Raw genomic sequence first — 57,242 nt, forward strand, 5'->3', positions numbered from 1 at the left:
TCCCGACGCTCTCCCCCCACCTGTACGGTGCGCTGCTGACCACCGACCTGATCCGGCTCGCCACCGATGGCTCGTCCACCATCCGCTCCGTCCAGCAGTACCTCAACCGCACGTACGCCGAGGCGGACGGCGGGGCGTACGGCAGCACGAGCGGCCTGGTCGACACGAGCACCGCGTCCGCTGCCGTCCGGGCGATCCAGATCGCGTCCGGGTCCGCGTCGGTCGACGGGGTGTGGGGGCCGGGCACCGCAGCCGGTCTGCGCGCCGCGTCCGCCAGCGTCGTCGGCGTCGGCGCGAGCGGGCCGTGGGTCCAGCTGGTGACGGCGCTGCTGGTGCTCAACCGCGAACGGGTCCCCTTCGACGACGTCTTCACGGCGGCGGACGCCGACGTGGTCCGCGCGTTCCAGCAGTTCCAGGCGTTCCCGGTCGCCGAGCAGACCGGCACGTGCGACTTCGGCACGTGGGCCGCGTTGGCCGCGAGCAGTGGCGACGCCGGCCGCGCGACGACCGGTGCCGACATGGCCACGAAGCTCGACGCCCGCCGGGCCACGGCGCTGGCCGCCGCCGACGTCCGGGTGGTCGGGCGTTACCTGACGAACTCGCAGGCCTCCGGTGCTCGTGACAAGGCGCTGACGGCCGAGGAGCTGCGGGCGATCGGCGATGCCGGACTCGGGCTGTGGCCGATCTTCGAGGAGGGCGGCGACGAGGCGTCCTGGTTCACCTTCGCGCAGGGGATCGTCGACGCGCACCGCGCCCAGGACGCCGCGAAGCACCTCGGGATCCCGAAGCAGACGACGCTGTACTTCGCCGTCGACCTCGATGCCAGCACGGCCCAGATCGACGACGCGGTGCTCCCGTACTTCCGGGGCGTGGCCACGGGCCTCCGGGACCGCGGGAACGTCCACAAGGCCGGTGTGTACGGCTCCCGCGCCACCTGCTCCGCCGTCAGCCACGCCGGACTCGCGCACTTCTCGTTCGTCGGCGGGCTGTCCACCGGGTGGACCGGCAACCAGCTCCAGCCGCTGCCGTCCAACTGGTCGTTCAACCAGATCCAGGGACGCACGATCGGCTCGGGGGGGTCGGCCACCGAGATCGACGCCGTCGTGGTGTCCGGCCGGGACCCCGGCGTGCCGGCCGCGCAGCTGCGTGGACACTGACACGGCCATGCGGATCCCACCCGCCCCGGTCCCGCCCGAGGACCGACCGCCCGCGGTCCCGCCCGTCGGCCCGCCGACCGGCCCGTCGCAGTCGTCCGCGGTCCCACACCAGGTGCTCTACGTCTTCGCCGACTTCCAGGAGATGGTGCGCGTCGACTGCTGGTGCAGCCACGACGGTGACCACGTCGACGCCTACCCCTTCCACGAAGAGATCATCCGTCCGCTCATCGACACCATCGTCCGGCGCGTCCGCCGCCGCCCCAGGAGAGGCCAGACCCCATGAACACCATCACGCCCCCGAGCCCGCTGGGCACCAACCGTCGCAGCCGCACCCAACGTGCCGTGGTCGTCGTGCTGGCCGTCGCCCTGGTGGCGTCGACCGGCGTCCTCGCGGTGCTCGCCGCGACGCCCGCCAGCGCCGCCACGATGACGAGTGCGTCGACGACCACGTCCGAGCAGCAGGTCGCCGCCGCGGACCAGACGGACTCCACACACCTCGACGAGGTCGGCTCCCTGGTGCTCCGCCGTCTGCTGCTCGCCGACCCGGTGGCGCAGTCGAAGTGGCTGAGCGGCAAGCCGATCGCCGACCCGGTGCGCGAGCAGGCGGTCGTCGACGAGGCCGTGTCCCTCGCCCGACAGCAGGGCGTCGACCCGGACCTCGTCACCCGGGTGGTCCGGTCGCAGATCGCGGCGAGCAAGGTCGTCCAGCGCGGCCTCATCACGTCGTGGACGCACCACCCCGCCACCGCTCCGACGACCGCGCCGGACCTGGCGACGATCCGCCCGCAGCTCGACGCGATCGACACCGACCTGGTCGCGGCGATCGGCGCCGCCCAGGCGACCGCCGGCAGCCCGCAGTGCGCGCACCTCGTGGTCGCCGAGCGGAAGCGCCTGTCGGCGGGCCTCGACTCGCTGCACCGCAAGGGCATCCGCGACGCGCTCGCCGGGTTCTGCACCGCCTGACCGACGGCTGCCGCGGGGCGGTGACGAGCCGAGCCTCCCGTCCGTCGTGATGACGGACGGGAGGCTCGGCTCGCGTCGTGTGGGTCGGCGTGCGTTCGCTACTGCACCGCCTTGTCCGAGTACCGCGTCACGGTCTGCGGCTGCCCGGACACCGCGCCGGTGGCGGCGGAGCCCTGCCCGTTGACGACGTGGTCGATCGTGCCGGCGTTGGTGTTGAGCGCGACGGTGGTCATGTCGTGCAGCACCACGCCCGGTCGGTCCGGCACCTCGAACGACTGCGTCGCGTGCAGCGACGGGTTGACGTTGGTGAAGATGTAGCTGCCGAGACCCCAGGCTTCGTGCGTCTCCACCTTGTCGGACACCTTGTACGCGGCCCAGCCGTTCACCTTCTGGTGGCGCCAGGAGGCCTGGTCCGGAGCGTCGTACGGCAGCTCGTTCTGGAAGAACACGGTCCGCCCGCGCTCGCCGTTCCACACCACGTTGTACTTCTGGTAGTGCTCGACGAACAGGCCGGTGGCGGTGACGTCGTCGCCGTTCACGACCACGCCGGTGTCGGCGGTGTTCACCGTCCAGCCGACGGAACCGGCGACACCGTGGTCGGCGCGCCAGGCCCAGATGTCGTCGAGGATCGTGTGGCTGCTGTTGACCTCGAGGCTCGTCGTGGCCTTGCCGACGTGCGGGCCGCCGATGCGGAAGAACACGTCCTGCAGGGCGGTCGGGTCGGCGGCGCTGCCGGCGGTGGCCGGGTTGCGGTCGACCTTGTGGTGACCACTGCCGATCCGCAGCAGCGTCGGGGAGTCGACGGGGCCGGCGTCGAAGGTCAGCCCGGCGATGTCGACGCCCCGGACGTCACCGACGACCATCGGGACGGCACCGGCCTGCGCGGTCAGGGTCGCCATCCCCAGGCCGAGCACCACGGTGTCGGCACGCGTGACGGAGATGCTCTTCGCGACGTCGTAGACGCCGGGCGTGACCAGCAGGTGCTTGCCCTTCGCGAGGGCGGCGTTGATCGTCGCGACCGAGTCCGAGGGGTGCGCGACGAAGAAGTCGCTGAGGGGCAGCGACCGACCGGGGGTGTGCCCGTTCGCCCAGCTGGTTCCGACCGAGTTCGTCGCGGCGCTCGGGACGAACACGCGGTACGCCCCGCTGTCGTCGACGTACAGGTACGGCTTCTCGCGGGAGACCGGGGTCGCCGTCAGCGTCGTGTACGGCGGCACCGGGAAGGACTGCGCGGGGGCGTTCAGGTCGCCGGAGAACACCTGGTTCCAGACGCCGTTCGACCATCCGGCACCCAGGTCGGTGTTCCGGACGTAGAACTGCTGCTGCGAGCCGTTCAGCGCCCCGCCCTCGAGCTCCGAGTCCGCGACGAAGCCGCCGCTGGCGTAGTTCGGGTCCTCGCAGTAGGGCATGAAGGACGTGTAGTCCTGCACGTCCACGCGTCGCATCGGCGCGGCCTGCGAGACGGCCCACATCTCGTTGCCGGTGTGGCAGGCGTCGGCGGTCGGCACCACGTGGATGGTCAGGTTCGACACCGACCGCCAGAAGGTGTCGAGCGAGCCGCTGCCGTTGCGGCCGGTCGCGGTCACACCGCCGTTGATCGTCACGCCGCTCGGGTCCTGCCCGAGGCCGTCGACCTCGGTGGAGTACCCGACCCGGATGTCGAGCGGGTTCGCCGCCGAGCCGTAGGTGCCCGGCTTGAAGAAGAGTGCGTACCGTGCGGTGCCCATCTCGTTGTCGACCTGCTGCTCGTAGACGGCGTCGACCTTCGCCTGGATGTCCGCCTGGGGCATGTCCGGGGAGAAGACGAGGACGTTCGGGCCGAGGTCGCCTGTCGGTGCGGGGGCCGGGGGTGCGGCGACGGCGGTCTGGGTCGTGGCGAGGACGCCGAGCGCTGCTGCGCCCACCGCCACCGTCGCGCCGATGACGCGTCGGCGGGTTCGGGCCCGTCCGAGGGGCGCTGGGGAGAGGGGGTTCACCGTGACCTGCTTCCTTGCAGATGTGCGGACACCGTGGGGCGCCCGGCGACGTCGCTGTCACCGGGGCGGACGACGACGGCCGCGCTGGTTGGGGTGGCGAGAGCGTAACGCCGTCGAGGCGCGGCGCACGGGACGGATCCGGGCGCCTTCGTTGTGCGGATGATCCGGGCCCGCCGTCCACCGCGGGCCTGTGGTAGACCCCTCACCATGAGCAGTCCTTCGTTCCTCGATGTGGAGACGACGAATGCCGACGAACTCACCGAAGCGATCAGTGCGGGGTTCGGGTACCGCGTCGTGGCGACCTCGGACGTCGTCTCGCACCGGCATCGCGTCATCGTCGGTGACCCGGTCACCCTCGCCGAGTTCGAGTGGGGCGCCGAGGTGCACGTCGCCATCGACGCCACCGACGAGCTCATGTTCGTCGAGGTCCGATCGGGTGCCTTCGCGTTCAACCCCTGGGGCTGCGACGAGGTCATCGGCGAGGGCGATGCGTTCGTGATGCCGCCCGACCAGGAGCTCGAGTTCGTCGTCGACCACGCCGTCGCCTCGACCTGCTCCTTCTCGGCGCAGCTGCTCCGCCGGGTCGCCCGGGAGGTCTGGGACGACGAGGGCGTCTGCCTGGCGGAGGGCACCCTGCGACCGGTGGACGCCGGTCGACACTGGCTCTGGCGCCGGACCGTGCAGGAGTACCGCCGTCAGGTGCTCGAGACGCCGGACGTCTACGGCAACGAGCTGCTCCGCGCCGAGGCGTCACGGTTCGTCGTCGTGAGTGCGATCTCGGCGTTCGGTCTGGTCACCGAACCCCGGCGGGAGGCGTCCGTGAGCGCCGCCGTCCGCCGCGCGACCGCCTGGGTCGACGAGCACCGGCGGGAGCCGATCACCGTGCAGGACATCGCCGCCGCGGCACGGCTGTCGCCCCGGGGGCTCTCGCTGGCCTTCCGGCGGGAACGTGGACAGACGCCGATGGAGTACGTCCGGCTGGCGCGCGTCGACGGTGCCCGGGCAGACCTGGTCGCCGGCGACCCGACGCGGGGGGACACCGTCGCGGGCATCGCTGCCGACTGGGGGTTCAGCAACGCCGGCCGTTTCACGGCGCTGTACCGGCAGACGTACGGCGAGCCGCCGCGTCGGACGCTGATGCGCTGAGGGCGGGGGTCGGTGAGGCCCCCGCCCTCTCGTCCCAGGACCCTGATCCGACCCCTGGTGCATGCCCATCGTGCCAGCAGGGCGACGGCATCGCAGGGTGTTCATCCGCCGGAGGAACCGATCGCGCACGCCGCGTGCCCGATGCGTCCAGGTGCTACCGTCAGCGTCACGTCCTGGCCCTCGGCGAGGCGTCCGTGGGGCGGGGTGGCTCCTGATCCGCCACCTCGTCCCACCCCTCCCGTGGTCCCCCCGCCCCCCCGTGGTCGTCGTCGCGGGCCGAGGCCACGTCGGACGGCATCCGTCTCGATCCGGCAACGTTCCGCCTCCCGCGCCCGCGCTCCCGCACGGACACGAGCGTCGCTCGCTACGTTGTCGCGCATGTCTCATGAGCTGTCTGTCGGACGACCGGTGGTGGCGCTGCTCGCCGCGGTGGGTGTGCTCGCCCTCGCCGGCTGCACCCCGGAGCCGGTCGACCCGGCCGCCGTCGATCGGTGGAGCGCCTCGAGTGATGCGGCGGTGGAGCACGACGACGACGTGCTCGCCGTGCTCAGTGCCCAGGTCGGCGCCGGGAAGACCGAGGAGCGCGAGCGTGGGTCGGTCGCGATGACCTTCGCGGCGCCGGCGGAGGTCGACGCGGTGGAGTTCTCGTGCTTCGGGGACGGCACGATGTCCGGGATGCTGCTCCTCGACGCCCGGTCGACCTCCCGGTCTCTCGGACTCGAACCACTGCAGTGCGGCGATGGTCCGCACCGCCTGCGGGTCCCGGCGACCTGGCGCCACCACGTCGACCGGGTCTCCTTCGGAGCCGGTGACAGCACGGCCGACAGCGCCTGGCAGCTGACCGTCCGCGGCTCCGGCGGCGCCGCGGACTGACCCGCCGCGGACTGACCCGCCGCCGCGGTCCGGCTCAGTGCGAGCGGCCCCGCAGTCGTCCGATCCCCAGGACGACCCCGACGACGACCATGCCCAGCACGAGCCCCGCGACGGCCGAGACCGCGGTGTCCACGACCCACGTCACGACCGGTCCGGCGCCCTCGAGCGCGTGTTCGACGTGGTGCAGCAGCTCGTACGGCCCCGCCCAGAACGTCTCGGCCAGGTTCGCGATCACCAGGTGTCCACCGACCCAGAGCATCGCGACCGTGCCGACGATGCTGATCACGCGGAACACGGCCGGCATCGCGCGGACGATCCGGGCGCCGGCACGACGGGTGCGGCGGACGGGGTTCTTCATCATCTGCAGGCCGATGTCGTCGATCTTCACCAGCAGCGCGACGGCGCCGTAGACCAGCAGGGTCATGCCGAGGCCGATCACCGCGAGCGCCCCGAGGGTCTGCCAGAAGCCCAGGTCGGTGTCCAGGCTGGCGAGCCCGATGAGCATGATCTCGGTGCTGAGGATCAGGTCGGTGCGGATCGCGCCGAACACCAGCTTCGGTTCGCTCGCCGCACCGTCCGCGGCGGCCTCGTGGTGCACGCCGAACCACTCGGTGACCTTCTCGGCCCCCTCGAAGCACAGGTAGGTGCCGCCGATGACGAGCAGCCACGGCAGCACCCAGGGGGCGAACGCCGACAGCAGCAGCGCCAGCGGGATGATGATGACGAACTTGTTGAACAGGCTGCCGAGGGCGATCCGGCCCACGACGGGCAGTTCGCGTGCCGGAGCCAGGCCCTGCACGTACTGCGGGGTGACGGCGGCGTCGTCGATGACGACGCCCGCGGTCTTCGCGCTGGCCTTGAGGGCAGCGCTGAGGATGTCGTCCACGACGGCGAGCAGTCCGACTGACATGGGTGGTCTCCTCGAGCGTCCGCGCGGTGTCCGGACAGCGTCGGGGCAGGCTGTCCGATCGCTCAGAGTAGTGGGCCCCAGGTGAGCGTTCCCGATGAGCCGACCGATCCGTGAACGATCCCGACACCGGTCTCGTGTCCTGGGTATGGGAATGCGAACTCGTACCAAGGTCATCATCGGCATCGCGGCGGGCGTCGTCGTCATCGCGGGGGTCGGCGTCGTCGTCGGTCCGCGCCTCTACGCGGACGCCGTCAACGGTTCCGCCGCCGCTGCACCGTCGCTCTCGCCGGCCGCCGCGGGCAAGCTCGACGCCGCCTCCGCCGACGGCACGTGGAAGTCCGGCTCCGGTTCCTACGCCGGGTACCGGGTGCACGAGGTCCTGCAGGGGCAGGATGTCACCGTGGTCGGACGGACGAAGCAGGTGGAGGGCACGGCGACCGTCGCCGACGGCAAGCTCTCCGACGCCACCGTCACAGTGCAGGTCGGCAAGATCAGCACGCCGGAGGCCGCGCGCGACGCCTACTTCCGTGACAAGGCCCTGCAGACCGACCAGTTCCCGACCGCGACGTTCCGCGTCACGAAGCCGGTGGACGTCTCGACCGCCCTGGGTGGCTCGACCCAGAGCGTCACCCTCAGCGGCGACCTCACCATGCACGGCGTCACGAAGTCCGTGAGCGCCGACGCGCAGGTCGCGGTCGGCAAGGACGGCGACGTCCAGGTCGCCGGCAAGGTCCCGGTCACGTTCCAGGACTACGGCGTCACGGCACCGTCGCTCGGTTTCGTCACGGTGGACCCGAAGGGCTCGGTCGAGTTCTCGCTCGACCTCGCGAAGTGACGATGGCCGCATCGGGACCGGACGAGCTGCTCGGCGCGCTGTACCGCGAGCACGGCGACGCACTGCTCCGGTACGTGCGGCACCTCACCCGCGACGCCGCCCACGTCGACGACATCGTCCAGGAGACGATGGTCCGCGCGTGGCAGCGGCCCACCGTGTTGGAACGGGAACCGGACGCCGCCCGCGCCTGGCTGTTCACGGTGGCGCGCAACCTGGTCGTCGACGACGCCCGGTCCGCCCGGAACCGCCGGGAGCACGGTACCGAGCACCCGGTCGACCGCATCGAGGCGGACCGGACCGACGCGGTCCTCGACCGCATCGTCGTCGCCGACGCCCTGGCGTCGCTGTCGTCGGAACACCGCCGGGTGGTCGTCGACGCGTACTGGCTCGGACACACCGTGCCCGAGATCGCCCGGCGACACGACCTCCCGGAGGGCACCGTGAAGTCACGGCTGCACTACGGGCTCCGAGCACTGCGGCTGGCCCTGCAGGAGAGAGGCGTCACCCGATGAGCGACGACCGCTACGCCGAGTGGGACGCGGCCTACGTCCTCGGCTCACTGCCGCCCGCCGAACGCCTGGAGTACGAGCGTCACCTCGAGCACTGTGACGCGTGTCGCTCGGCCGTCGCCGAGCTGGCCGGTCTGCCGGGGCTGCTGGGGCGCCTCCCGGCCGACGCCGCGGTGGAGATCGCGGAACCGGATGGGAGGCCCGTCACCGGCCACGAGAGCACCCTCGCCTCGGTCGCGCACCGCGTCCGGCGTCGTCGGCGTCGGCGCCGCGTGATCGTGTCCGTGAGCGCCGGCTTCGCCGTCGTCGTCGCCGTGATCGCGGGGCTCGGGGTCGGCCTGCGTGCCGACGCACCGGGTACCGAGGCGGCCGCGCCGACCGTGTCGACCGGATCCACCGCGGACCGCTACGCGCTGACCGGCAAGTCCGGGTTCGACGTCGACCTGGCGGTGCGCAACGAGGCCTGGGGCACCCGGTTCGACTGGGGCTGCTCCTACGGCGGGCGCGACTGGTCGGCGGACGGTTCGGTGATGTACGACCTGGTGGTCGTCCGCACCGACGGCTCTGACGAACGGATCGCGTCGTGGACGGCGTCCGGGCGGGAGGCCCACGGGCTGTCCGCCACGACCGACGTGCCCCGCGCCGACATCGCGAGCGTCGAGGTCCGGCTGCGTGGCGAGACGGGGACGCTCGCGCGGACCGACCTCTGACGCGCTGGCACGGCAGGATGGTCCGGTGACACGTGCGCAGACCGTCCGCGATGCCGTCGTCGACGAGGTCGCCCGCACCGGCTTCGTCGCCCACGGCCTGCACGTGCGCCTCGGTGACGACGTCGCGGAGCACCACTGGGTGCCCGACGTCCGCCGGGACGTGCAGTCGGTCGCGAAGGGCGTCTGCGTCCTGGCGGCCGGCATCGCGGCGGACGACGGGCTGGTCGACCTCGACGAACCGGTGTCGGCCCTCCTGCCCGGCTGGCGGTTCGGCGACGGCACGGACGCCGTCACCATCCGGCACCTGCTCAGCATGACGAGCGGCGTCGACCTGCCGTGGACGCCGACGCTCCTGACCGACTGGCCGGACCTGGCCGTCGAGTTCATCGGGCGACCCTCACGCGGTCGGGTGTTCCAGTACGCGAACGCCAGCACCTACACGGCGATGCGCGTGCTCGAGACCCGGGTCGGTGACGTCGGCCGCTTCGTGCAGGACCGGCTGCTCACCCCACTCGGCATCGCCGACGCCGAGTGGGAGCGCTGTCCGCTCGGCTTCGTCGCGGCCGGGGGTGGACTGTGGCTCGACACCGCCGAACTCGCGCGCCTCGGCCGGTTCGTCCGCGACCGAGGCCAGGTCGACGGCCGACAGCTCGTCGCGTCCCGCTGGGTGGATGCGCTGCACACCGACTGGGTCGTCGCGGGGCGGAACCCCGGGTACGAGCGGTACGCACTCGCCGGGTGGGACGGTCCCGCGCAGCTCTGGCGGTTGCACGGCGCGTACGGGCAGATGCTGCTGTTCGACGAGGCCAGGAGCGCCGTGGTGACCGTCACGGCCGACGACCACGCCGGGGCGGACGCGGTGGCGGCGTTCGTCGCGGCGGCGCTCGCCGCGGACGCCTGAGCCCCCGCCGACGCGCCCGCCCACGCCCCCGCCGACCTTCCCCCGAACTGGGGTCGTGAATCCGGCTCAGGTCCGCACTTCCGCCGACTGACGGCCGGCGACCCCGTCAGTACGGTCGTTCCGTGCCACGACGCCACGCGGAACGACCGCGCAGAAGCAGCTCCTCGCCCCGCTCCATCGCGACGTCCGCGGTCCTCGTGGTCGCGGCGGTCATCGCGCTCACCGGACCCGCGACCGCTGCGCACGCCGTTGACCGGGCGGCCGGAGCATCGGGCACCGCGCAGTCGACCCCGCCAGTGCGGTCGGCCAGCACCGCGCTGCCGAGCCCGGCCGCGGTCCAGGCTCCGCCCGCCGACGGCACAGTGGTCGGCTCCGGGTCGTTCGCACCCACTCCGCCCGCGACGATCAGCGACAGCGCCGACGTGCAGAAGACGGTGGACCAGCACCTGTACATCGACCCGTCGCAGGCGGGGAAGCCGGTGCCGACGAACCAGTGGTGGACCGACCTGCTCGTGAGCAAGTACTCCGGCGACATGTGGGCGTACCCGTTCGTCTCCTCGAACAGCAAGGACGGCACGAAGCTGACTTCGCCGACGACGTGGAACAGCGACGGCACCGCCATGCAGCTCGAGTCGCCGGTGACGGTGAGCGGCACGGTGACCCCGGAGGCGGACCCCTCGGACGAACTCCTCGCGGACTTCGAGCAGGGTGTGCCCGACGGGTGGACGAGCACCGGCACGGCCTTCAGCTGGGCGACCGGGACCCCGTCGGGGCAGAGCCAGGTGTCGGGGTGGCTCGGCAACGGCTACCTGACCTCGTGGGGCACCACCGCCGGTGGCACCGGCGGTGACGGTGCCACGGGCACGCTGACGTCCGGGTCGTTCGCGATCGACCACGCGCACCTGGCCTTCACGATCGCCGGGGGCCAGCACGCCGACCAGGAAGCCGTGCAGCTCGTCGTCGGCGGGCAGGTCGTCGCCTCCGCCACCGGCACGGACAGCGAGCAGTTCCGCTGGGTGGACTGGGACGTCAGCCGGTGGGCGGGGCAGCAGGCGCAGCTGCGGGTCGTCGACTCGTTGAGCGCCGGCTGGGCGCACGTGATGGTCGACCAGGTGCTCCTGACGGACGAGCCGGACGGGGTCGCGCAGCGGTTCTCGACGGCGTTCTCCGCGACCGAGGCGGACGCGCTCCGCTGGGGTGACTGGAACGTCAGCTGGCGGATGCCGCAGGCCGGATCGGGCGGCCAGTACATGGACGTCACGAGCGTCCAGGGCAACCCGTACGAGTGGTTCGAGTACCACGGCATGACCCCACGGCTGACGGTGCAGTCGGGCGCGACGATCACCGACGGTGACGGGGAGCCGGTCAGCTTCCCGTTCACGGGCGACCGGTTCGAGATCCGGCAGGGCGACCACGTGTACGGCGTGCACGCACCGGACGAGACCACCTTCACGCGGAGCGGCACCGCGATCGACGCCTCCGCCGGGACCCGGTACCTCGTGCTCAGTGCGGTGCCGAAGAGCGGGCTGAGCCTCGACGACCTGCAGCGGACCGCGTTCGCCGTGCCACGGAACACCACGATGGACTACTCGTACGACCCCGCGGCGGGGCAGGTCGAGCAGCGGTGGTCCGTGCAGACTGACACGCTGCAGGGCTCGGACCACGACACCGTGCAGGGCTGGCTGCAGCACCAGTACGCGGAGTCGACGAACGACCTGCAATTCACCGGTGCGACCTACCCCACCCCGCGCGGCACGATGCAGACCACGATCGGGCACGACGGCTGGACCCTCGACTACGCCTTCACCGGCCTCACCCCGACCGGTGCGCCGCCGCAGGGTCAGGACGAACGGGACGTGCTCCGCAAGTACCTGTCCGACTACGCCGAGAAGACCACGTACGGCGGCGACACCTACTGGGGCGGCAAGGACGTCCAGCAGCTCGCCGAGTACATGACGGTGGCGCAGCAGATCGGCGACACCGCCGACGAGCAGGAGCTGCAGGTCACGCTCACGAAGGCCCTCACCGACTGGTACACCTACTCGACGGGGGAGAGCGAGCACTTCTTCGCGACGTACCCGACGTGGAAGGCCCTGATCGGCTTCGGCGACTCGTACGGGTCGGCGCAGTTCAACGACAACCACTTCCACTACGGGTACTTCGCCGTCGCCACGGCGCTCCTCGGGGCGGTCGATCCCGGTTGGGCGAAGCGGTACGAGGGCATGGCCACCCTGGTGACGAAGCAGTACGCCAACTGGGACCGCGACGACGACCGGTTCCCGCACCTGCGCACCTTCGGCGTGTGGGAGGGGCACTCGAACGCCGGCGGTGTCTCGTCCCCGGGCGGCAACAACCAGGAGTCGTCCTCCGAGGCGATCCAGTCCGAGGCGGGGCTGTTCCTGCTCGGCACCGTCCTCGGCAACGAGGAGATGCAGGCCACCGGCGCGATGGAGTACGTCACCGAACGTGCCGCGGTCCGCGACTACTACCAGAACACCCACGGCAACCCGGCGTCGAAGGCGTACGACGGCAACGGCGCCTTCCCGGACGCGTACCAGCACGGCCAGGCGGGCATCCTGTTCGACTCCGGCCAGGCCGAGGCCACGTACTTCTCCGGCGACCCGGCGTGGATCTACGGCATCCAGTGGATGCCGACCGCTCCCTGGTTCGACTACTTCGGCTGGGACCCGGACTTCTCGAAGGCGATCATGCGGCAGATGATGCAGGCACGCCCGGAGGTCGTCGGGCAGGACGGCGTCGTGGGCGGCAACGCCGCGCACATCCAGATGCTCACCAAGAAGTGGTGGGGCGTCGGGACCTACGGCACCGACGCGATCGCGCAGGACCGGAACGCCGCCATCGGCGAGCTCGAGGACGCGATCCGCGCCGCCGAGCGGAACCACCCCGGCTACGTCACGGCGAAGACGGCCGCCAACCCGCTGTACGACCAGGCGACCGGCACGCTCGTCGTCAGCACCGACGCGGACGGCGAGGTCGTCTTCCCGGCGGAGTACTGGACACCGACGACCCTGCCCGCGTCCCTCGTCCCCACGGAGCTCGACGGGCCGACCGCGGACCGGCAGCCGAAGGACTGGCCGACGAAGTCGCCGCTCCTGTCGTTCCTGTCCACGGACTACACGGCGGACGAGACGACGATCGACCGGCTGTACTCGGTCGACCTGACCCACTACCGGCCCGGCACCGACACCGCCCACGCGGCCGCCGTGTTCAGCGACATGGGGGACGCCCTCGGCAACGTCGTGCTCGGCTTCCTCGCCCAGTACGACCCGGACACGTACCTCGACATCCACCAGGCGCTCTGGGCGGCGGAGGACCCGGCGGTCACCGGCCAGTCGATGGCCGGACTGGTCTACCACCAGGCCGTGTCGAACCGCACGGTGGGCACCGAGGTCACCGACCGGCACACCTCCGACCCGCTCAGCCAGGTGTTCCGCGCGGCGGACGGCACCTACTCGTACGTGCTCGACAACACCGACGACGTCCAGCACTCGTACGACGTCTACGACGGCCAGCGGGTCATCGGGCAGATCGCCGTCCCCGCGCACACCCAGATCACGTCCCACCTCGACGCCCACCTGGCTGAGATCGTCGTCGACACGGCGGACAGCCCGACGACCCTGGTTCCCGGTTCCACCACGCGGTTCACGGCCACCGGGTACGACCAGTACGGCGCGACCATGCCGCTCGACGGACTGACCTGGGACGCCAGCACCGGCAGGATCGCGGCCGACGGCACGTACGAGGCCACGACGCGCGCCGCCAGTGCCACGGTCACTGCCTCGGCCGGGTCGGTCCGCGACACGTACCGGTTCCGGGTCGCGCCGGCTCCCGAGCTCACGTCGATCGCGGTGACGCCCGGGTTCGAGCAGCTGGTGGTCGGCACGCCGGCCGAGTTCGCGGCCGCCGGCCACGACCAGTACGGCGACCCGATCGACCTGTCCGGTCCGGTCACCTGGGCCACGACCCTGCCGGGAGGCACGACGGACGCCGGCAGCGTCCGTGCGGCCGGCAGCGGGGCCGGCCACGTGACCGCCACGAGCGGCGGGGTGGAGGGCAGCGCCGTGGTCTCGGCGGTCGCCACCGTCCCGGACCAAGCGCTCCACGCCACCGCCGTCGCGACGTCGAGCGACGGGGGCAACACCCCGGACAAGGCGCTCGACGGCGACCCGACGACCCGGTGGGAGAGCGCGCACGGGCAGGACGCCGTCGACTACACCGTCGACCTCGGCCGCGCGACCGACGTCACCGACGTCGACGTCACGTGGGAGGGCGCCGCCGCGGCGGAGTACGACCTGCAGGTCGCCGACTCCGCCGACGGCCCCTGGCACACCGTGCGGGACGTGACGAAGACGACGGCGGCAGCCGACCACGTCGCCGTCGGCAGCACCGCCCGGTTCGTGCGGATGCACGGCCTCCACCGACTCACGCAGTACGGCTACTCGATCTGGTCGTTCGAGGTGCACGGCACCCCGTCGGTCTCGGCGATCACCCCGTCGACGGTGCTGGTCGGACCTCGTGCCACGCGCCTCCCGGCCGGCGGCAGCACCACGTTGACGGCGTACGCGTTCGACGCGGACGGCGACGGCGGACCGGTGACGGCAGCAGCCGACACCGACGGTGCGCCGACGTGGACGATCGACGGCGGCGGCTCGGTCGCGGGCGACGGCACCGTCACGGCCGCTGCGGCCGACGGTGTCACCGCCACCGTGCACGCCACGCTCGGCGGCGCGTCCGGGCAGGCGACGGTCACGACCGTGGCGGACGGTGACGCCGCCGACTCCGACCCGGGTGCCGACCCCGGAACGGAGCCCGGCGACGGTGGGCACGCCTCGCGGGACATCGCGGTCGGCAAGCCGGTGACGACGTCCTCCGACGAGCGCGGTGACCTGTCCGGTGACCAGGCGGTCGACGGCAGCCGGACCACCCGGTGGGCCAGCCGCGCCTCCGACGACCAGTGGATCGCGGTCGACCTGGGCGCCGTGGTCCCCGTCGACCGGGTGGAACTCGACTGGGAGGCCGCGTACGCCGACCGCTACCAGGTCCAGGTGCGCTCCACGACCGACGAGGTCTGGCGCACCGTCGCCACCGAGGACCACGGGGCCGGCGGTACCGCGGTCCACCGGCTCGACGGCGTCCGGGCGCGGTACGTACGGATGCTCGGCGTGCAACGGCACACGGAGTTCGGGTACTCGCTCCACGAGTTCCGCGTGGACTCGACCGAGGGCGCCCCGACCCCCGACCTGGCGCGGAACGCCCCGACGACCTCGTCGGCGGACGAAGCGGTCGGTGTCATCGCCCGGAACGCCACGGACGGGGACCCGGGCTCCCGCTGGGCGAGCGGCCACACCGACGACCAGTGGCTGGACGTCGACCTCGGCTCGGCGGAGCCCCTGCACCGCGCGAGCCTGCAGTGGGAGGACGCGTACGGCTCCGCCTACCGGATCGAGGCGCGGAACAGCGCCGACGACGCCTGGACCACGATCGCGACCGTCAGCGCCGGCGACGGCGGGACCGACACGGTCGACCTGTCCGGCACCTGGCGGCACGTGCGCCTCCAGGGCGTGCACCGGGCGACCGGGTACGGCTACTCGCTCTTCGCGTTCGAGGTGCGCTGACCCGGGCGGGGACGACCAACGCGTTCTGCGGACAGTTCGGGGCTGGTCGTGGACGGACACCGCGCCTCCCAGCTGCGCGGGGCATGCTGACGCCAGTTCGTTGTACCTGTTCGGGTCAGGAGCACGAGCGTTGGTGCTGGTGCCTGGTCTCGGGTACCAGCACCTGCACGTCGGCTGTTCAGGGCGCGTCGCGTGCCAGGACGGTCACGGTGACGTCGTCCTCCGCCTGCTCGGCTGCCCGCAGTCGGACCGTCTCGAGGAACGCGGCCGTGCTCGGCGCCCGACGGTAGGTCCGCCCGATGTCCGTCAGGGTGTCGATCGTCCCGTCGCCCAGGTCGAGTGCGCCGTCGCTGGCCACGAGCAGTGCGGCACCCGGTTCGAGCACCAGGGACCCCAGGCGGAAGGGCACCCCCTGCGGGTGCAGGCCGAGCGGCAGGTCCCGCGACCGCCGGATCTCCGACGTGCCGTCCGCGTGCAGGTGCACGACGAGCCCGTGCCCGGCGTCCACGAAGTCGAGCCGCCCGGTGCTCGGCGTCAGGCGCGAGTGGAAGAGCGTCGCGAACGCGGAGGCCCGACCGAGGTCCTCGCTCATCCGCGGCTCGACGGCCCCGACCGCCGCCACCGGGGGCAGGTCCTCGTGCTGTCGGAGCGCGGCCCGCAGTCCGGCGGCGAGCAGCGCGGCGGGCTGCTCCTTGCCCATGATGTCGGCGAGCGTGAAGGTCACGGCGTCGTCGGCGACCGTCCAGTCGTGGACGTCACCGCTGAGGTCGCCGTACGGCACGCTCAGTCCGGCCAGCGTGTAGCCGGGGACGTGGACGGGTGGCGGGGTGAGGGCCTCGACGACCTCGAGCAGCCGGTCGTGCTGCAGCCCCTTCGCCAGGGCCTGCTCCGTCCACCGCCCCAGGTCGATCAGTGCGGCCTCGTCCTGCGGAGTGAACTCCCGCGGCCGGACGTCCATCAGGCACAGGCTGCCGATCGTCAGCTCGCCCGGCATGGTCAGGGGGACACCGGCGTAGGAGCGGATGCCGCGGCTGGTGACGCCGGGCAGGTCGGCGGTGCGCGGGTCGGCGAGCGTGTCCGGCACGACCGTCGGCCCGGGGCGCTGGACGGTGAGCTGGCAGAACGACCACTCGAGCGGCCCGGACGTCGGCTCGCCGGCCAGGTTCGGCGTCAGCGTGTGCAGCAGGGTGTCGTCGAGCAGGTTGACGTACGCGAACGGGACGTCGAAGACCTCGCGGGCGATGCGGACGATCCGGTCGAAGCGCTCGGACGGCGCGAGTCCGACGATGTCGAGCGCGGCGACGAGGGCCGCCCGCGCCGAGCGTGAACCGTCGGTGTCCATGCGCTCTCCCCCCACAGATCGGTCCTCGGCATCCTCCCACGACGGGCGGCGCGGCTGTCAGGTCAGGCGTCCCCCTGGACGACGTCCGCGCCCGTGTCCACCGGACCGAGGGCGTCGAGGACCCGGTGCGAGACGGCCCGCAGGGTGTCCGCGTCACCGGCCACGGGCCTCCAGAACAGCTGTTCCAGCGCCGCCGTGTGGGCCCGGATGCCGGCGAGGACCGCGCGCCGACCGTCCGGGGTCATCACGATCCAGCTGCCGCGGCCGTCGGAGGGGCAGTCGGCACGCGCGACCAGCCCCCGGGAGACCATGCGGGTGACCTGGTGGCTGACGCGGGACTTCTCCCAGCCGATCCCGGCGGCCATGTCGCGGACGCGCAGCCGGTGGTCGGGGTCGCGGTGCAGGCCGATCAGGATCTCGAACTCGGGGATGGAGATGCCGGCGTCCCGCTGCACGGCCACGTCCAGCGCCCGGTCCAGCCCGCGCCAGACGTCGTGGAACGCGTCCCACGTGGCCCAGTCGTGGCCGTCAGCGCCGTGCTCCACCATCCGGCCAGCGTATCCGTGAGCACAGCTCGTCGGCCCGGGATCATCCGTTCGGCTGACTCCTGGACGGCACACGGCCGCCTCCGAGGAGACGTCGGGGGAGCGGCCTACGATCGAGTCCATGCCGCCCGCACGCCTCCAGGACTGCACCGACGACGCATCTGCCCTCGTCGGCCGCTGGCTGGACGCCTCCCGCGGGGTGAAGCCCGACGCCCGAGCGGCCCGGCTCGCCGAGGTCCTGCGTGACGAGCGCGGCCTCGACTTCGCCCGCGGGTTCATCGACAAGGTGATCCGACCCGACGACCCGAAGGTCGCCGCCCGCAACCTCGAGAAGGCCAGCCGGGACGTGCCGGACTTCCTCGCCTGGTACCTCCGCGGCGCTGTCACCGTCGGTGGGGGCTTCGCGACGATGGCGCCGTGGGCGGTCATCCCGTCCGCGCGGCGGGTGCTCCGCCGACTCGCCGGACACCTGGTGGTCGACGCCCCGTCGGCCCGGCTCGGCTCCGCGCTCGGCAAACTCACCGGCACGGGCACCCGCCTCGACGTCCTGCCCCTCGGCCCGACCGTGTCCGGTCCCGCCGAGAGCGACCGTCGACTGGCGTGGACCACCGACCTGGTCGGACGCGACGACGTGCCCGCGGTGTCCTTCGCGGTGGCGGACGTCGTCCCGCCCACGTCGCCGTGGTCGCTCGAGGACGCCACGGCGCAGGCGGTCGACCGGCTCGTCCCGGTGTTCCGCGCAGCCGTCGCCGGGGGCACCACCGTCACGCTGCTCGTCGACGGCCCGCACGACCTCGACCTGACCGTCGCGGTGTTCCGGACGCTGCTCGACACGGACGAGTTCGCCCACACGACCGCCGGCATCACGCTGCCCGCGTCGCTGCCGGACAGCCTCGGCGTCCTGGCGTCCCTGACCGACTGGGCGACCGCGCGACGGTTCCGCGGCGGCGCACCCATCCGGGTCCGGCTCGTCGACGGCGCCCACCTGGCCGAGGAACGCGCCGACGCCCTCGTGCACGCCCGCCCCTCGGCCCTCTTCGCCACCCGCCAGCAGATCGACACCGCACTCCTGCGCCTGCTCGACGCCGCGCTCACGCCGGAGCACACCGACGCCGTCCGGATCGCGCTCGCCGGACTCGACCCCGTCCTGCTCGCAGCCGCCCGCGTGCTCGCCGACCGTCGTGGGGTGACCGACGCGCTCGAGGTCGAGATGCTCCTCGGCATGACGGGCACCGTCCTCGACGCCGTCCGCGCCGACGTCGGCACGGTCACCCTCCTCACCCCCGTCGTGCACCCCGACCAGTTCGACGCCGCGATCCCGTACCTCGCCCGCCGGTTGCGCGAGGGTGCAGCAGCGTCGCCGTCCCCCTCGGGCGGCAGCGACGACGACCGAGCCGCAGCCGTGCAGCGCGGACACGACCGGCTCGTGGCCGCAGTCGCCGCGCTCGACGAACCCGCGCCGGTCACCCTCCGCGTCCAGGACCGCCGAGCACCCCTCGGCGCCCCCGAGATCCGCGCCGTGCACCCGCCCGCCGTCGACACCGACGCCGGGGTGGACGCGAACCGGCAGTGGGCCGCCGACCTGCTCCGCCGCGTGCCCCGCTCGCAGCTCGGCACCGCCACCATCCGCGGTGCCCGCGTCACCGACCGTCCCCGCCTCGAACGCACCATCGCCCGCACCGCGCAGGCCGGCGTCAACTGGGGTCGGCAGGACCCGCAGGACCGCGCCGAACTGCTCGACCTCGTCGCGCACGAGCTCGAGGTCCGCCGTGCGGACCTGGTCGAGGTCGTCGTCGCCGAGACCGCGACGACCCTGACCGAGGCGGACCGCCAGGTCAGCGGTGCCGTCGACGCCGCCCACCACGCCGCCGACCGGGCACGTCACCTGGTCGACGTCGTGGGAGCCACCTTCGTCCCGCCACGACTGACGGTCGTCGTCGCCCCGTGGAACTCACCGCTGACCACCCCGGCGGACGGCGTGCTCTCGGCGCTCGCCGCCGGCAGCGGGGTCGTCCTCAAGCCGTCCCCGCTCGCCAAGCGGTCCGGTGCGGTGCTCGCCGACGTCCTCTGGAGCGCCGGCGTCCCGCACTCGCTGCTCCAGCTCGTCGACCTCGACGTCAGCGAACTCGGCCGCGACCTGGTGGCCCACCCCGCCGTCGACCGGGTGCTGCTCACCGGCTCGCCCGACACCGCCCGGTCGTTCCGGTGGTGGCGGGCCGGCCTGCCCCTCCTCGCCGACACCGGAGCGGTCTCGGCCGCCGTCGTCACCCCCGCGGCCGACGTCGACCAGGCCGTCCGCGACGTCGTCGCCTCGGCGTTCACCCAGTCCGGGCAGGCCGGCGCGGCGATCTCACTCGTCGTGCTCGTCGGCTCGGTCGGCGAGGACGGTGCCGACAGCCGCTTCCTCCGCCAGCTCGCCGACGCAACCCGAGCACTCCGGGTCGCGTGGCCGACCGACCCCGCGGCGCAGCTCGGGCCGCTGGTCGTCGAGCCGACCGGCGCCGCACGCGCCGCCCTGACCGAGCTGGCACCGGGCGAGTCCTGGCTCGTCGAACCGCGGCCGCTCGACGAGTCCGGCCGGCTCTGGTCCCCGGGCGTCCGCGTCGGGGTCCGTCCCGGCAGCGCGTCCACTCACCCGGAGGCCGGCGTCCCGGTCCTCGGGGTGGTGCAGGTCGAGACGCTCGAGCAGGCGATCGCGCTCCAGAACGGCGGCGACCACGGGTTGGTCGAGGCGCTGCACACCCTCGACGTCGACGAGGTCGCCCGCTGGACCGACCAGGTCGCCGCCGGCACCCTCGTGGTGAACCGGGCCACCACGGACACGACCGTCGTCCGGCAGCCCGCCGGCGGCTGGGGGAGCTCCGCGGTCGGCGCCGGGGCCAAGCGTGGCGGCCCCGACTCGGTCGCGATGCTCGGGCACTGGGAACCCGTCCCGCGCACCGTGCACAAGAGCATCCAGCTGCACGGGTTGCCGCCGCGGGTCACCGCGCTCATCGAGGCGTCCCGCAGCGGGCTGTCCTTCGAGGAGTTCGACCAGGTCCGTGCCGGCGCCACCAGCGACGCCCAGGCACGGGAAGAGCGCTTCGGCCGGTCCCGCGACACCGCGGAGCTCGGCGTCGAGCGCAACGTGCTCCGGTACCGCCCGCAGTCCGTGGTGGTCAGACAGTCCGCCGACGTCAGCACCGGGGACCTCGTCCGCACCCTCGTCGCGGCGACCGCAGCACGTGCCCACGTGCTGCTCAGCACCGCCCGGGCACTCCCCGGCCCCCTGACGCAGCTGCTCGCGAGCGGCCGCTCTCCGCTCGACGTCGTCGACCACCTGGTGGAGACCGACGCCGAGTTCCTCGACCGCGCGGCGTCCGGTGCGCTCCTGCGTGAGCAGTGGTCGGGCGGCACGGCGGAACCGCAGGACGCCATCGACCTGGTGCTGTCGCAGGGCTTCGAGCCCCGGCCGCACAGCGCCTTCGGTGGGCCGGGCTCGCGGATCCGCCTGCTCGGTGGCGACCCGCTCGCGCTCGAGGAGGCGCTCGGCGCCGGCATCGACACCGCCATCCACGACGCCCCGGTGGTCGAGGCCGGTGTCGTCGAGATGGCGCACTACCTCCGGGAGCAGACGGTCGTCGTCACGGCACATCGGCACGGGGACCTCGACCCCGAGTTCGCCCGCCTGCGCCTCTGACGTCGGGCGTGCGTGCCGGACAGGAGGCTCTGCCAGCGTCCGGTGCGTCGCGGACGCGATCCGGGCCTCCCGTCCGATCTCCGCACGACCTGGGGTGCGCCCGTGAGGCGTACCCGGGCGCGGCGTAGCGTTCGTGCCATGAGTGCAACAGAGCGTGACAACGGCGTCCAGTCCGAGCCGATCATGGACGGTGCGACCGACGCGACGAACGAGGAGAAGCTCCACGGTCTCGTGCAGCAGGTCCAGCACGACCACGGCGACGAGGGTGCCGGTGTGATGGCCGACCACCTCCGTGACCGTCTCGACGAGACGGGTGTCGAGGCCGAGGACCCGGCGTCCGAGGTCGAGTAGCAGCGCGGCAGGACGACGACGGGAGCCCCGCCGACCATGTGGTCGGCGGGGCTCCCTGCGATGTGGCGTGGTCCCTACCCGAGCACGGTGAGTGCCTGGTTGACGGTCCGTGAGCCGACGTTCTGCCGGTCGGCGATGTACTTGACGGTGATGACGTGCGAGCCGACGGCCAGCGGTACGCCCTGCGTCCAGTTGCCCTTGCCGACGCGGAAGCGGGCGATCTGCTCGGACTTGCCCCACCTGGTGATGACGACCTCACCGGGTTCCGCGGTGCCGGACAGCTGGGCGAGGCCGTCGACGGTCTGCTTCTTCCCCGGGTCGACCGAGAAGACGATGCTGGACGTCCGCGGCACGGCGACGATCCGGGTCTCCTTGGCGAGCTCCTGGCCGCCGGGGGTGCTGCGGAGCGTGAAGCCGAAGACCGCGTGGTCGTCGCCGGAGTACGACACGTCCTGCTTGCTCGTCCAGCGACCGTCCACGACGGGGACGGTCTGCGTCGATCCGCGGAAGGAGTTGTTGACGATCGTGACCTCACCGGCGGTGGCGGTGCCGCTGATCGTGGTCGCACCGTCCGCGACGGCCACGGTCGCGCCGTTGGCCAGGTCGATCCCCCAGGCGGGGTCGGCGGCCTCGATGCTCGAACGCTGGCTGACTGCTGAGCTCGGCGTGCCGGTGGAGGCGGAGGCCGGGGACGCGGCGAGGGAGGGTGCGAGGAGGCACGTGCCGATGAGGGCAGCGGCGCCGAGGGCAACGGGACGGAGTGACATGAGCTGACTTTCTCTAGGGGACGGTCCGTCCAGTATTCTGTGTTCCACTCGTCGAGCAGCCTCTGAGTGCGATGACCACCCGTTCCGGCGGTCTCGCCCGCGGAGGCCGACCGACAGCGTCGGACGACGGGAGCCCCGCCGACCATCTGGTCGGCGGGGCTCCCGTGTGCGTGGTGCAGACCTACTCGACCACGGACAAGAGGACGTTCCGAGACGTCGACGACACGTTCGGGCGGTCCGAGATGTACTTGATGGTGATCGCGTGTCGACCAGCTGCCAGCGGCACGCCCTGCTTCCAGGCGCCCTTGCCGACCGTGAAGCGCGCGACCTCGCCGGGCTTGTTGCGTTCGGTGATGACGATCTCGCCGGCCTCACTGGTGCCGGAGAGCTGCGCCAGGCCGTCGACGATCTGCGGCTCGGGGTCGAGCGTGAAGTCGACGATCTCCGACTCGGGAACCGCGAAGGTGCGGGTCTCCTCGGCGGACTTGAACGCTCCGGGGGCCTCGCGGAGGACGAAGTCGAAGGTCATCTTGTCCGTCCCGAGGTAGGGCACGTACTCCGTCGCACTCCAGCGGCCGTCCACGACCGGGACGGTCTGGGTGCTGTGGTAGTAGCGGTTGACGATCGTGACCTCGCCCTTCGTGGCGGTGCCGGTCAGCGTCGTCGTCCCGTCGTCGACCGTGACCGTCCCGCGGTCGGCGACGTCGATGCCCCATGCGGCGTCGACCGGGCCGCGCTGTTCCGTGATCTGGATCGTGCGGCTCTCGCGACGGACCTGCTGGCCGTCGACGGTCAGCAGGAACGTGAGGGACTGGTGGCCGTACTCGCTCACCGGGTAGTCGACGCTCCACTTGCCGTCGTGCGCCTCGGTCTGCACGACGTCCTCGCGGTTGCCGTTCCGGACGGTGACGGTGCCGTCGGGTGCGGTACCGGTGAGGGTGACCTTGCCGTCGTGCGCCTCGAAGACCTGTCCCTCGGTGACGTCGAGGCCCCACTTGCCGGCGACCGGGGCGGTCTCGGCGACGGTCGTGACCTGGCGCTTGACGGTGTTCGTGACCGGTCCGCCCTCGGTGGCGCGGAGCTGGAACGTGACGGTGAAGCTGGCACCGAGCCAGGAGGGGAGGTCGGCGGTCCACTTGCCGTCCGTCACCGGGACGGTGGTGGTGGCACCCAGGCCGGTGACGGTGACCTGACCGGCGGTGGCGGTGCCGGTGAAGGTCACGGTGTCGTCGTGCAGTTCGACGTCGGAGCGGTTCGGGGTGTCGACGGCGAAGGCGCTGTCGGCGGGGACGGTGACGTCGACGGTGCGTTCGTCCTTGCGGACCTGCTCGCCGTCGACGGTCAGGGTGAACCGCAGGGTGAGCCCGCCGGCGGACCGGACGGGGACCTCGACGCTCCAGCGGCCGTCGCGTGCTTCGGTGGTGGCGACCGTGTCGCCGCTGAGGTCCTTCGCGGTCACGGTGCCCTCGGGAGCGGTGCCGGTGAGTGTGACCTTGCCGTCCTCCGCCGTGACCTTCTGGCCCTGGGCGAAGTCGAAGCCCCACTTGCCGGCGATCGGTGCGGTCTCGGCGACGGTGGTGACCTGGCGCTTGACGGTGTTCGTGACCGGGCCGCCGTGGGTGTGGCGGAGCTGGAAGGTGACGTCGAAGGTGTAGCCGAGCCGGGCCGGGAGGTCGGCGGTCCAGGTGCCGTTCTCCACCGGCACGGTGGTGGTGGCGCCGAGACCGGCGACGGTGACCTCACCGCTGGTGGCCTCGCCGGTGAACCGGACCGAGCCGTCGTGCAGCTCGACCTCGGAGCGGTTCGGGGTGTCGACGGCGAAGGCGCTGTCGGCGGGGACCGTGACGTCGACGTACCGGTAGTCGCTGCGGACCTGCTTGCCGTCGACCGTGAGGAGGAAGCGCAGGGTGGTGGGGCCGGTGGCGGCGACCGGGACCTCGACGCTCCAACGGCCGTCTCGCGCCTCGGTGCTGGCGATCGGGGTGCCGTTGTGCGACGTGACGTCGACGGTGCCGTCGGGGGCGGTTCCGGTCAGGGTGACCTTGCCGTCCTTGGCGGTGACCTCCTGGCCCTGGGCGAAGTCGAAGCCCCACTTGCCGGCGACCGGGGTGACCTCGGCGACGGTGGTGACCTGGCGCTTGACCGTGTTGGTGACGAGGCCGCCGTGGCTGGCGCGCAGCTGGAACGTGGCATCGAAGGTGACACCGAGTCGGGCGGGGAGGTCGGCCGTCCACTTGCCGTCCTCCACGGGGACGGTGGTGGTGCCACCGAGACCGGCGACGGTGACCTCGCCGGTGGTCGCGGTGCCGGTGAACCGGACCGAGCCGTCGTGCAGCTCGACGTCCGATCGGTTCGGGGTGTCGACGGCGAACGCGCTGTCGGCGGGGACGGTGACGTCGACTCGTCGGTAGTCGTTGCGGACCTGCTTGCCGTCGACCGTCAGGGTGAAGTGCAGGTGCGTCAGCCCGGTGGACCGGACCGGGACCTCGACACTCCACCGCCCGTCGGTGGTCGTGGTGCTCGCCAACGCGTCGCCGTAGGTGCCCTTGACGGCGACCGTGCCGTCCGGGGCGGTGCCGGTCAGGGTGATCTTCCCGTCCTCCGCAGTCACCGCCTGGTCCGGTGCGAAGTCGAAGCCCCACTTGCCGGCGACCGGGGTCGTCTGTGCGATCGTGCTGACCTGGCGCTGCGCGGTGGCCGTGACCGGGCCGCCGTCGGTCGCGCGGAGGTCGAACCGTGCCGAGATGGCGGCCCCGACCCGGGCGGGCACGTCCGCGGCCCACTTGCCGTCGCGGACCGGGGCCGTGACCGTGGCACCGCGGGTCGTGACGGTGACGGTGCCGGTGGTCGCGGTCCCGGTGAAGGTGACGACGCCGTCGTGGACCTCGACCTGGGCCTCGTTGGCGGTGTCGACGTGCCAGGCGTCGTCGTGGTCCTGGACGTCCGAACGCTGGCTCGCGGCGGAGACCGGTGCGGCGGCGGCGAACGACGGGGACGGCAGGAAGGACGGTGCGAGCAGGCAGGTGCCGATGATGGCAGCGGCACCGAGGATGACTGGACGAGGTGTCATGTTCCGACTTTCAGTGGAGGGACAGTACATCCCGTATCTTGTGTTCCACTAGCCGAAGAGCCTCTGCATGCGATGGTCACCGGTGTCCAGCCGGGTCCCGTCCGGTCCGGTCCCGTCCGGTCCCGCTCGTCTCAGCGGCGACGCCCCGTCCCCACGAGCCCGATCTCGAGCACCGTCAACAGCAGGGCGATCCAGACCTGGCGGGCCGCGAAGGGCCGCGACCGTCGATCCAGTGCCAGCAGCGGCACCATCGACAGTCCGTGTGCGGCGTCGACCGCAGCGCTCAGCGTGTGGGCCTCCGGCGTCGCGGCACGGGCCACGAGGCCGGCCTGCAGCAGCTGTCGGACGCCCAGGACCCGGCCGAACACGGCGACCCGGCCGCTCGCGCGCTGCGCCCCGACCAGGTGCGCGACACCGATGGCCGCGCGGAGGACCTCGACGACCGCCGTCCGGTCCCGCTCCCGCCCGCGGCTCATCGGCGGCGACCCGCAGCCGTGGCGACCGCGAGCCCGGCGACGCCGAGCGCTGCGCCGATGATCCCGTTGCCCAGGCGACGGTGCTCCACCCACCAGGTCTGCGGCGACCACTCGTGGGCCTGCTCGTCGAAGATGCCGTGCGCGCCGTGGTCGCCCGGCACCGGTTCGTAGAGGTTCGACGGCAGCGTCTCGTCGCCGTCCTTGTCCTCGGCCTGCTGTCCCTGCACCAGGGTCTTCGCCGCGTACCAGTCCGCGAACCGACCGCTGATCCGGTTGCCCAGGATCGTGTACACCGTCGACTCACCGACCCAGGTCCGGCGACGGGGGCGCTCGGCGGTGGCCGCGATCGCGCGGGCACCGACCTCCGGCTGGTAGATCGGTGCGACGGGCTGCGGGTGGTGCGGCAGCTTCGTCTTCACCCAGTTGAACTGGATGGTGTTGAGGGCGGGCATGTCGACCCGGCTGACCTGCACCTTGCTGCCCTGCTCGAGCAGCTCGGACACGACGGACTCGGTGAAGCCGACGATCGCGTGCTTCGCGCCGCAGTACGCCGCCTGCAGCGGGATGCCGCGGAAACCGAGTGCCGAACCCACCTGGATGACCTGGCCGCGGTCGCGGGGGACCATGCGGGTCAGGGCCGCGCGGGTGCCGTTCACGAAGCCCAGGTAGGTGACGTCGAGCGCCCGTTCGAAGTCCTCCGGCGCGGTGTCGAGGAACTTGCCGAACACCCCGACCATGACGCCGTTCACCCACAGGTCGATGGGGCCGAGCTCGGCCTCGACGCGGTCGGCGGCGTCCTCCACGGCCTGGCGGTCGGAGACGTCCGCGACGAGCGCCAGGCCTCGACGACCGGCGGCCTCGACCTCGGCGACGGCAGCGTGCACGCCGTCCGCACCACGTGCCAGGACGGCCACGTCCCAGCCGCGGGACGCCAGTTCACGGACCGTCGCCCGTCCCAGTCCAGCCGAACCACCGGTCACCACAGCCACACGAGTCATGCACCCCTTCTACGCGGTGCGGGCGCCCCGGCGGTCAGCCGCTGTCCCCCGCCGGGCGGCCCGCGGCGGCCGTGCCGGCGGCGGCCGTGCCGACGCCGAGCCTCGGCTGGGCGGACAGTTCGCGGCGTCCAGCGGCCGCAGAGTGTCCGCAGGGCCGAGCCTCGGCCGGTCGGGGAGGGCCCGCCTCGGGCCTCGCCAGGCCGGCGCCGTCAGGCGCGCGGGCCCGCGAAGCGCGTCACGACACCGGGGGAGTACAGCACCGAGTCCGGCTCGAGCTCCGTCAACGCCAGCGGCAGCCCGGCCGCGCCGATCAGGTCGTCCCGCAGCCGGGTCAGGGACGCCCGGTGCACCACCCACGAGTCGTGCTCGTTCGGCCACCACCAAGTCCGCCCGGCCCGCCCGACGTGCATGCCCCACCGTGCGGTGAGGAACGACTCGAGCGGGGTCGGCTCCGTGATCGGCTCGCCGACCTCGACCTCGAGCAGGGACCGCAGGCGGGAACCGTGCCGGTGCACGGCGTACGCCGTCCGGTCGCCGTGCTGCCGCCGGGCGACCCGCGCCCAGTGGTACGGCGTGCCGGTCACGACACGGGCAGCGGCGGCGGGCAGGAACTTCCCGGCGTCGAGCGACAGGAACACCACCCCGCGGCGGCCGGAGTCGTCGCGGGTGTAGACGCGGACGTTGACCTCGAGGAAGTCGCCGACGCTGCCGGTCCGGCCGAGCGGGCCGAACGGCGGGAACCGGGTGTCCTCGAAGCTGAACGCGATGAGGCCCACCCACGTGGTCGTGCCGTCGTCGGTGCCGTCCGGCGCCATCGTGTCCGGCCGGGTGCCGGCGGGCAGCAGCGGCGCGACCGCGGACACGTCCACCCGCCAGTGCACGAAGACGACGTCGCGCCAGGCCTGTTCGATCCAGGGTCGCCCCGGCAGGGCGGGCGCGGTGGGCGTCACGGCCTGGAGGCTCGGAGCACCCCCGTCGGGCAGCGTCGCGGTCATCAGGTGGTCCCGTCCGTCGTCGTGGTCGGGTCCATCGTGCCCTGCTCCGCTGTGCCCTGCCCAGCTGGTCCTACCCCGCTGGGCCCGACCCCGTCGGGCTCGCCGACCCGACCGCGGGCTGGTCGTCCCAGCCCTGCTGCGGCGTCGCGCACGTGCCGCGGAACACGTACTGCGAGGGTCGTTTCCGCTCGTTCGACACCCAGTCGATCGCGGGTCGTCGTCGTTCCGGCGGCAGGTACCCGATCCGGTACACGGCCATCAGCTCCAGCTCCGGCGGGACCTCGAGCAGCCGTTCGACCTCGTGCCACGACTCCTCGACCTCCATCGGGAAGGACACGAACTGGATGCCGAGGCCGAGCTCCGTCGTCGTCAGCCAGACGTTCTCCATCGCGGCACCCATGCTGAACACCGAGTAGAAGGCGTTGCGAGCCTCCTTCCGGTACTCGTCGCGGTCGAGCATCACGCCGAGCAGCAGGGGTGACCCGGCGACGAGCTTCCGGTTCTCCTCACCCAGGGTCTGCGGCACCCGCAGGGCGTTCATGAGGAACTGCCCCCGCTTCGTGAACACCTGGTTCGTGAACGGCCGCAGCGGCTTCGGCAGCTTGTCGAACAGCATGCCGTCGCGGCGCTCGTCCATCTCGGCCTGCGAGAACCGGAAGTACGGCCGGTACCGCTCGAAGAAGCTGCCCGCGGCCATGGTCTGCGTCATCGCCCGGCCGCTGATCGCCGCGATGCGGTCGATCGTCTCGCGCTCCTCGACCAGGACGAAGCGCCACGGCTGGCTGTTCAGCTGCGAGGGTGCCCGTCCGGCCAGCTCGACCAGCAGGCGCTGGTGCTCCTCGGACACCGGGTCCGGCAGGAACGCCCCGTTCGTGGTGCGTCGGCGCCGGATGGCCTCGATGAGTTCCACGGGTGTCCTTCCGCCTCGGCGTCGAGCGGTCAGCGCCGGGCCAGGACCGCTCCCAGGTAGGACGGTGCGGCGGCGACCGCGGTCTTCCAGTGTGCTCCGGTGCGGGGGTTCGTCCGTGGAGCAAGGGCCAGGGGGACCAGCGCCGGCAGCAGGAACAGTGCGTCGCGGGACCGCGTCCAGAGCGGGGTGGTCGCGGCTGCTCCGGTGAGGACGGCGGTCGTCACGAACAGGCCGTGGTGCACGACGCGCAGCTTGCGGGTGCGGATCAGGCGCACCGCGACCGCGGTGCCCCACAGGCAGTTGACGACGTACGACGCGGTCGCGGCGGTGACCAGCCGCCGGGCGGCCACCGACCCGGGAGGCCCGCCGCGCCTCCCGACCGTCGTCCCACGTCCCATGCACGCGAACCTACCCGCTCGCGGTACGCAACCCGGGCGGCTGCGCGCACGGCGACACCGCCGCGAGATGACGCCCACGTCGCGTTCTGCGGAAGAGGGGGTCAGTCGGAGCCGCGGCTGACGAGCTTCGACAGCACGATCGCGGAGCGGGTGTGGTCGACCTGCGGGGCGAGGCGGACGCGGTCCAGCGCCTCCTCGAGCGCGGGGAGGTCGCGCGAGCGCATGTGCACGACCGCGTCGGCGCTGCCGGTGACCGTGCCGGCGTCGACCACCTCGGGCACAGCGTCGAGCAGGGTGCGCAGTTCGTCGGGGGAGACCGTGCCGCGGCAGTACAGCTCGACCCAGGCCTCGGTGCCGCGGTCGTCGACGGCCGGGTCGACCTTGATCGTGAAGCCCTGGATCACGCCGTCGGCCACGAGCCGGTCGACGCGGCGCTTCACGGCGGAGGCGGACAGCCCGACGACCGAGCCGATGTCGCCGTAGCCGGCGCGGGCGTTCTCCCGCAGCTGGTCGAGGATGCGGTGGTCGAGCGAATCCATTGTGACCATCTTACGCGTGGTCGTTGCGAGCAGACACGGATCGACGCACGAAACGTGCGCCCAGTGCGGGGGTGCGGTGCTGTGTTCCGTTCCCATCCTGTGGTTGACTCTCGCTCAGGCGTCGACCTGGTCCGCCTCCGGCGAGTGAGCCTGCATCTCGTCGGAGCTCTCACCGTGGTGGTTCCTGGCAGGCTCGGGCCCCGGTCCTGGAGGACCTCGTGTCGAACACCGCACCCCAGCCCACCACCGCCCTGCAGCGCACGGCCACGCACCGCACCGTCCTGATGTGCAAGCCGACCCACTACACGGTCAGCTACCGGATCAACCCCTGGATGCACCCGGAGGAGCCGACCGACACCGCGAAGGCCGTCGCCCAGTGGCAGAGCCTGGTCGACGTGTACGAGCAGCTCGGCTTCGCGATCCACCAGATCGAGCCCATCGAGGGGCTGCCCGACATGGTCTACGCGGCCAACGGCGGCTTCGTCCTCGACGGTGTCGCGTACGGCGCGAAGTTCCAGTACCCGGAGCGTCAGCCCGAGGGCCCGGCGTACATGGACTGGTTCCGCCAGGCCGGCCTGACCGTCGCCGAGCCCGAGGAGACGAACGAGGGCGAAGGTGACTTCCTGCTCATCGGCGACACCATCTACGCCGGCACCGGGTTCCGCTCCGACAGCACCTCGCACGAGGAGCTCGCCCGCGTGTACGGCCGCGAGGTCGTCACCCTGAAGCTCATCAACCCGGACTTCTACCACCTGGACACCGCGATCGCTGCCCTCGACCCGGTGCCCGACGCGTCCGGCCGCTCCAACATCGCCTACCTCGAGAGCGCCTTCGACGAGCCGTCCCTGGCCATCCTCCGCGAGCGCTTCCCGGACGCGATCATCGCGACCGAGGAGGACGCCGCCATCCTCGGCCTGAACTCGTACTCCGACGGGTACAACGTCGTCATCGCCGCACGTGCCACCACGTTCGCCGAGCAGCTGCGCGAGAAGGGCTACAACCCGATCGGCGTCGACCTGTCCGAGCTGCTCCTGGGCGGCGGCGGCGTGAAGTGCTGCACGCTGGACCTGCACCCGATCGGCACCGGCACCTCCGTGGCGCGCTCCTGATGGCCGGCGCGCTCGGCGTGGCCACGGCTGCGGCGCTCGCCGTGGAGGACCGTGCCCTCGCCCACAACTACAGCCCGCTCCCGGTGGTCATCGCCTCGGGCCACGGGGCGACCGTCACCGACGTCGACGGCCGCACCTACCTGGACGGACTCGCCGCCTACTCGGCGGTCAACTTCGGACACGGCAACCCGCGCCTCCTGACCGCGGCCCGCGACCAGCTCGACCGCGTGACCCTGACGAGCCGGGCGTTCGTCAACGACCGCCTCGGCCCGTTCGCCGCCGGTCTGACCGAGCTCACCGGCACCGAGATGATGCTGCCGATGAACACCGGCGCCGAAGCCGTCGAGTCGGCGATCAAGGTCGCCCGCGCCTGGGGCTACCGCGTCAAGGGCGTCCCCGCCGGACAGGCGACGGTCATCGTCGCGAGCGGGAACTTCCACGGCCGCACGACGACGATCATCTCGTTCTCGGACGACCCCGATGCGCGCAACGACTTCGGGCCGTACACGCCCGGGTTCCGCACCGTGCCGTACGGCGACGCAGCGGCACTGCGGGAGGCGATGGACGACACCGTCGTGGCCGTCCTGCTCGAGCCGATCCAGGGCGAGGGCGGCGTCGTCATCCCGCCCGCCGACTACCTGCCCGCCGTCCGTGAGGTCTGCGACGAGTTCGGCGCGCTGTTCATCGCCGACGAGATCCAGTCCGGCCTCGGTCGCACCGGCCACACCCTGGCGGTGCAGCGGGTCGGCGTGACGCCGGACCTCATCACGCTCGGCAAGGCGCTCGGCGGCGGGATCGTCCCGGTCTCCGCCGTCGTCGGTCGCGCGGACGTGCTCGGGGTCCTGCGTCCCGGCGAGCACGGCTCGACCTTCGGCGGCAACCCGCTCGCCGCGGCCGTCGGGTCCGAGGTCGTCTCGATGCTCGCCGAGGGGACCTTCCAGCAGCGGGCGCTCGACGGCGAACCGGTCCTCCGCGGGTTCCTCGACCAACTCGTCGGGCACGGCGTCCTCACCCACCGGGTCGCCGGACTCTGGGCCGGGATCGACATCGACCCCGCGCTCGGCACCGGCAAGCAGGTCGCGAAGGAGCTCGCCGCGCGCGGGGTGCTCGTGAAGGACACGCACGGGTCGACGATCCGCTTCGCGCCGCCGCTCGTCGTCACCGACGAGGAGATCGCCACCGCGATGCAGGCCCTCGGCGCGGTCCTCCGCGACCTGGCGTAGCCCGTCCGCGGAACACCGGTGTTTCCGCATCACATCGCGTGATTCGGCGGTGTGATGCGGAAGCACCGGTGTCTTCGGGGTCAACCCGCCACGGGCCGGACGGGAGGCTCGTGGCGGGGCCGCCCCGCGCCTCCCGTCCGACAGGTGGCGCTAGACGCGACCCGGTGCGTACGCCTCGGCGAGCCGGTCCATCAGCGCGTCCTTCTCCTCGTCGACGACCTGCGCCTCCGGGTGCGCGTCGTACCAGGTGACCAGTTCGCGGGCGCCCTCGCGGAACGAGGTGCGCGCCGCCCAACCCGGCACGAGCGTCCGCACCTTGCTGTTGTCGAACACCATGCTGTTCGCCTTGTCGCCGACCACACCCGCGCCCCACTCCGGGTCCGCGGCCATGATCGCGTCCGCCGGCACGTGCACGATCTGCGGTTCCGGCGCCCCCGCGGCGGCCGCGACCTCCTGGTGGATGCGGTCCCACGTCGGCGACTCCTGGCCGGTGATGTGGAACGCCTCGCCGATCGCCTCGGCCCGGTCCAGCACCCCGACGAACGCGACCGCGAAGTCCCGCGCGTGCGTGATCGTCCACAGCGAGGTCCCGTCACCCGGCACGACCACCGGCTTGCCCGCCCGCAACCGCGCGACGACCGTCCAGCCGCCGTCGAACGGCAGCAGCGTCTCGTCGTAGGTGTGCGACGGCCGGATGATCGTCATCGGGAAGTCGTCCTGCCGGTAGGCGGCGACCAGCAGGTCCTCGCACGCGATCTTGTCCCGCGAGTACTGCCAGTACGGGTTCTTCAGCGGCGTCGACTCCGTCACCGGCAGGTGCGTCGGCGGGGTCTGGTACGCCGAAGCCGAGCTGATGAACACGTACTGGCGGGTCTTGCCGGTGAAGAAGTCGATGTCGGCCTGCACCTGGTCCGGGGTGAACGCGACGAAGTCGATGACCACGTCGAAGGTGCGGTCGCCGATCGCCGCCGCCAGGGCGTCCCGGTCTGCGACGTCGGCCTGGAGGCGCGTCACCGCATCCGGCAACGTCCGCTTCTCCGTCGTGCCCCGGTTGAGCACCGCGACGTCGAAGCCCTGGTCCACCGCCTCGCGCACGCAGGCGGCGCTGATGATGCCGCTCCCGCCGATGAACAGCACGCTGGATCCGGTCATGGATGCTCCCTTGCTCCCGGCGGTGCGTCCGCGCACCGCGCCTCTTGCGATCCTGCACCGTCGGGGCCGCGTACCGTCACGGGCGTGCCGCATCGACGCGGCCACGACAGGAGTGACAGACACATGGAGTACCGCTACCTCGGTAACTCGGGCCTCAAGGTCTCCGAGATCACCTACGGCAACTGGCTCACCCACGCCTCCCAGGTCGAGAACGACGCGGCGATCGCCTGCGTCAAGGCCGCCCTCGAGGTCGGCATCTCGACGTTCGACACCGCCGACGTGTACGCGAACACCGGCGCCGAGACCGTCCTCGGTGAAGCGCTGAAGGGCGAGCGTCGCCAGTCCCTCGAGATCGCGACGAAGGTCTTCGGTCCGACCGGTCCCAAGGGCCACAACGACACCGGGCTGTCGCGCAAGCACATCCTCGAATCGATCGACGGCTCGCTCGGCCGCCTGCAGACCGACTACGTCGACCTGTACCAGGCGCACCGCTACGACCACGAGACCCCGCTCGAAGAGACCATGCAGGCGTTCGCCGACGTGGTCCGTGCGGGCAAGGTCCTGTACGTCGGCGTCTCGGAGTGGACCGCCGACCAGCTCCGGGCCGGTGCAGCACTGGCGAAGGACCTCGGCTTCCAGCTCATCTCGAACCAGCCGCAGTACTCGGCGCTCTGGCGGGTCATCGAGGAGGAGGTCGTCCCCACCTCGAAGGAACTCGGCATCTCGCAGATCGTCTGGTCCCCGATCGCGCAGGGTGTGCTGACGGGCAAGTACCAGCCCGGTCAGCCGCTGCCCGAGGGGTCCCGCGCGACCGACGACAAGGGCGGCGCGAAGATGATCTCCCGCTTCATGAACGACGAGGTGCTGTCTGCCGTGCAGGAGCTCAAGCCGATCGCCGACGAGCTCAGCCTGTCGATGGCGCAGCTCGCCGTCGCCTGGGTGCTGCAGAACGAGAACGTGGCGTCCGCGATCATCGGCGCCTCGCGACCGGAGCAGGTGCACGACAACGCCGGCGCTGCCGGGGTGCAGATCCCCGCCGAGCTGATGTCCCGCATCGACGACGCCCTCGGCGCGGTCGTCGAGCGCGACCCGGCGAAGACGAACGACAGCAGCCCGAAGACCCGCGAGGCGTAGGCGGCGCTGCCCGGCCGGGACGAGCCTCCCGGCTGGCTGCCGCACAACAGGAAGCGGCTCGAACCACGGGAATGCGTGGTTCGAGCCGCTTCCTGTTGTGCGTGGACGATCCGTGCCGCGGATCCGTGCCGCGGACCCCGCCGGCACAACGCAAAAGAGCCCCTCACCGAAGTAAGGGGCTCTTCACCGTGGCTGGACGCGGCGTCGATCCGCGGACCTTTCGATTTTCAGTCGAACGCTCTACCAACTGAGCTACCCAGCCGTGGCGACCCTGACGGGACTTGAACCCGCGACCTCCGCCGTGACAGGGCGGCACGCTAACCAACTGCGCTACAGGGCCATATGGAATTGCTTGTGTTGCTTGTGTTGCTTCGGTGTCGTTCTGTTCTGCTTGCTGTCCCCCGATGAGGAGTGACCCCAACGGGATTCGAACCCGTGCTGCCGCCGTGAAAGGGCGGTGTCCTAGGCCACTAAACGATGGGGCCGCAAGCAGTGCATCGCGCTACCGATGGACAAGCATACGGACGGTCGGCCCTCTTGCCAAATCGAGCCCGCCGCACGCTCCGCTTGGGCGTGTCGCGCCACCTCCACGGACCCTCAGGGAGTGACCGGAGCGGGCTCCCGAGGGGCGGTCGACACCGATGGGAGCATCACTGCTGACCTCTCACCCTCGAACGGGGTGTTCCTGGGCTGACCCATGTTGTTACTGTTACGTCTGTTGACAGTGTGACGTGCGCCACGCCGGACTGTGACGAAAACGAGACTCATGTCGACTCCTTCCCTCCTCCCCGCTCGCCCCCGCCGCCGCTTCCTGGCCGCCGGGGTCGCTGTCGTACTCGCCGCCGGGGCCCTCGTCGCCCTCGTGCCGTCGGGTGCCGCCTCAGCCGCCAGCTACCCGAGCTGGGACGACGTGCAGGCCGCGAAGCAGTCGCAGTCCGCCCAGGCCGCCAAGGTCACCGAGATCAAGGGCCTCATCGCGCAGCTGCAGTCGCAGTCCGCCGCGAAGGAGAAGGCCGCCGCCGCAGCCGGTACCGCGTACCAGACCGCCCAGACGGACTACGACCGCAAGGCACTCGAGCAGCGCAAGCTCCAGTCGCAGGCCGACGACGCCGAGAAGACCGCGCGGGCCTCCGAGGCGCAGGCCGGCCAGCTCGCCGCCCAGCTCGGGCGCTCCAGCTCCGAGGACGTCACCACGGACCTCCTCACCAAGCCCTCGGCCTCCGGCGACCTGCTGTACGAGCTCGGCGCGATGTCGAAGCTGTCCGAGCAGGCCGACGGCATCTACTCCGAGGCGAGCCAGGACCGCGGGACCGCCCAGGCCCTCGCCGACAAGTCGAAGACCGCCGAGGACGCCCTGGGCAAGCTGGCCGCCCAGGCCCAGACGAAGATGCGCGCCGCACAGAGCGCAGCGGACCAGGCCCAGGCTGCCGTGTCCGCCCAGGCCGACAACCAGGACCGGCTCGAGGCCCAGCTCGACCTCCTGACGTCGAAGACGAAGACGACCGAGGCCCAGTACGAGAAGGGTGTCCAGGTCGAGAAGGCACGCCAGGCACGGCTCGCTCGCGAGCGGGCCGCCGCCGCAGCTGCCGCAGCAGCGGCCGCCGCGCGTGCGCTCCCGCCGGCAGCGACCGCGGGTGTCCCGGCCCCCGGTGCTGGCGGGGCCTCCGGCGGTGGCGCTGCGAACGCGTCCGGTTGGGTGCGCCCGGCAGCCGGCTTCCAGTCGAGCCCCTACGGCCTCCGCGTCGACCCCTACACGCACGTCTACACACTGCACGCCGGCGTGGACCTCGCCCCGGCCTGCTACTCGCCGATCTACGCCGCAGCGTCCGGCACCGTGACCTTCGCGGGCAACGGCGGCGGCTACGGCAACGAGGTCATCATCGACAACGGTGGCGGCATCTCGACGGCCTACGGGCACATCGTCAACGGCGGCATCATGGTCGGTGCCGGCCAGCACGTCACCGCCGGACAGCAGATCGCCCAGGTCGGTTCCACCGGCTGGTCGACGGGCTGCCATCTGCACTTCGAGACCCGGGTGAACGGCGCCGCCGTCGATCCCGTCCCCTTCATGGCAGCGCGGGGGATCTCGGTATGAGCACGAGCACTGCCAGGAGGCACTGACCCGCATGAAGAAGCCTGCACGTTCCCTCGTCTGCGGTCTCGCCACCGTCTCGATGCTCAGCCTCGGGCTCTCGCTCGTGGTGGCCGTCCCGGCGCAGGCGGCACCGTCCGCCCCGTCGTGGAAGGACGTGCAGGCGGCGAAGGACGACCAGGCCGACAAGCAGCGGACCGTCGACGCCCTGACGGCCCGCATGTCGAGCCTCCAGTCCGCCGTGGACCGGACCGGGGCCACCGTGCAGGAAGCCGGCCAGCAGTACTCGTTGGCGGCGTCGCAGCAGCAGGAGGCGAAGGACGCGCTCGACGCCCTCACCGGCCAGGCGAAGCGTGCCAAGGCCGCGGCGAAGCAGTCCGCCGGCCAGGTCGCAGCCCTCGTCGTGGAGCTCTCGCGCTCCGGCGGTGGCGACCTGTCCACGTCGATGCTCGTCGACTCCCGCGACGCGAATGACCTGCTCTACCAGGTCGGCACGATGACGCACCTCTCCGAGCGCTCCGCGACCGTGCTCGACAAGGCACAGTCGGACCAGCGCACCGTCGACGCCCTCGCCGCCCAGCAGCGCCAGGCGACGAAGGCCCTGACCGCCGCGACCACCAAGACGAAGGACGCGCTCGACAGCGCCAACGACGTCGCGGCGAACGCGGAGTCCGCGCTGGCGTCCGGGCAGGCGAAGCAGGACGAGGTCCTCAAGCAGCTCGCGTTCCTCAAGGGCACCTCGGTCGCCACCGAGCAGGCGTACTGGTCGGCGCAGCAGGCGAAGCAGGCCGAGATCCAGCTCGCGGCGCAGGCGAAGCGCGATGCGGCACGTCCGGCATCGGCCGACGACGGCGGCACGACGGGTGGCAGCGCCGACTCCGGCAGCGGTGGCAGTTCCGGTGGCGGGGACGACTCCGGCGGCTCGACGAACGACGACCCGCCCGCGTCGAACCCCGTCGCGTCCAAGCCGTCGAACTCCGCGCCGTCGGGCAGCACCCCGGCAGCGCCGAAGCCGTCCGTGCCGAGGCCCGCAGCCCCGCAGCCCGCTCCCCAGCCGGCCGCCCCCGCCCCGAAGCCCTCGACGCCGAAGCCCGCCCCGGCGCCCGCGCCCGCTCCGGCCCCGGTCGTCAGCAGCCCGTCCAAGGCCGCCGGCGCGATCTCGTACGCGCGCGGACAGCTCGGCAAGGCGTACGTCCTGGGCGGTGCCGGACCGAACGTCTGGGACTGCTCCGGCCTGGTGATGATGGCCTACAACTCGCAGGGCATCACGACCGGCGGGCACAACGTGGTCTGGCAGTACAACTACTTCGGCTCCATCGGCCGTCTGGTGCCGCTGTCGCAGCGTCAGCCCGGCGACATCCTGTTCTACTCGAGCAACGGTGCCGCTTCCGGTGGGTACCACGACTCGATCTACACCGGCAACGGGATGATGGTCGAGGCCGCACGTCCGGGCGTCGGCGTCGTCGAGCGTGCGGTGTGGACGCCGAGCCAGCTCCTGCCCTACGTCGCCCGCCCGAGCGGCTCGATGTAGCCCCGGACGCAGCAGAACGGCCCGGCCTCCGCGAGGGGACCGGGCCGTTCTGCGTCAGCGAGAGCGCGTCAGCCGACGCGCGTCAGCAGACGAACGTCAGTGACCGCCGGGCACGTACGCGGCCTGGCCGGCCGTGACGATCGCCTCGGCCTCGGCGGCGTCGCCCCAGCCCTCGGCCTTGACCCACTTGTTCGGCTCGAGGTCCTTGTAGCGCTCGAAGAAGTGCGCGATCTCGGCCTTCGTCTGGTCGTCCACGTCCGAGATGTCCTGGATGTGGGCCCAGCGCGGGTCCTTCGCCGGGACGACGAGGACCTTGGCGTCGATGCCGGCCTCGTCGCTCATCTTGAAGACGCCGACCGGGCGGACCTTGACGCCCACGCCGGGGAAGGTCGGGTACTCGAGGAGCAGCAGCGCGTCGACGGGGTCGCCGTCGTCGGCCAGGGTCTTCTCGAAGAAGCCGTAGTCCGTCGGGTAGACGAACGAGGTGAAGAGCACGCGGTCCAGGTACACGCGACCGGTCTCGTGGTCGACCTCGTACTTGTTGCGGCTGCCCTTGGGGATCTCGACGACGACGTCGTACGCGGCCATGTGCACTCCTAGTTTCCTCAGGTGGTGGGTCTGTCGGCCGTCGGGACGGCGCGGCTAACGTTACCGGGTGAACACCGAGCGTCCCCGGCTGGACCCCGCCGTCGCCGCCGTCCGTCTGGCGGTCCGCACCATGCTCGCCCGCGCGCTCGACGAACAGGTCGTCGGCCCGGGCAACCTCGTCCTCGTCGCGCTGAGCGGCGGGGCCGACTCGCTGGCCCTCGCGGCGGCCACCGCGTTCGAGGCACCGAAGCAGGGCCTGCGTGCCGGCGCGGTGATCGTCGACCACGCGCTCCAGGCGGGCTCCGAGGCGGTCGCGGCACGGGCCTCCCGGCAGGCCGCCGAGCTGGGACTGGCACCCGTCGTCGTGGACCGTGTCGACGTCGGCACCGCCGGTGGGCCGGAGGCCGCCGCCCGGGAGGCCCGCTACGCCTCCGTCACGTCGGTCGCGGCCGCCGAGTGGTCACCCCTCGTGCTCCTCGGACACACGCTCGACGACCAGGCCGAGACGGTGTTGCTCGGACTGCTCCGGGGGAGCGGGCCGGACAGCCTGACGGGGATGGCATCGCTCGTGCGACCGGACCGGCCGGGTCCGTCCCTGGGGCGGCCGATGCTCGCGCTCCGGCGTGCGACGACGCGGCAGGCGTGCGCCGCCTCCGGACTCGTGCCGTGGGACGACCCGCAGAACGACGACCCGGCGTACACGCGGGTCCGGGTGCGGAACGCGCTGATGCCGGTCCTCGAGCGCGAGCTCGGACCCGGCGTCCCCGAGGCACTGGCCCGGACCGCCGACCAGCTGCGCGAGGACTCCGCGGCACTCGACCACTTCGCCGAGGAGATGGCCGAGGACCTCGCCGAACACTCCGAGGCCGGCATCTCGCTGTCCGTGCCGCAGCTGGCCGCGAACCCGCCGGCGCTCCGGCAGCGACTGGTCCGACTGGCGGTCGAGAGCGAGTTCGGCGTGACGCTGTCCCGGCTGCAGACGCTCGAGGTCTGCCGGCTCGTCACCGACTGGCGGGGGCAGGGGCCGATCGACCTGCCCGGTGTCCGGGCCACGCGGACGGGTGAACGAGTGTCCTTCGCCGCCAGGGAGCCGCACGCGGGGGAGCCGCACGCGGGCGGTTAGGCTGGAGCGGTGGAACTCTCCGACGTGCAGGCCGACCTCTCCGAAGTGCTCTTCACCCCCGAGCAGATCGACGACAAGATCGCCGAACTCGCCGCGGCGGTGGACCGTGACTACGCCGGGCGGGACCCGCTCCTGGTCGGCGTGCTGAAGGGCGCGGTCATGGTCATGGCCGACTTCTCCCGCCACCTGAAGATGCAGGCGCGGATGGACTGGATGGCGGTGTCGTCCTACGGCTCCGGCACGAAGTCGTCCGGTGTGGTGCGGATCCTCAAGGACCTCGACACCGACCTGCACGACCGCGACGTCATCATCGTCGAGGACATCATCGACTCCGGCCTGACGCTGTCCTGGCTCAAGCAGAACCTGCAGTCCCGCGGGGCCGCGAGCGTCGAGATCGTCGCCCTGCTGCGCAAGCCCGAGGCCGCCAAGGTCGAGGTCGACGTCAAGTACGCCGGCTTCGAGATCCCCGACGCGTTCGTCGTCGGGTTCGGTCTGGACTACGACGAGCGTTACCGCAACCTGCGCGGCATCGGCGTCCTCGCGCCGCACGTCTACTCCTGATCCACCGGGGCCGGTGTCGGCCCTGACCGGCGGCGACGGGCGTCGTCCACCAGGCGTCACTGCTGATCTGTGGAGTTCGCCCGCAGAGGACACCCATTCTCGCCACAGAGTCGCGGCCGTATGCTGAGCGGCACGCACTTCAGGCAGCAGAAAGGTGTCGGGCCGTCGGGCCCGGATCACATGGACTTCAAGCGCATCCTCCGCGGGCCGTACATCTGGATACTGCTCGCAGTCGTGGGGATCTTCGTCGGATGGACGTTCATCGCCCAGTCCGGTACCCAGGAGATCTCCACCCAGAAGGGTCTCGAGCAGCTCTCGGACGGCAAGGTCTCCTCGGCCGTCGTCAACTCCACCGAGCAGCGCGTCGACCTGACCCTCCGCAACGACGGCGGCACCGAGCAGTTCTACTACTCGACCCCCCGTGGCACCGAGGTCGTCGAGGCGGTCTCGCAGGCCGACCTGCCCAAGGGCTACAACGACCACGTCCAGCAGTCGAACGTCCTCGTGTCGCTCCTGCTGACGCTGCTGCCGTTCCTGCTCATCGGCGCCCTGTTCTGGTTCCTGCTCTCGAGCGCCCAGGGTGGCGGCTCGAAGGTCATGCAGTTCGGCAAGTCCAAGGCCAAGATGAACAACAAGGAGAACCCGCAGGTCTCCTTCGCTGACGTCGCCGGCGCGGACGAGGCCATCGAGGAACTGCACGAGATCAAGGAGTTCCTCAAGGAGCCCGCGAAGTTCCAGGCCGTCGGCGCCCGGATCCCGAAGGGCGTGCTGCTGTACGGCCCTCCCGGAACCGGCAAGACCCTGCTCGCCCGTGCCGTCGCCGGTGAGGCCGGTGTGCCGTTCTACTCGATCTCCGGTTCGGACTTCGTCGAGATGTTCGTCGGTGTCGGCGCCAGCCGTGTCCGCGACCTCTTCGACCAGGCGAAGCAGAACTCGCCCGCCATCGTCTTCATCGACGAGATCGACGCCGTGGGCCGCCACCGTGGTGCCGGCATCGGCGGTGGCAACGACGAGCGCGAGCAGACGCTGAACCAGCTCCTCGTCGAGATGGACGGCTTCGACGGCAAGACGAACGTCATCCTCATCGCCGCGACGAACCGTCCCGACGTGCTCGACCCCGCACTGCTCCGACCGGGCCGCTTCGACCGGCAGATCGGCGTCGACGCGCCCGGCCTGCAGGGTCGCAAGCAGATCCTCGAGGTGCACGCGAAGGGCAAGCCGCTCGCCGCGAGCGTCGACCTCGAGCTCCTGGCCCGCAAGACGCCGGGCTTCACCGGCGCCGACCTGGCGAACGTCCTCAACGAGGCCGCGCTGCTGACCGCCCGGTCGAACGCGCAGCTCATCGACAACCGTGCCCTGGACGAGGCCGTCGACCGCGTGATGGCCGGCCCGCAGCGACGGACCCGCATCATGTCCGACCAGGAGCGTCTGATCACCGCCTACCACGAGGGTGGACACGCCCTGGCGGCCGCGGCGATGCGCCACACCGACCCGGTGACGAAGATCACGATCTTGCCGCGTGGTCGGGCCCTCGGCTACACGATGGTCCTGCCGCTCGAGGACAAGTACTCCGTCACGCGCAACGAACTGCTCGACCAGTTGACCTACGCCATGGGTGGCCGTGTCGCCGAGGAGATCGTCTTCCACGACCCGACCACGGGTGCGTCGAACGACATCGAGAAGGCCACCGGCACCGCCCGCAAGATGGTGACCGAGTACGGCATGAGCCAGGCCGTCGGTTCCGTCAAGCTCGGCTCCGGGTCCAGCGAGCCGTTCGTCGGCCGTGACATGAGCGGCGGCACCGGTCGCGACTACTCGGAGAACATCGCCGAGACCGTCGACGCCGAGACCCGCGCCCTGCTCGAGGCCGCGCACGACGAGGCCTACCAGGTGCTCAACGCCAACCGGGACATCCTCGACCGCCTGGCTGGCGAGCTCCTCGAGAAGGAGACGCTCGACGCCCCGGAGCTCGTGGAGATCTTCAAGGACGTCCGCAAGCTGCCCGAGCGCCCGCAGTGGCTCTCGAGCGACAAGCGTCCGGTGAGCGACCTGCCGGCGATCGAGGTGCCGGGGAAGGCCGCCGCGATGGCCGAGGAGCCCGTCGGGATCGACGCCTCCAAGCCGCGTCGTCACCGTCCGTTCGGCAACCCCGGTATCGCCCCCGCGTAGGCCGGCATGACCGACCTGCCGACGAGACGGTCGCGTCGGCTCGCCGAGGTGAGCCGGGCCCGCGAAGCAGCAGCAGCGCCGGCGACGGTCGCGATCGACCTCCGAGCACCCGCACCGGTGCCGGAGATCGTGACCGGCCGTCGCCGCGGTCGCTCCACCCCCGAGGGCACCCGCGTGATGGGGATCCTCAACGTCACGCCCGACTCGTTCAGTGACGGCGGGTTGCACCTGGCCGTCGACGCCGCCCTCGAGCACGCGCGGCACCTGGTCGCGGCCGGAGCCGACCTGGTCGACGTCGGCGGGGAGTCCACCCGGCCCGGTGCCGAGCGGGTCCCCGTGGACGTCGAGCAGCAGCGGGTCCTGCCGGTCGTGCAGCAGCTGGCGTCCGAGGGCATCGCGGTGAGCGTCGACACGATGAACGCCAGCACCGCCGAACGCGCGGTCGAGCTGGGCGCCGTGATCGTCAACGACGTCTCCGGTGGGCTCGTCGACCCGGACATGTCGCGGGTCGTCGCCGAGACCGGAGTCGGCTTCGTCGTCATGCACTGGCGCGGCCACAGCGACCGGATGTACCGCAACGCGGAGTACACCCACGCGGTGGAGGAGGTCCGGCGCGAGGTCGAACTCCGGGTCGCGGAACTCATCGTCCTCGGCGTCCGCCAGGAACAGGTCGTCATCGACCCGGGCCTGGGGTTCGCCAAGCGGGGACAGCAGAACTGGGAGATCCTGGCGGGCTACGAACGCTTCGCTTCGATCGGCCTGCCCGTCCTGGTCGCCGCCTCTCGGAAGCGGTTCCTCGACGGCGTCGGCAGCACGGCCGGGGCACCCCCGGTCGAACGAGACCTGGCCACGGCGGCGATCAGCCTGCTCGCGGCCGAACGCGGCGCCTGGGGCGTCCGCGTGCACGACCCGGCGCCGACCCGCGCCGTACTCGACGTCTGGGACGCCTGGAGGGCAGCTCGATCATGAGGGACACCATCCGCCTCGTCGGAGTCCGCGCACGCGGACACCACGGGGTCTTCGACCACGAACGCGCCGACGGACAGGACTTCGTCGTCGACGTGGCCGTCGAGGTCGACGCGACCGCCGCCTCCGACTCCGACGACCTGGCGGAGACCGTGCACTACGGCGTGCTCGCCGAGCAGGTCGTCGCCGAGATCGAACGCGACCCGGTCGACCTGATCGAGACCCTGGCCGAACGGATCGCTGCGGCGGTCCTGACGCACCGGGCCGCGCTGGCGACCGAGGTCACGGTGCACAAGCCGCAGGCCCCGATCACCGTGCCGTTCACCGACGTGTCGATCACCATCCGACGCGAGTCCCCGGTGCCGACCGACGACCCGACGACGGACGACGAGAGCGAACCGCTCGAGGAAGAAGAGTGACGCGCGCCGTCATCGCCCTCGGTGCGAACCTCGGTGACCGGGGGAGCACCCTCCGCGCCGCCGCGGCCGCCGTCGCCGCACTGCCCGGGGTCCGACCGGTGGCGTCGAGCCGCGAGGTCGAGTCCGTCGCGCTCACCCTGGACGGCCTCGACACGACGAAGCCGCGCTACCGGAACGGTGTCGTGGTCGTCGAGACCGACCTCGAGCCGCAGGAGTTGCTCGACGCCCTGCACGGCATCGAGGACGAGCACGGCCGCACCCGGGAGGTCCGCTGGGGCGACCGGACGCTCGACCTCGACGTGATCGCCGTCGACGACCGCCGCATCGAGACGGCCACGCTGACCGTCCCGCACCCGCGGGCCCACGAGCGGGCCTTCGTGCTCGCGCCCTGGGCGGACGCCGACCCGGAGGCGGTGCTGCCGGGCCACGGGTCCGTCGCCACCCTGCTCCAGGCGTTGGGCGACGACACCGAGCGGGTCGACGAACCGCGACTGTTCGAGACCGCCGAGCCGGAGCCCACCCCGTGAAGCCGACCCGGGCCTCCACCCTGATCGGCGTCGCGGTCGTCGCGGCCGTCGCCGGGTTCGCCCTCGACACCGCCCTGACCGCACGCCAGTCCCCGACGCTCCTGATGTCGGTGCCGCTCGGGCTGACGCTGGTCTTCATCGGCATCGCGCTGCTGTTCATGGCCTCGCCGATCCGCCGCCAGACCCGTGGTCGGAACGACGGTCGCCGGGTGGACCCGATGTACGCGACGCGGGTCGTGTTCCTGGCGAAGGCGTCGAGCATCTGCGGGGCGCTGTTCGGGGCGTTCGCGCTCGGGTTGCTCGTGTACCTCCTGTCCCGGTCCGTCCTGCCTTCGCTAGGCTCGACCCTGCCGAACGCCGTGGCGTTCGGCGGCGGGATCGTGCTCACCGTGTGCGCCCTCGTCGCCGAGCGGATGTGCATCGCGCCGCCGCCGGACGACGACGACCACGACGGTCGGGGCACCACCACGGTGTGACCGGCCTGGTCGGTCGACGATGACCGAGCAGCGCAGGCCGACCGACCAGCGCAGACCAGGAGACCCGATGCCGACCCAACTGGACGAACCCGGCCGGATCGACGACGGGCCCGCCGACAGCCGGCCCGGCGGTGGCCGCCGACTCGACGAACCGGGCCTCGGCCTGCGCGGCATCACGTGGACGCGGGTCTCGGCGAAGCTCGTCTGGACCGACCTCATCGCGGCGATCGTCATCGGTGGCGTCGTCACCGCGGGCCTGGTGCTCATCGGTGTCGCCAGCGGCGGGACGGGTGGCACGGCCGGGCTCGTCTGGTTCGTGATCGCCGCGGTGGTGGCCGTCATCGCGATCGTCACCGCAGCCCTCACCCCACGCCGCATCCGGTCGATCGGGTACGCCCTGCGCGACGACGACCTGGTGCTCCGCCGCGGACTCATGTGGCAGCGCTTCACCGCGGTGCCCTACGGCCGCCTGCAGCTCGTCGACGTCAACCGGGGGCCGCTCGACCGGGTCCTGGGCATGAGCGAACTGAAGTTCGTCACCGCGGCCGCGTCCTCGAACATCCGTATCCCCGGGATCCCCGCCGCCCAGGCCGACGAGCTGCGTGACCGACTCGTCGAGCTCGCCGAGTCCCGTCGCGCCGGACTGTAGGCCGAACGTGTCGTTCCGACCGGACGCCTCGATGCCCGCGCCGCCGCGGAAGGGTGACGCCGCCGCGGCCGCGCCCCTGACCGACGGCGAGTGGCACCGGCTGCACCCGCTGACGCCGCTGCTCAAGGGCGGCATCTTCCTCGTCGTGATCCTGGGCTACGTGCTCAACAACCTCCGTGACCAGATCGTCGAGGTCTTCATCCCGGGCGAGGGCGGGCCGCAGGAAGAGGGCGACCCGGTCCGCTACGTGTACGAGCACGGCGTCGTCGGTTGGGTCCTGCTCGGCATCGTGGTGCTGCTCCTGGTGCTGATCGGCTTGTTCTACCTGTCCTGGCGGATGCACGAGTTCCGGGTCACGGGCGAGATCGTCGAGGTCCGCTCGGGCGTCGTCTTCCGCACGCACCGCAAGGCCCGGCTGGACCGGATCCAGGGCATCAACATCTCGCGGCCGCTGATCCCGCGGCTGTTCGGCACCGCCAAGCTCGAGGTCGCGCAGGCCGGCAACGACGCCAACGTGCAACTCGCCTACCTCGGGGCCAAGGCCGCGGACGACCTGCGGCAGCGCATCCTGGTGCTCGCCTCGGGCGCGAAGGACACCGACCGACCCCGGTACGCCGGTGCGAGCGGTGGCCTCCTGCAGGACCGCGTGGACGAGTTCCTGGCGCCCGAGCTCGACCCGGACGCGGTGCACGCCACCCGGGTCGTCCGCGTCCACCCCGGCCGGCTGATCGGGTCGATGCTGCTCTCCGGCACGACCGTGGTGATCCTGCTGCTCGTCGTCGCGATCATCGTCAGCATCAGCCTGACCGGGCAGTACTTCCTGCTCGTCTCGCTGTTCCCGGCCGTCATCGGCGCCGGCGGCTACTACGTCCGCAAGTTCTCGAAGTCGCTGCGGTACACGATCGCCGACACCCGGGACGGCATCCGGATCGGCTTCGGCCTGTTCTCGACGTCGAACGAGACCCTGCCGCCCGGCCGCATCCACGCCGTGAGCGTCGCGCAGCCGCTGCTCTGGCGTCCGTTCGGCTGGTGGGACATCCGCATCAACCGGGCGACGAACGCCGGCAACGGGGCCTCCACGAACCAGCAGGTCTCGTCGATCGTGCTGCCGGTCGGCACCGCGGCCGAGGTCCGGCAGGTCCTCGAGATCATCCTGCCCGAGCTGGTCGGATCGGCCGTCGTCGGCCCGGCGGCGTCGATGGAACGGATGCGCGAGGGCTCCGCCGAAGCGGTCGGGGTCGTCGACGACAGCCTCACCACGAGCGGCGACCGTGGCGGCTTCGTCCACTCACCCCGTCGCGGCCGCTGGCTGCGCCCGCTGTCGGCGTCCCGCAACGGCTACCGCTTCGTGCCGGGCGCCGTGCTGCTCCGGCTCGGAGCCGTCTGGCGCTCGCTCGTGGTCGTGCCGCTGCCGCGCGTGCAGAGCGTCAAGGTGACGCAGGGTCCGCTGGAGCGCGCCCTCCGCCTGGCCTCGGTCCACGTCCACACCGTCAGCGGTCCGGTCTCCGCCCGCGTCGGGGCACTCGACGCCGGGGACGCGCAGCGCCTCTGGTCCGGCACCACCGAGCGGGCCGTCGAGGCTGCCGCGACCGACACGTCGCACCGCTGGCGTGACGGCCAGGAGGCCCGACCCACCGCCGGTACGCCGGGTCGCCACGCGCAGGCGCCCACGTCGGCATCCGGGCCGTGGCCCGGGCAGTGGACCGGTGTCGCGCCCGCCGCACCGGCGTGGTTGACGCAGGACGGGCCTCCCGTCTGGACCGGTGTGCCGGCACCGGAGGCCGTGCGATGAGGGCCGGCCGGCTCGGCATCGGGATCATCGGTGCCGGACGCGTCGGACCCGTGCTGGGTGCCGCGCTCGCGAACGCCGAACACGCCGTCGTCGGGATCACCGCCGTCTCCGACGCCGGACGCGACCGCGCCGAGGCGATGCTCCCCGGTGCGCCGGTCCTCGGCACGCCGGAGCTCGTCGAGCGGAGCGAACTCGTGCTCCTGGCTGTGCCGGACGACCAGCTGCCGTCGCTCGTGCAGGGGCTGTCGGACGCGGGGATCTGGCAGCCGGGGCAGCTCGTCGTGCACACCAGCCCGGACCACGGGGTCGACGTCCTGGCACCGGCGATGCGTGCCGGAGCGATCCCGCTCGCGATCCACCCGGCGATGGCCTTCACCGGCACGAGCATCGACCTGTCCCGGCTGCGGGACGCGTACTGCGCCGTGACCGCGCCCGGGCCGGTGCTGCCGATCGCCCAGGCCCTGGTGGTCGAGATGGGGGCAGAGCCGTTCGTCGTCGCCGAGCGGGACCGGCCCGCCTACGCCGACGCGGTCCGGGCGGCGGTGAGCTTCTCGACGGCGATCGTCGACCAGTCGGCTGGCACGTTGTCGGGCATCGGCGTGGAGCACCCGGGGCGGGTGCTCGGGGCGCTGGTCCGGTCGGCGGTCGACAACGCGCTGACGGCGGCCGACGGCCAGTCCGTGATCTGACGCGGGGAGTCGGGCTGCGGCGCCCGCTCCGCGGTCACCGCCGACGGCCCCGAGGCCGACCGGTCGCAACTCCCCGCTCACGTCCGTCGAGTGGTCACCATCTGTCGCTCGGGACGGGCTGAACCGACGTTCTGCGACCGCTCGTGGGCCGGAGGCGGCGGGCGGGGCCGGACCGGTAGCATCGACGCGATCCCCCACGACCTCCGGAGCCGCACCCGCATGACCGACGAGACCGCCCCCGCCACCACCGAGACCGCGGTCGCCGACGCCGCCGCACTGGCCGAGCAGGAGACCAGCGAGCAGCGTCAGGTCCGGCTGGACAAGCGCGCGCGCCTGCTGGAGTCCGGGATCGAGGCCTACCCGGCCGAACTCCCGATCACCACGACGATCCCCGCGGTCCGCGCGCAGTACGAGCACCTCGAGACCGGCGAGGAGACGCAGGACGTCGTCGGCGTCGCCGGCCGCATCGTGTTCTCGCGCAACACCGGCAAGCTCTGCTTCGCCTCGCTGCAGTCCGGCGACGGCTCACGCATCCAGGCGATGGTGTCCCTGGCCGAGGTCGGCGACGAGTCGCTGGCCCGCTGGAAGGAGTTCGTCGACCTCGGCGACCACGTGTTCGTGCACGGCCGGGTGATCTCCTCCCGCCGCGGCGAGCTGAGCATCATGGTCGACGACTGGGCGATCGCGGCGAAGGCGATCCTGCCGCTGCCGAACCTGCACAACGAGCTCAACGAGGAGACCCGGGTCCGCCAGCGCTACCTCGACCTCATCGTGCGCGAGGACGCCCGCAAGACCGTCCGGGCCCGCGCTGCCGTGATGTCCTCGCTCCGCAACACCTTCACGTCGCACGAGTACCTCGAGGTCGAGACCCCGATGCTGCAGACCCAGCACGGTGGTGCCTCCGCCCGGCCCTTCGTCACGCACTCGAACGCGTTCGACACCGAGCTGTTCCTGCGCATCGCGCCGGAGCTGTTCCTCAAGCGTGCGGTCGTCGGTGGCATCGACCGGGTCTTCGAGATCAACCGGAACTTCCGCAACGAGGGTGCCGACTCGTCGCACTCGCCCGAGTTCGCGATGGTCGAGGCGTACCAGGCGTACGGCAACTACGAGCAGATGGCCACCCTGACCCAGGAGCTGGTGCAGAACGCCGCCCGTGCGGTCACCGGCGGCTCCCTGGTCGTCACCCTGCCCGACGGCAGCGACTACGACCTCGGCGGCGAGTGGGCCCGACTCGACATGTACGAGTCCCTGTCGGAGGCGTCCGGTCACGAGATCACGCCCGAGACGCCGCTGTCCGAGCTGCAGGCGCTCGCCGACGCCGAGGGCGTCGAGGTCGCACACGCCACGCACGGCAAGTACGTCGAAGAGCTGTGGGAGCACTTCAACGGGGACGAGCTGTACGCCCCGACGTTCGTGATGAACTTCCCGGTCGACACCTCACCCCTGACCCGGCAGCACCGCACCCGCCCGGGCGTCGTCGAGAAGTGGGACCTCTACGTCCGCGGCTTCGAGCTCGCCACGGCGTACTCGGAGCTCGTCGACCCGGTCGTGCAGCGGGAGCGCTTCGTCGAGCAGGCCACGCTGGCTGCCGGTGGCGACCCCGAGGCGATGCGCGTCGACGAGGAGTTCCTGCGGGCCCTCGAGCACGCGATGCCGCCGTCGGGTGGCATGGGCATGGGTGTCGACCGCCTGCTCATGGCGATCACCGGCCTGGGCATCCGCGAGACGATCCTCTTCCCCCTGGTCAAGTAGGGACCCTGGTCAAGCAGGGACCCTCATGAAGGAGGGCCCTCGTCACGGAGGGCCCAGCGGGGCGACGTACGATGGGACCATGCCGCATGGAATCGTCTCCGGAGTCGTCTTCGCCCTGACCCCGACGATCCTGCTGGGCGTCATCTTCTGGTTCATCATGCGCGCGATCATCCGTGCCGACCGGACCGAGCGTGCCGCGTACACGAAGATCGAGGCCGAAGAGCGTGCCCGGTTCGAGCGCGAGCGTGGCGTGACGACGACCGCGCCGCCCACTGCCGACTGACCGTATACAGGGTGTTCTGCCCTGCCTGATCCGGCCGAGACTGCTCACGGACCGGAACGGGGCGCATTACTCCTGACCAGGGCTTCTCTCTGTCGGACCAGACTGCTGCGACGCGCTTCATCTGGCTGAAACACGCGTTCATGCGACCGAAACGCGGAACTGTATACCGTTTCGCTCGTGCCTCTCGCCCCGTTCCGCCTCGTCGGAGTCCTCCACCTCCCGCCCCTGCCCGGCGCCGTGAACTACGCCGGCGTCCCCGTCTCCGCGATCGCCGAACGGGCCGCTGAGGACGCCGCCGCGCTCGTCGCCGCGGGCTTCACGCACGTGATGGTGCAGGACGCCAGCGACATGCCCCAGGCGGTCCGCGTCGACGCCCCCACCGTCGCCGCACTCGCCGTCGTCGGCGCGGCCGTCACCCGGGCCGTGGACGTCCCGGTCGGCGTGGTGGTCGGCCACAACGACGGCCCGAGTGCGGTCGCGATCGCCCACGCCATCGGAGCGACGTTCGTGCGGGTCAAGGTCCTCACCGGCGTCTCGGTCGGCCCGACCGGATGGATCGAGGGGTGCGCCCACGACGTCGCGACGATGCGCCGCCGACTCGGAGCGGACGTCGAGGTCTGGGCGGACGTGCACGAGGCCACGAGCCTCGCCCTGACCGGCAGCCCCGCCTGGGCCGCGAAGGAGGCGCACGACTTCGGCCTCGCGGACGTGCTCGTCGTCACCCGGGACAGCGGGGTCGCCGATGCCCTGGACGACATCGAACGGCTGCGCGCCGTCGCCGACGTGCCGTTCGTCGTCGGTGGTCGGGTGACGCTCGACACCATCGACGACGCCGTCCGCCGGTCCGACGGCGTGGTGCTCGGCAGCGCCATCAAGCGCTCGAGTGCCCCGGACGCCCGCATCGACCCGGAGACCGCCGCCCGCTTCGGCCGGGCCCTCGACACGACAGGACACCGCGCATGACCGCCACCCCGCCGAGCCCGTTCATCGGTGTCGACAGCCCGCTCGACGCCCGGCAGCAGCAGGTCGTCGAACGCGTCTCCGCCGCCGAGCATGCCTCCATCGTCGGCCTGCCCACCGACCACCCCCTCGACCCGAAGCGTCGTGCGCGGGACGAGGCGACCCTCCCGGAACTGGTCGCCCAGCCGGACCGGATCCGCGAGACCCTCGCCGCGAACGACGAGGACCTGGACGAACTCGCCGCCCTCATCGCCCGGTCCGAGGTCGACCGCGTCTTCGTGACCGGCGCCGGGGACTCGCTCGCCGTCGCCATCGCGGCCCGGCAGGTGCTCGAGCAGATGCTCCGGGTGCCGGTCGAGCCGGTGCAGAGCCTGGAGCTCGCCTACTACGGCGCCCCGCTCGTCACCGAGCGCAGCGTCGTCGTCGCCCTGTCGAGCTCGGGGGAGACCACCCGCACCGTCGAGGCCGCGCTGATGGCCCAGCACGCCGGTGCCCTGGTCGTCGCGATCACGAACACGACGGGCTCGACCCTGGACGTCGAGTCCGCACGCACCCTGCGGCTCCGGGCCACCCGCGTGGGCTGGCCGACCCAGTCCTCGACGACCGCCCTCGCGCTGCTGCTCGACCTCGCCACGCGGGTCGGCGTGCTCGCCGGGGTGCCGGCGGCCGAGGGGCTCCGCCGTGAGCTGGCGGCGGTGCCGGAGCTGATGGAACACGTCATCGCGACCACCGAGCCCCGCCTCCGCGCGATCGCCGAGCGGGAGCAGAGCGCGGGCACCTTCCTGTTCTCCGGCGCCGGCCCGAGCTGGGGCAGCGCGATCATCGGCGCCGCGAAGGTCAAGGAGTGCACGCCCGACCACGCCGAGGCGATCCAGGTCGAGGAGTTCCACCACTACAACTCGCTGAAGCGCGGCGAACCGATCTGGGTCATCGCGCCGGCCGGCCCGTCCGTGCCGCGGGCCGTGCACACCGCCAGCGAGGCGAAGCGGTTCGGCGGCTCGGTGTACGTCGTCACGACCGAGGGCGTCGAGGCGTTCGACGCGATCGCGGACGAGGTCGTCGTCGTCCCGGCGCTCGCCGAGGCACTCAGCCCGCTGCTCACCGTCCTGCCCGCGCAGCTGACCGGGTACCTGCTCGCGATGGCGCAGTTCACCACCGCCGAGGCTCGGCATGGCTGACTCGCTGCTCTGCATCGGGAACCTGACCATCGACGACCTCGTGGTCGGTGGGGCGACGACGACCGCACTCGGTGGCGACGCGCTCTTCGCCGCCCTGGCCGCCCGTCGCGAGTTGACGGACGTCCGCATGCTCGCACCGGTGGGGACGGACCTACCGGCCACGCTCCTCCAGGCCGTCGTCGACCGCGGCATCCGCGTCGAGCCGAGCCGCCCGCGCACCGGACGCACCGTCCGGAACCGCGTGACCTACGCACCCGACGGCAGCCGCACGTGGGACCTGCTCGACGGCGAGGCGGCGTTCGACGCCATGTCGGTGTACCCGGCGGACGTCGGACCCGACGCCCTGACTGCGAGCGCGTTCCTGGTGTCCGCGATGTCCCTCGGCGCGCAGCTGGCGCTGGGGCCGTGGCTCCGTGAGCGGACCGACGCCACCGTCCTGCTCGACCTGCAGGAGGACTACGTGCTCGGTCACGAGGACGAACTGCTCGCCCTGCTCGCCACCTGTGACGTGTTCCTGCCGAGCGAGGTGGAGGCCGTCCGGCTCGCCGGGACGACCGACCTGGAGGCCGCGGCTCGGCGGTTCCTCGAGGCCGGCCCCGACGTCGTCGTCGTGAAGACCGCCGAACGCGGTTGCCTCGTCGCGACCGCGGGAGGCGTGACCCGCGTCCCGACCGACGCCGTCGAGCCCGTCGACTCCACCGGAGCCGGGGATGCGTTCTGCGGGGCCTTCGCCGCCGCGACCGTCCGTGGGGCCGAGCCGGTCGAGGCCGCGCGGGCCGGTGCGGCCGCGGCGCGCGTCGCGATCGGCGCACACGGGGTGGCGGGGCTGCTCGCCGACACCGAACCGGCGCGAGCGGGCGCAGCGACGACCACAGCAGCGACGACCACAGCAGCGACGACCACGGCAGCGACGACGGGAGCGGTCCGGTGACGGAGGTGCGCATCGTCAACCCGAACACGAGTCAGCCGATGACGGACGCCGTCGCGGCCGCGGCCCGCGCCGTCGCCCGCCCCGGCACCACCGTCACCGCCAGCTGCTCGACCACCGCCCCGGCATCCGTCGAGACCGCCGTCGACGAGGTCTTCGGTGCCGCCGGCGTCCTCGCCCAGGTCGAGCGCGGCGAGGCTGACGGCGTCGACGGCTACGTCATCGCCTGCTTCGGCGACACCGGCATCGACGCCGCCCGCGAACGCGCCGCCGGACCCGTCGTCGGCATGACGGAGGCCGCACTGCAGGCCGCCGCGCTCGTCGCCCACCGCTTCACCGTGATCACGATGCCGCCGCGGACGATCGCGATGACCGACCGCGTCGTCCGCGCCCTCGGGCTCGGCCACCGCTGCACCGTGCGGGCCGTCGACGTCTCGGTCGCCGACATCGAGTCCGGCGCCGGCCCGGCCTACGCCGCGTTCGCCGAGGAGGCCCGCAGCGCCCTGGTCGCGGACGGTGCGGAGGCCGTGGTGCTCGGGTGCGCCGGCCTCACCGATCTCGTCGGTGCGCTCCGCGCCTCACTCGGGGTGCCGGTGATCGACGGCGTCGCCGCGGCGACCGTCGCCGTCGAGGGACTCCTGGCGCAGGGCATCACGACGTCCCGCGCCGGCACCTTCGCGGAGCCCGTCGGCTCCGCCACCACCCGGGAGGTCTGGGGATGAGCGTCCTGTTCACCGACGTCCTGCTGTGGGCGCCCGAGGAACCCTCCGGCATGACCGGTCCGACCGACCTGCTGGTCACCGGCACGACGATCGCCGCCATGGGGCCGACCGCGCGGGCCGCGGCGCCCGCCGACGTCCGGGTGGTGGACGGCCGCGGGCACCACATCGTGCTGCCCGGGCTCGTCAACGCGCACTTCCACTCGCCGGCGAACCACCTCAAGGGTGCGTTCCCGAGCCGGCCGCTCGAGACCTTCATGCTCTACGAGTCCCCGTCGGACCCTGCCCTGACGCCGACCCCGCGGGAGGCGTACCTCCGGACGATGCTCGGCGCGCTCGAGATGCTCCGCACCGGGACGACCAGCGTGCAGGACGACGCGTTCCTCATGCCGACGCCCGACCCCGAGGTCATCGACGCCGTCATGCAGGCGTACGCGGACAGCGGGATCCGGGCCTCCGTGGCGCTCGACCAGCCGGAGCTGCCCGACGTCGAGAAGCTGCCGTTCCTCGACGACCTCGGTATCGACGAGGCGACGACCCGCGCGCTGCACGCCCCCGCCCCCGCATCGGCCGCGGAACTGCTCGACGCCTACGACCACCTGTTCCGGACCTGGCACGGGGCGGCCGACGGCCGACTCACCGCCGCCGTGTCGATCTCCGCCCCGCAGCGGGTCTCGCCGGAGTACTTCGGCGCGCTCGACGACCTCAGCCGCACCCACGACGTGCCGCTCTTCGCCCACATGCTCGAGACACGCACGCAGCGTGCCCTCTCGCACCCGTCGAGCGGTCAGCCGCGGTTCGCCGGCCGGAGCCTGGTCCGCTACACGGCGGACCTGGGGCTGCTCAGCGACCGGGTGAACGTCATCCACGCGGTCTGGGTCGACGACGACGACCTCGACCTGATCGCCGCGGCGGACGCGGTCGTCGCGCACAACCCGGTGTCGAACCTGCGGCTCGGCAGCGGTGTGATGCCGTTCCGTGCGATGCGGGACCGCCGCATCCGGGTGGCGCTCGGCGTCGACGAGGCCATCTGCGACGACACCGTGAACACGTGGGGCGTCGTCAAGCAGGCCGGTCTCATCCACACCGTCACCGGCGACGACCCGGACCGCTGGCCACGACCGGCCGAGGTGCTCGAGGCACTGTGGGACGGCGGGGCCGCGGCCATGCGCCGTGGCGGCCGGACCGCGCTCGGCACGGTCGGCCGGATCGCGGTCGGGGCGGAGGCCGACCTCGCGCTCCTCGACCTGCACGCGCCCGCCTTCACCCCGTTCAACGACCTGCGGGGCCAGCTCGTGTACTGCGAGTCCGGCACCAGCGTCCGGATGACGGTCGTCGCCGGGACGGTCGTCGCCGAGGGAGGCCGGGTCACCTCGGTCGACGAGGACGCCCTGCTCGCAGAGGCCCGCGAACTCCACGCCGCCCGCCGCCCCGCCCTCGAGCGCACCTGGGCCGACGCCGACCGGCTCCTCCCCGCCTACGCCGCCGTCGTCCGCCGCGCCGCCGCGACCGACCTCGGCCTGCCCGACCGCGGCATCGCACCCGCACACCGGACCACCACGAACGGGATGACCGCATGACCGCCGACGACACGCTCCGGACCACCGCTCCGGGGCACGACCTCTGGCCCTACCGGCCGATCACCGCTCCCGGCGGACCGGCCTGGCCGGACGGCAAGCGCCTGGCCGTCTACGTCGCCGTCGGGCTCGAGGAGTACCGGTTCGGCGTCGGCCGGACCGAGGACATCGTGCCCGACGTCGCCGCCCCCGACCTCGTCAACACCTCGTGGCGCGACTACGGCAACCGCGTCGGGGCGTTCCGGCTGCTCGAACGACTGGACCGCGCGGGCATCCCGCCCACCGTGCTCCTCAACACCGCCGTCTACGACACCGCACCCGAACTGATCCGGGCCGCGCGGGAGGTCGGCGCCGAGTTCATCGGCCACGGCACGTCGAACTCGGACTCCCTGGTCGGCATGTCCGCAGCCGGCGAGGCCGCGTACCTCGCCGGGGTCGCCGCCCGCATCACCGCCGAGGAGGGCGCCGCCCCGGGCGGGTGGTCGAGCCCCTGGCTCAGCCACACCACGTCCACGCTCGACAGCCTGGCCGGCACCGGGTACCGGTACCTGCTCGACCTCCGGCTCGACGACCGGCCCGTCACCGTCCCGACCCGCAACGGCGACCTGCTCGTGCTGCCGTACGCGCTCGAGGTGAACGACAGCACGACCGTCGTCGGTCGAGGTGCGTCGGCCACCGAGTTCGCCGACATGGTGGTCGACGAGTTCGACGAGCTGCTCGACCGCTCCGCCGACCAACCGCTCGTGATGAGCGTCGTCGTGCACTCCTTCATCTCCGGCGCCCCGTTCCGGCTGCGGGCCCTCGACCGGGCGCTCCGGCACATGACGGCACACGCCGACCGGGTCTGGTTCACCCAGCCCCGGGCGATCGCCGCCCACCTCGCCGCAGCCGAGACAGCAGCCGGATCCGCCGCCCAGACCAGGGAGCCGACCGCATGACGACCGCGACGATCCGCGACCTGCACGTCTCGCTCGAGCGGGACGGGGCACGGTCCGAGGTGCTCCGCGGCATCGACCTGGACATCGCCCCGGGCGAGATCGTCGGGCTGGTGGGGGAATCCGGCTCCGGCAAGAGCATGCTCGCGATGAGCCTGCTCGGCCTGCTGCCGGACGCCGCCCGACCCGAGGTCACCGGCGAGGTCACCGTGCAGGGCACCGACATGGTGCACGGCACCGACGCCGAACGCCGGGCAGCACGACGGTCCTCGCTCGGCGCCGTCTTCCAGGACCCGATGACCTCGCTCAACCCGACGATGCGGATCGGTCGGCAGATCACCGAGGCCGGCCCCGACCGTGCCGGTGCGGTCGCACTCCTCGACAGCATGGGGGTCCCCGACCCCGACCTGCGGTTCAGCGTCTACCCGCACGAACTCTCCGGCGGACTCCGGCAGCGCGTGATGGCCGCGATCGCGATGGCCGGTCGCCCGGCCCTGATCGTCGCCGACGAGCCCACGACCGCCCTCGACGTCACGGTGCAGGCGCAGCTGCTCGACCTGCTGCAGGAACTCCGCGACGACCACGGCTGCAGCGTCCTGCTCATCACCCACGACCTCGGCGTCGCCTCGCGCATCGCCGACCGGATCGCCGTCATGTACGCCGGCCGTCTCGCCGAGGTCGGACCCACGGCCGCGGTCCTCGGCACCCCGGCCCACCCGTACACGGCGGGTCTCCTCCGCTCGCGGCTGTCCCTCGCACTCGACCGGGACGCCCGGCTCCCCGCACTGCCGGCCGACACCCTCGACCCGGCCGAGCGCCTGGTCGGCTGCCCGTACCGCGCCCGGTGCCCGCTCGCCGTCGGCCGGTGCGCCACCGAGATGCCCGGCCTCGACGCCTCCGTCCCGGCGCCCGACCACGCCGCCGCGTGCTGGCGGGACGCCGACACGGTCCGTGCGACCGGGGCCCTGCCGGACGCGGCCAGCGCACCCGGGGTGACCGGCGCGGACGACGCGGGGCGGGCCTC

50 protein-coding genes and 3 tRNA genes (2 of these 53 cut by a window edge) are annotated in these 57,242 nt (G+C 72.3%); 36 read left to right on the forward strand and 17 right to left on the reverse strand.

Features of this window, described 5'->3' with window-relative positions:
- The 3 genes in view from DEI97_RS00545 to aroQ are tightly spaced (at most 7 nt apart) and all read left to right on the forward strand, a layout consistent with a single transcriptional unit that may run on beyond the window.
- Positions 1–1,157, forward strand: partial view of a glycoside hydrolase domain-containing protein gene (locus DEI97_RS00545; protein ID WP_181439295.1) — the 3' portion only. 496 nt of this gene lie to the left of the window's left edge; 1,157 of the gene's 1,653 nt are visible here — the last part of the coding sequence; the start codon falls outside the window, past its left edge; the stop codon is at positions 1,155–1,157.
- A gap of 7 nt (positions 1,158–1,164) precedes the next feature.
- The gene (locus DEI97_RS00550; protein WP_221849065.1) at positions 1,165–1,440 is read left to right on the forward strand and encodes a hypothetical protein; all 276 of its coding nucleotides are present in this window, start codon (positions 1,165–1,167) and stop codon (positions 1,438–1,440) included.
- Entirely contained in the window at positions 1,437–2,120 is a 684-nt protein-coding gene (gene aroQ / locus DEI97_RS00555; protein ID WP_111076470.1) for a gamma subclass chorismate mutase AroQ, read from the forward strand. Before DEI97_RS00550 ends, aroQ begins: the two co-directional genes overlap by 4 nt.
- A 98-nt stretch (positions 2,121–2,218) precedes the next feature.
- On the opposite strand, the gene DEI97_RS00560 is transcribed toward aroQ, so the two are convergent.
- Positions 2,219–4,096: a pectate lyase-like domain-containing protein gene (locus DEI97_RS00560; RefSeq protein ID WP_111076471.1), complete on the reverse strand. Its 1,878-nt coding sequence runs from the start codon at positions 4,094–4,096 to the stop codon at positions 2,219–2,221.
- Positions 4,097–4,303: 207 nt separating this feature from the next.
- Between DEI97_RS00560 and DEI97_RS00565 the strand changes: the two genes are divergently transcribed.
- Together DEI97_RS00565 and DEI97_RS00570 are read left to right on the forward strand one after the other, a co-directional pair.
- Positions 4,304–5,242 carry a helix-turn-helix transcriptional regulator gene (locus DEI97_RS00565; protein WP_146248265.1) on the forward strand — a complete coding sequence of 313 codons (939 nt, stop codon included), beginning with the start codon at positions 4,304–4,306 and terminating at the stop codon, positions 5,240–5,242.
- A gap of 378 nt (positions 5,243–5,620) precedes the next feature.
- Complete coding sequence (locus tag DEI97_RS00570) at positions 5,621–6,115, forward strand: hypothetical protein (RefSeq protein ID WP_146248266.1); 495 nt, start codon at positions 5,621–5,623, stop codon at positions 6,113–6,115.
- Between the two features lie 34 nt (positions 6,116–6,149).
- Here the strand turns inward: DEI97_RS00570 and DEI97_RS00575 are convergent, their stop codons facing one another.
- The gene (locus tag DEI97_RS00575) at positions 6,150–7,025 is read right to left on the reverse strand and encodes a DUF808 domain-containing protein (protein ID WP_111076474.1); all 876 of its coding nucleotides are present in this window, start codon (positions 7,023–7,025) and stop codon (positions 6,150–6,152) included.
- Positions 7,026–7,176: 151 nt separating this feature from the next.
- Between DEI97_RS00575 and DEI97_RS00580 the strand changes: the two genes are divergently transcribed.
- From DEI97_RS00580 to DEI97_RS00600, 5 genes are all read left to right on the forward strand, one after another.
- Positions 7,177–7,860, forward strand: coding sequence for a YceI family protein (locus tag DEI97_RS00580; RefSeq protein ID WP_111076475.1), 684 nt, complete (start codon positions 7,177–7,179; stop codon positions 7,858–7,860).
- 2 nt (positions 7,861–7,862) lie between these two features.
- Positions 7,863–8,372, forward strand: coding sequence for a sigma-70 family RNA polymerase sigma factor (locus DEI97_RS00585; protein ID WP_111076476.1), 510 nt, complete (start codon positions 7,863–7,865; stop codon positions 8,370–8,372).
- Positions 8,369–9,079, forward strand: a complete 711-nt coding sequence (locus tag DEI97_RS00590) for an anti-sigma factor family protein (RefSeq protein WP_111076477.1) — start codon at positions 8,369–8,371, stop codon at positions 9,077–9,079. Before DEI97_RS00585 ends, DEI97_RS00590 begins: the two co-directional genes overlap by 4 nt.
- A 25-nt stretch (positions 9,080–9,104) precedes the next feature.
- A complete protein-coding gene (locus DEI97_RS00595; protein ID WP_111076478.1) occupies positions 9,105–9,980 on the forward strand; it encodes a serine hydrolase domain-containing protein in 876 nt (291 codons plus the stop codon).
- A 122-nt stretch (positions 9,981–10,102) separates the two neighbouring features.
- A complete protein-coding gene (locus DEI97_RS00600) occupies positions 10,103–15,616 on the forward strand; it encodes a discoidin domain-containing protein (RefSeq protein WP_146248255.1) in 5,514 nt (1,837 codons plus the stop codon).
- A gap of 178 nt (positions 15,617–15,794) precedes the next feature.
- Here DEI97_RS00600 and DEI97_RS00605 read toward each other — a convergent pair whose 3' ends face one another.
- Together DEI97_RS00605 and DEI97_RS00610 are read right to left on the reverse strand one after the other, a co-directional pair.
- Positions 15,795–16,958 carry a PP2C family protein-serine/threonine phosphatase gene (locus tag DEI97_RS00605; RefSeq protein WP_111076402.1) on the reverse strand — a complete coding sequence of 388 codons (1,164 nt, stop codon included), beginning with the start codon at positions 16,956–16,958 and terminating at the stop codon, positions 15,795–15,797.
- 62 nt (positions 16,959–17,020) lie between these two features.
- On the reverse strand, positions 17,021–17,506 hold the full coding sequence (locus DEI97_RS00610; protein WP_181439376.1) for a MarR family winged helix-turn-helix transcriptional regulator: 486 nt from the start codon (positions 17,504–17,506) through the stop codon (positions 17,021–17,023).
- Between the two features lie 118 nt (positions 17,507–17,624).
- Here DEI97_RS00610 and DEI97_RS00615 point away from each other — a divergent pair, with 118 nt between their 5' ends.
- Together DEI97_RS00615 and DEI97_RS00620 are read left to right on the forward strand one after the other, a co-directional pair.
- Positions 17,625–21,182: a proline dehydrogenase family protein gene (locus DEI97_RS00615; protein WP_111076404.1), complete on the forward strand. Its 3,558-nt coding sequence runs from the start codon at positions 17,625–17,627 to the stop codon at positions 21,180–21,182.
- Positions 21,183–21,320: 138 nt separating this feature from the next.
- Entirely contained in the window at positions 21,321–21,533 is a 213-nt protein-coding gene (locus tag DEI97_RS00620; protein WP_111076405.1) for a hypothetical protein, read from the forward strand.
- Positions 21,534–21,607: 74 nt separating this feature from the next.
- Here DEI97_RS00620 and DEI97_RS00625 read toward each other — a convergent pair whose 3' ends face one another.
- The 8 genes from DEI97_RS00625 to DEI97_RS00660 form a co-directional block, all read right to left on the reverse strand.
- Positions 21,608–22,300 (reverse strand): hypothetical protein, encoded by a 693-nt coding sequence (locus tag DEI97_RS00625; protein ID WP_111076406.1) that lies wholly within the window; start codon positions 22,298–22,300, stop codon positions 21,608–21,610.
- Between the two features lie 181 nt (positions 22,301–22,481).
- Positions 22,482–25,370 (reverse strand): hypothetical protein, encoded by a 2,889-nt coding sequence (locus DEI97_RS00630; protein WP_111076407.1) that lies wholly within the window; start codon positions 25,368–25,370, stop codon positions 22,482–22,484.
- Positions 25,371–25,501: 131 nt separating this feature from the next.
- Positions 25,502–25,846, reverse strand: coding sequence for a hypothetical protein (locus tag DEI97_RS00635; protein WP_111076408.1), 345 nt, complete (start codon positions 25,844–25,846; stop codon positions 25,502–25,504).
- Positions 25,843–26,844: an SDR family oxidoreductase gene (locus tag DEI97_RS00640; protein WP_111076409.1), complete on the reverse strand. Its 1,002-nt coding sequence runs from the start codon at positions 26,842–26,844 to the stop codon at positions 25,843–25,845. Before DEI97_RS00640 ends, DEI97_RS00635 begins: the two co-directional genes overlap by 4 nt.
- A gap of 209 nt (positions 26,845–27,053) precedes the next feature.
- A complete protein-coding gene (locus DEI97_RS00645; protein ID WP_111076410.1) occupies positions 27,054–27,839 on the reverse strand; it encodes a YqjF family protein in 786 nt (261 codons plus the stop codon).
- A gap of 70 nt (positions 27,840–27,909) precedes the next feature.
- Positions 27,910–28,749, reverse strand: a complete 840-nt coding sequence (locus DEI97_RS00650; RefSeq protein ID WP_111076411.1) for a nitroreductase family protein — start codon at positions 28,747–28,749, stop codon at positions 27,910–27,912.
- Between the two features lie 29 nt (positions 28,750–28,778).
- Positions 28,779–29,147: a hypothetical protein gene (locus tag DEI97_RS00655; protein WP_146248256.1), complete on the reverse strand. Its 369-nt coding sequence runs from the start codon at positions 29,145–29,147 to the stop codon at positions 28,779–28,781.
- Between the two features lie 101 nt (positions 29,148–29,248).
- On the reverse strand, positions 29,249–29,686 hold the full coding sequence (locus DEI97_RS00660; protein ID WP_111076413.1) for an Lrp/AsnC family transcriptional regulator: 438 nt from the start codon (positions 29,684–29,686) through the stop codon (positions 29,249–29,251).
- Between the two features lie 218 nt (positions 29,687–29,904).
- Here DEI97_RS00660 and ddaH point away from each other — a divergent pair, with 218 nt between their 5' ends.
- Complete coding sequence (gene ddaH, locus DEI97_RS00665) at positions 29,905–30,795, forward strand: dimethylargininase (protein ID WP_220039246.1); 891 nt, start codon at positions 29,905–29,907, stop codon at positions 30,793–30,795.
- Positions 30,795–32,018, forward strand: a complete 1,224-nt coding sequence (rocD, locus tag DEI97_RS00670) for an ornithine--oxo-acid transaminase (RefSeq protein WP_111076414.1) — start codon at positions 30,795–30,797, stop codon at positions 32,016–32,018. Before ddaH ends, rocD begins: the two co-directional genes overlap by 1 nt.
- Before the next feature lie 150 nt (positions 32,019–32,168).
- Here rocD and DEI97_RS00675 read toward each other — a convergent pair whose 3' ends face one another.
- The gene (locus DEI97_RS00675; RefSeq protein WP_111076415.1) at positions 32,169–33,170 is read right to left on the reverse strand and encodes an SDR family oxidoreductase; all 1,002 of its coding nucleotides are present in this window, start codon (positions 33,168–33,170) and stop codon (positions 32,169–32,171) included.
- 123 nt (positions 33,171–33,293) lie between these two features.
- Between DEI97_RS00675 and DEI97_RS00680 the strand changes: the two genes are divergently transcribed.
- Positions 33,294–34,304, forward strand: coding sequence for an aldo/keto reductase family protein (locus DEI97_RS00680; protein WP_111076416.1), 1,011 nt, complete (start codon positions 33,294–33,296; stop codon positions 34,302–34,304).
- A gap of 189 nt (positions 34,305–34,493) precedes the next feature.
- Here DEI97_RS00680 and DEI97_RS00685 read toward each other — a convergent pair.
- The 3 genes from DEI97_RS00685 to DEI97_RS00695 form a co-directional block, all read right to left on the reverse strand.
- Positions 34,494–34,566: transfer RNA gene (locus tag DEI97_RS00685), tRNA-Phe, on the reverse strand.
- A gap of 1 nt (position 34,567) precedes the next feature.
- A tRNA-Asp gene (locus DEI97_RS00690) sits at positions 34,568–34,644 on the reverse strand.
- Between the two features lie 72 nt (positions 34,645–34,716).
- Positions 34,717–34,789, reverse strand: a tRNA-Glu gene (locus DEI97_RS00695).
- Positions 34,790–35,070: 281 nt separating this feature from the next.
- On the opposite strand from DEI97_RS00695, the gene DEI97_RS00700 reads away from it, so the two are divergent.
- Both DEI97_RS00700 and DEI97_RS00705 read left to right on the forward strand, forming a co-directional pair.
- A complete protein-coding gene (locus tag DEI97_RS00700; RefSeq protein ID WP_111076417.1) occupies positions 35,071–36,399 on the forward strand; it encodes a M23 family metallopeptidase in 1,329 nt (442 codons plus the stop codon).
- 31 nt (positions 36,400–36,430) lie between these two features.
- Positions 36,431–37,927 (forward strand): C40 family peptidase, encoded by a 1,497-nt coding sequence (locus DEI97_RS00705; protein WP_284158296.1) that lies wholly within the window; start codon positions 36,431–36,433, stop codon positions 37,925–37,927.
- 96 nt (positions 37,928–38,023) lie between these two features.
- On the opposite strand, the gene DEI97_RS00710 is transcribed toward DEI97_RS00705, so the two are convergent.
- Positions 38,024–38,515, reverse strand: coding sequence for an inorganic diphosphatase (locus tag DEI97_RS00710; protein ID WP_111075268.1), 492 nt, complete (start codon positions 38,513–38,515; stop codon positions 38,024–38,026).
- Positions 38,516–38,645: 130 nt separating this feature from the next.
- Between DEI97_RS00710 and tilS the strand changes: the two genes are divergently transcribed.
- The 19 genes from tilS to DEI97_RS00805 form a co-directional block, all read left to right on the forward strand.
- On the forward strand, positions 38,646–39,638 hold the full coding sequence (tilS, locus tag DEI97_RS00715; RefSeq protein WP_502866670.1) for a tRNA lysidine(34) synthetase TilS: 993 nt from the start codon (positions 38,646–38,648) through the stop codon (positions 39,636–39,638).
- 9 nt (positions 39,639–39,647) lie between these two features.
- Entirely contained in the window at positions 39,648–40,199 is a 552-nt protein-coding gene (hpt, locus tag DEI97_RS00720; protein ID WP_111075264.1) for a hypoxanthine phosphoribosyltransferase, read from the forward strand.
- Positions 40,200–40,379: 180 nt separating this feature from the next.
- On the forward strand, positions 40,380–42,368 hold the full coding sequence (ftsH, locus tag DEI97_RS00725) for an ATP-dependent zinc metalloprotease FtsH (protein ID WP_110904451.1): 1,989 nt from the start codon (positions 40,380–40,382) through the stop codon (positions 42,366–42,368).
- Between the two features lie 6 nt (positions 42,369–42,374).
- Complete coding sequence (gene folP, locus DEI97_RS00730) at positions 42,375–43,337, forward strand: dihydropteroate synthase (protein ID WP_111075263.1); 963 nt, start codon at positions 42,375–42,377, stop codon at positions 43,335–43,337.
- The gene (folB, locus tag DEI97_RS00735; protein WP_111075261.1) at positions 43,334–43,753 is read left to right on the forward strand and encodes a dihydroneopterin aldolase; all 420 of its coding nucleotides are present in this window, start codon (positions 43,334–43,336) and stop codon (positions 43,751–43,753) included. Before folP ends, folB begins: the two co-directional genes overlap by 4 nt.
- On the forward strand, positions 43,750–44,280 hold the full coding sequence (gene folK / locus DEI97_RS00740; protein ID WP_111075259.1) for a 2-amino-4-hydroxy-6-hydroxymethyldihydropteridine diphosphokinase: 531 nt from the start codon (positions 43,750–43,752) through the stop codon (positions 44,278–44,280). Before folB ends, folK begins: the two co-directional genes overlap by 4 nt.
- Positions 44,277–44,756: a DUF3180 domain-containing protein gene (locus tag DEI97_RS00745; protein ID WP_181439284.1), complete on the forward strand. Its 480-nt coding sequence runs from the start codon at positions 44,277–44,279 to the stop codon at positions 44,754–44,756. The genes folK and DEI97_RS00745 overlap by 4 nt, the downstream gene beginning before the upstream one ends.
- Positions 44,757–44,823: 67 nt before the next feature.
- Positions 44,824–45,405, forward strand: a complete 582-nt coding sequence (locus DEI97_RS00750; protein WP_111075255.1) for a PH domain-containing protein — start codon at positions 44,824–44,826, stop codon at positions 45,403–45,405.
- A 7-nt stretch (positions 45,406–45,412) separates the two neighbouring features.
- Positions 45,413–47,197, forward strand: coding sequence for a PH domain-containing protein (locus tag DEI97_RS00755; protein WP_111075253.1), 1,785 nt, complete (start codon positions 45,413–45,415; stop codon positions 47,195–47,197).
- Positions 47,194–47,886 carry a Rossmann-like and DUF2520 domain-containing protein gene (locus tag DEI97_RS00760; protein WP_111075252.1) on the forward strand — a complete coding sequence of 231 codons (693 nt, stop codon included), beginning with the start codon at positions 47,194–47,196 and terminating at the stop codon, positions 47,884–47,886. Before DEI97_RS00755 ends, DEI97_RS00760 begins: the two co-directional genes overlap by 4 nt.
- A gap of 219 nt (positions 47,887–48,105) precedes the next feature.
- Positions 48,106–49,638, forward strand: coding sequence for a lysine--tRNA ligase (gene lysS / locus DEI97_RS00765; protein ID WP_111075289.1), 1,533 nt, complete (start codon positions 48,106–48,108; stop codon positions 49,636–49,638).
- 79 nt (positions 49,639–49,717) lie between these two features.
- On the forward strand, positions 49,718–49,921 hold the full coding sequence (locus tag DEI97_RS00770) for a hypothetical protein (protein ID WP_111075251.1): 204 nt from the start codon (positions 49,718–49,720) through the stop codon (positions 49,919–49,921).
- A gap of 177 nt (positions 49,922–50,098) precedes the next feature.
- Positions 50,099–50,884, forward strand: a complete 786-nt coding sequence (locus DEI97_RS00775) for a BtpA/SgcQ family protein (RefSeq protein WP_181439283.1) — start codon at positions 50,099–50,101, stop codon at positions 50,882–50,884.
- Positions 50,881–52,059: an SIS domain-containing protein gene (locus tag DEI97_RS00780; RefSeq protein WP_111075249.1), complete on the forward strand. Its 1,179-nt coding sequence runs from the start codon at positions 50,881–50,883 to the stop codon at positions 52,057–52,059. The genes DEI97_RS00775 and DEI97_RS00780 overlap by 4 nt, the downstream gene beginning before the upstream one ends.
- Positions 52,052–52,990 (forward strand): carbohydrate kinase family protein, encoded by a 939-nt coding sequence (locus DEI97_RS00785; RefSeq protein WP_111075247.1) that lies wholly within the window; start codon positions 52,052–52,054, stop codon positions 52,988–52,990. Before DEI97_RS00780 ends, DEI97_RS00785 begins: the two co-directional genes overlap by 8 nt.
- Positions 52,991–52,995: 5 nt before the next feature.
- A complete protein-coding gene (locus tag DEI97_RS00790) occupies positions 52,996–53,709 on the forward strand; it encodes an aspartate/glutamate racemase family protein (RefSeq protein WP_258376727.1) in 714 nt (237 codons plus the stop codon).
- Entirely contained in the window at positions 53,706–55,286 is a 1,581-nt protein-coding gene (locus tag DEI97_RS00795) for an amidohydrolase family protein (protein ID WP_111075245.1), read from the forward strand. Before DEI97_RS00790 ends, DEI97_RS00795 begins: the two co-directional genes overlap by 4 nt.
- Complete coding sequence (locus tag DEI97_RS00800; RefSeq protein ID WP_111075244.1) at positions 55,283–56,221, forward strand: polysaccharide deacetylase family protein; 939 nt, start codon at positions 55,283–55,285, stop codon at positions 56,219–56,221. The genes DEI97_RS00795 and DEI97_RS00800 overlap by 4 nt, the downstream gene beginning before the upstream one ends.
- Positions 56,218–57,242: the 5' portion of an oligopeptide/dipeptide ABC transporter ATP-binding protein gene (locus DEI97_RS00805; protein WP_111075242.1), read on the forward strand. Its footprint extends 829 nt past the window's final position; only the first 1,025 of its 1,854 coding nucleotides appear in the window; its start codon is at positions 56,218–56,220; the stop codon falls past the right edge of the window. Before DEI97_RS00800 ends, DEI97_RS00805 begins: the two co-directional genes overlap by 4 nt.

The sequence above is a fragment of the Curtobacterium sp. MCLR17_032 genome, assembly GCF_003234795.2.
GTDB lineage: Bacteria > Actinomycetota > Actinomycetes > Actinomycetales > Microbacteriaceae > Curtobacterium.

Excerpts from the sequence above, each read along its gene's own strand:
- DEI97_RS00770 (WP_111075251.1), top strand. The coding sequence starts at position 49,718 with ATGCCGCATGGAATCGTCTCCGGAGTCGTCTTCGCCCTGACCCCGACG.
- DEI97_RS00750 (WP_111075255.1), top strand. The coding sequence starts at position 44,824 with ATGCCGACCCAACTGGACGAACCCGGCCGGATCGACGACGGGCCCGCC.
- DEI97_RS00640 (WP_111076409.1), bottom strand. The coding sequence starts at position 26,844 with ATGACTCGTGTGGCTGTGGTGACCGGTGGTTCGGCTGGACTGGGACGG.
- DEI97_RS00645 (WP_111076410.1), bottom strand. The coding sequence starts at position 27,839 with ATGACCGCGACGCTGCCCGACGGGGGTGCTCCGAGCCTCCAGGCCGTG.
- DEI97_RS00590 (WP_111076477.1), top strand. The coding sequence starts at position 8,369 with ATGAGCGACGACCGCTACGCCGAGTGGGACGCGGCCTACGTCCTCGGC.
- DEI97_RS00705 (WP_284158296.1), top strand. The coding sequence starts at position 36,431 with ATGAAGAAGCCTGCACGTTCCCTCGTCTGCGGTCTCGCCACCGTCTCG.
- DEI97_RS00675 (WP_111076415.1), bottom strand. The coding sequence starts at position 33,170 with ATGACCGGATCCAGCGTGCTGTTCATCGGCGGGAGCGGCATCATCAGC.
- DEI97_RS00785 (WP_111075247.1), top strand. The coding sequence starts at position 52,052 with ATGGCTGACTCGCTGCTCTGCATCGGGAACCTGACCATCGACGACCTC.
- DEI97_RS00700 (WP_111076417.1), top strand. The coding sequence starts at position 35,071 with ATGTCGACTCCTTCCCTCCTCCCCGCTCGCCCCCGCCGCCGCTTCCTG.
- DEI97_RS00570 (WP_146248266.1), top strand. The coding sequence starts at position 5,621 with ATGTCTCATGAGCTGTCTGTCGGACGACCGGTGGTGGCGCTGCTCGCC.
- folB (WP_111075261.1), top strand. The coding sequence starts at position 43,334 with ATGAGGGACACCATCCGCCTCGTCGGAGTCCGCGCACGCGGACACCAC.
- DEI97_RS00575 (WP_111076474.1), bottom strand. The coding sequence starts at position 7,025 with ATGTCAGTCGGACTGCTCGCCGTCGTGGACGACATCCTCAGCGCTGCC.
- folP (WP_111075263.1), top strand. The coding sequence starts at position 42,375 with ATGACCGACCTGCCGACGAGACGGTCGCGTCGGCTCGCCGAGGTGAGC.
- DEI97_RS00610 (WP_181439376.1), bottom strand. The coding sequence starts at position 17,506 with ATGGTGGAGCACGGCGCTGACGGCCACGACTGGGCCACGTGGGACGCG.
- DEI97_RS00615 (WP_111076404.1), top strand. The coding sequence starts at position 17,625 with ATGCCGCCCGCACGCCTCCAGGACTGCACCGACGACGCATCTGCCCTC.
- ftsH (WP_110904451.1), top strand. The coding sequence starts at position 40,380 with ATGGACTTCAAGCGCATCCTCCGCGGGCCGTACATCTGGATACTGCTC.
- DEI97_RS00655 (WP_146248256.1), bottom strand. The coding sequence starts at position 29,147 with ATGGGACGTGGGACGACGGTCGGGAGGCGCGGCGGGCCTCCCGGGTCG.
- DEI97_RS00625 (WP_111076406.1), bottom strand. The coding sequence starts at position 22,300 with ATGTCACTCCGTCCCGTTGCCCTCGGCGCCGCTGCCCTCATCGGCACG.
- DEI97_RS00795 (WP_111075245.1), top strand. The coding sequence starts at position 53,706 with ATGAGCGTCCTGTTCACCGACGTCCTGCTGTGGGCGCCCGAGGAACCC.
- DEI97_RS00660 (WP_111076413.1), bottom strand. The coding sequence starts at position 29,686 with ATGGATTCGCTCGACCACCGCATCCTCGACCAGCTGCGGGAGAACGCC.
- DEI97_RS00580 (WP_111076475.1), top strand. The coding sequence starts at position 7,177 with ATGCGAACTCGTACCAAGGTCATCATCGGCATCGCGGCGGGCGTCGTC.
- rocD (WP_111076414.1), top strand. The coding sequence starts at position 30,795 with ATGGCCGGCGCGCTCGGCGTGGCCACGGCTGCGGCGCTCGCCGTGGAG.
- DEI97_RS00585 (WP_111076476.1), top strand. The coding sequence starts at position 7,863 with ATGGCCGCATCGGGACCGGACGAGCTGCTCGGCGCGCTGTACCGCGAG.
- DEI97_RS00630 (WP_111076407.1), bottom strand. The coding sequence starts at position 25,370 with ATGACACCTCGTCCAGTCATCCTCGGTGCCGCTGCCATCATCGGCACC.
- tilS (WP_502866670.1), top strand. The coding sequence starts at position 38,646 with ATGCTCGCCCGCGCGCTCGACGAACAGGTCGTCGGCCCGGGCAACCTC.
- DEI97_RS00635 (WP_111076408.1), bottom strand. The coding sequence starts at position 25,846 with ATGAGCCGCGGGCGGGAGCGGGACCGGACGGCGGTCGTCGAGGTCCTC.
- DEI97_RS00780 (WP_111075249.1), top strand. The coding sequence starts at position 50,881 with ATGACCGCCACCCCGCCGAGCCCGTTCATCGGTGTCGACAGCCCGCTC.
- DEI97_RS00800 (WP_111075244.1), top strand. The coding sequence starts at position 55,283 with ATGACCGCCGACGACACGCTCCGGACCACCGCTCCGGGGCACGACCTC.
- DEI97_RS00760 (WP_111075252.1), top strand. The coding sequence starts at position 47,194 with ATGAGGGCCGGCCGGCTCGGCATCGGGATCATCGGTGCCGGACGCGTC.
- DEI97_RS00710 (WP_111075268.1), bottom strand. The coding sequence starts at position 38,515 with ATGGCCGCGTACGACGTCGTCGTCGAGATCCCCAAGGGCAGCCGCAAC.
- DEI97_RS00680 (WP_111076416.1), top strand. The coding sequence starts at position 33,294 with ATGGAGTACCGCTACCTCGGTAACTCGGGCCTCAAGGTCTCCGAGATC.
- DEI97_RS00565 (WP_146248265.1), top strand. The coding sequence starts at position 4,304 with ATGAGCAGTCCTTCGTTCCTCGATGTGGAGACGACGAATGCCGACGAA.
- aroQ (WP_111076470.1), top strand. The coding sequence starts at position 1,437 with ATGAACACCATCACGCCCCCGAGCCCGCTGGGCACCAACCGTCGCAGC.
- lysS (WP_111075289.1), top strand. The coding sequence starts at position 48,106 with ATGACCGACGAGACCGCCCCCGCCACCACCGAGACCGCGGTCGCCGAC.
- DEI97_RS00620 (WP_111076405.1), top strand. The coding sequence starts at position 21,321 with ATGAGTGCAACAGAGCGTGACAACGGCGTCCAGTCCGAGCCGATCATG.
- DEI97_RS00550 (WP_221849065.1), top strand. The coding sequence starts at position 1,165 with ATGCGGATCCCACCCGCCCCGGTCCCGCCCGAGGACCGACCGCCCGCG.
- DEI97_RS00605 (WP_111076402.1), bottom strand. The coding sequence starts at position 16,958 with ATGGACACCGACGGTTCACGCTCGGCGCGGGCGGCCCTCGTCGCCGCG.